Annotated in this window: 52 protein-coding genes (1 of these 52 running past the window's edge); 16 read left to right on the forward strand and 36 right to left on the reverse strand. The window is 70.0% G+C overall.

Annotated elements, in window-relative coordinates; genetic code table 11:
- From EOD42_RS10535 to EOD42_RS10575, 9 genes are all read right to left on the reverse strand, one after another.
- Nucleotides 1-724, reverse strand: partial view of an AsmA family protein gene (locus EOD42_RS10535; protein WP_338069638.1) — the beginning only. The gene continues 1,106 nt to the left of window position 1, outside the view; 724 of the gene's 1,830 nt are visible here — the first part of the coding sequence; it begins with the start codon at nt 722-724; its stop codon lies off the left edge, out of view.
- A gap of 47 nt (nt 725-771) precedes the next feature.
- Nucleotides 772-1,263 (reverse strand): hypothetical protein, encoded by a 492-nt coding sequence (locus EOD42_RS10540; RefSeq protein ID WP_127787484.1) that lies wholly within the window; start codon nt 1,261-1,263, stop codon nt 772-774.
- Between the two features lie 86 nt (nt 1,264-1,349).
- A complete protein-coding gene (locus EOD42_RS10545; RefSeq protein WP_127787485.1) occupies nt 1,350-2,246 on the reverse strand; it encodes a DMT family transporter in 897 nt (298 codons plus the stop codon).
- Nucleotides 2,247-2,275: 29 nt separating this feature from the next.
- Nucleotides 2,276-2,773, reverse strand: coding sequence for a cysteine dioxygenase family protein (locus EOD42_RS10550; protein ID WP_240655109.1), 498 nt, complete (start codon nt 2,771-2,773; stop codon nt 2,276-2,278).
- Between the two features lie 2 nt (nt 2,774-2,775).
- Complete coding sequence (locus EOD42_RS10555; RefSeq protein ID WP_127787487.1) at nt 2,776-3,474, reverse strand: GntR family transcriptional regulator; 699 nt, start codon at nt 3,472-3,474, stop codon at nt 2,776-2,778.
- Between the two features lie 12 nt (nt 3,475-3,486).
- Nucleotides 3,487-4,014, reverse strand: a complete 528-nt coding sequence (phnN, locus tag EOD42_RS10560; RefSeq protein WP_127787488.1) for a phosphonate metabolism protein/1,5-bisphosphokinase (PRPP-forming) PhnN — start codon at nt 4,012-4,014, stop codon at nt 3,487-3,489.
- A gap of 103 nt (nt 4,015-4,117) precedes the next feature.
- Nucleotides 4,118-6,793 carry an Ig-like domain-containing protein gene (locus EOD42_RS10565; protein ID WP_127787489.1) on the reverse strand — a complete coding sequence of 892 codons (2,676 nt, stop codon included), beginning with the start codon at nt 6,791-6,793 and terminating at the stop codon, nt 4,118-4,120.
- A 101-nt stretch (nt 6,794-6,894) separates the two neighbouring features.
- Nucleotides 6,895-7,362 (reverse strand): thioredoxin-dependent thiol peroxidase, encoded by a 468-nt coding sequence (bcp, locus tag EOD42_RS10570; RefSeq protein ID WP_127787490.1) that lies wholly within the window; start codon nt 7,360-7,362, stop codon nt 6,895-6,897.
- A complete protein-coding gene (locus EOD42_RS10575) occupies nt 7,359-10,304 on the reverse strand; it encodes a bifunctional [glutamine synthetase] adenylyltransferase/[glutamine synthetase]-adenylyl-L-tyrosine phosphorylase (protein WP_127787491.1) in 2,946 nt (981 codons plus the stop codon). The genes bcp and EOD42_RS10575 overlap by 4 nt, the downstream gene beginning before the upstream one ends.
- A gap of 247 nt (nt 10,305-10,551) precedes the next feature.
- Between EOD42_RS10575 and EOD42_RS10580 the strand changes: the two genes are divergently transcribed.
- On the forward strand, nt 10,552-15,723 hold the full coding sequence (locus EOD42_RS10580) for a YhdP family protein (RefSeq protein WP_127787492.1): 5,172 nt from the start codon (nt 10,552-10,554) through the stop codon (nt 15,721-15,723).
- A gap of 6 nt (nt 15,724-15,729) precedes the next feature.
- On the opposite strand, the gene fdxA is transcribed toward EOD42_RS10580, so the two are convergent.
- The 9 genes from fdxA to EOD42_RS10615 form a co-directional block, all read right to left on the reverse strand.
- Nucleotides 15,730-16,062 (reverse strand): ferredoxin FdxA, encoded by a 333-nt coding sequence (fdxA, locus tag EOD42_RS10585; RefSeq protein ID WP_127787787.1) that lies wholly within the window; start codon nt 16,060-16,062, stop codon nt 15,730-15,732.
- Nucleotides 16,063-16,126: 64 nt separating this feature from the next.
- Nucleotides 16,127-17,632, reverse strand: coding sequence for a sigma-54-dependent transcriptional regulator (locus EOD42_RS10590; protein ID WP_127787493.1), 1,506 nt, complete (start codon nt 17,630-17,632; stop codon nt 16,127-16,129).
- Between the two features lie 51 nt (nt 17,633-17,683).
- Nucleotides 17,684-18,250 (reverse strand): response regulator, encoded by a 567-nt coding sequence (locus EOD42_RS10595; RefSeq protein WP_127787494.1) that lies wholly within the window; start codon nt 18,248-18,250, stop codon nt 17,684-17,686.
- Between the two features lie 10 nt (nt 18,251-18,260).
- A complete protein-coding gene (locus tag EOD42_RS10600; RefSeq protein ID WP_164867872.1) occupies nt 18,261-18,611 on the reverse strand; it encodes an Hpt domain-containing protein in 351 nt (116 codons plus the stop codon).
- Between the two features lie 77 nt (nt 18,612-18,688).
- Nucleotides 18,689-18,835, reverse strand: a complete 147-nt coding sequence (locus tag EOD42_RS25900) for a hypothetical protein (protein WP_164867873.1) — start codon at nt 18,833-18,835, stop codon at nt 18,689-18,691.
- 7 nt (nt 18,836-18,842) lie between these two features.
- On the reverse strand, nt 18,843-18,983 hold the full coding sequence (locus EOD42_RS25905; protein WP_164867874.1) for a hypothetical protein: 141 nt from the start codon (nt 18,981-18,983) through the stop codon (nt 18,843-18,845).
- A 91-nt stretch (nt 18,984-19,074) separates the two neighbouring features.
- Entirely contained in the window at nt 19,075-20,301 is a 1,227-nt protein-coding gene (locus EOD42_RS10605) for an MFS transporter (RefSeq protein ID WP_127787496.1), read from the reverse strand.
- Nucleotides 20,298-20,915 carry a carbonic anhydrase gene (locus tag EOD42_RS10610; RefSeq protein WP_206020316.1) on the reverse strand — a complete coding sequence of 206 codons (618 nt, stop codon included), beginning with the start codon at nt 20,913-20,915 and terminating at the stop codon, nt 20,298-20,300. Before EOD42_RS10610 ends, EOD42_RS10605 begins: the two co-directional genes overlap by 4 nt.
- 77 nt (nt 20,916-20,992) lie before the next feature.
- Entirely contained in the window at nt 20,993-21,592 is a 600-nt protein-coding gene (locus EOD42_RS10615; RefSeq protein ID WP_127787497.1) for a TetR/AcrR family transcriptional regulator, read from the reverse strand.
- A gap of 73 nt (nt 21,593-21,665) precedes the next feature.
- Here EOD42_RS10615 and EOD42_RS10620 point away from each other — a divergent pair, with 73 nt between their 5' ends.
- Entirely contained in the window at nt 21,666-22,664 is a 999-nt protein-coding gene (locus EOD42_RS10620; protein WP_127787498.1) for an NAD-dependent epimerase/dehydratase family protein, read from the forward strand.
- On the opposite strand, the gene EOD42_RS10625 is transcribed toward EOD42_RS10620, so the two are convergent.
- The 3 genes from EOD42_RS10625 to EOD42_RS10635 are packed head-to-tail and all read right to left on the reverse strand — an operon-like array spanning nt 22,661 to nt 28,128.
- Nucleotides 22,661-23,596 (reverse strand): Bug family tripartite tricarboxylate transporter substrate binding protein, encoded by a 936-nt coding sequence (locus tag EOD42_RS10625; RefSeq protein WP_127787499.1) that lies wholly within the window; start codon nt 23,594-23,596, stop codon nt 22,661-22,663. The genes EOD42_RS10620 and EOD42_RS10625 overlap by 4 nt on opposite strands.
- Nucleotides 23,597-23,631: 35 nt before the next feature.
- Nucleotides 23,632-24,759: an acyl-CoA dehydrogenase family protein gene (locus EOD42_RS10630; RefSeq protein WP_127787500.1), complete on the reverse strand. Its 1,128-nt coding sequence runs from the start codon at nt 24,757-24,759 to the stop codon at nt 23,632-23,634.
- 18 nt (nt 24,760-24,777) lie between these two features.
- The gene (locus tag EOD42_RS10635; protein WP_164867875.1) at nt 24,778-28,128 is read right to left on the reverse strand and encodes an indolepyruvate ferredoxin oxidoreductase family protein; all 3,351 of its coding nucleotides are present in this window, start codon (nt 28,126-28,128) and stop codon (nt 24,778-24,780) included.
- Between the two features lie 99 nt (nt 28,129-28,227).
- On the opposite strand from EOD42_RS10635, the gene EOD42_RS10640 reads away from it, so the two are divergent.
- A complete protein-coding gene (locus EOD42_RS10640) occupies nt 28,228-28,680 on the forward strand; it encodes an Lrp/AsnC family transcriptional regulator (protein ID WP_127787502.1) in 453 nt (150 codons plus the stop codon).
- On the opposite strand, the gene EOD42_RS10645 is transcribed toward EOD42_RS10640, so the two are convergent.
- On the reverse strand, nt 28,652-29,104 hold the full coding sequence (locus EOD42_RS10645; protein ID WP_127787503.1) for an acyl-CoA thioesterase: 453 nt from the start codon (nt 29,102-29,104) through the stop codon (nt 28,652-28,654). The genes EOD42_RS10640 and EOD42_RS10645 overlap by 29 nt on opposite strands.
- A 39-nt stretch (nt 29,105-29,143) precedes the next feature.
- On the opposite strand from EOD42_RS10645, the gene EOD42_RS10650 reads away from it, so the two are divergent.
- On the forward strand, nt 29,144-29,995 hold the full coding sequence (locus EOD42_RS10650; RefSeq protein WP_127787504.1) for a LysR family transcriptional regulator: 852 nt from the start codon (nt 29,144-29,146) through the stop codon (nt 29,993-29,995).
- Nucleotides 29,996-30,066: 71 nt separating this feature from the next.
- Entirely contained in the window at nt 30,067-31,257 is a 1,191-nt protein-coding gene (locus EOD42_RS10655) for an MFS transporter (RefSeq protein ID WP_127787505.1), read from the forward strand.
- A 27-nt stretch (nt 31,258-31,284) separates the two neighbouring features.
- On the opposite strand, the gene EOD42_RS10660 is transcribed toward EOD42_RS10655, so the two are convergent.
- Nucleotides 31,285-31,872, reverse strand: a complete 588-nt coding sequence (locus tag EOD42_RS10660; RefSeq protein WP_164867876.1) for a TetR/AcrR family transcriptional regulator — start codon at nt 31,870-31,872, stop codon at nt 31,285-31,287.
- 93 nt (nt 31,873-31,965) lie between these two features.
- On the opposite strand from EOD42_RS10660, the gene EOD42_RS10665 reads away from it, so the two are divergent.
- Nucleotides 31,966-32,805 carry an N-acyl homoserine lactonase family protein gene (locus EOD42_RS10665; RefSeq protein ID WP_127787789.1) on the forward strand — a complete coding sequence of 280 codons (840 nt, stop codon included), beginning with the start codon at nt 31,966-31,968 and terminating at the stop codon, nt 32,803-32,805.
- A gap of 18 nt (nt 32,806-32,823) precedes the next feature.
- Here the strand turns inward: EOD42_RS10665 and EOD42_RS10670 are convergent, their stop codons facing one another.
- From EOD42_RS10670 to EOD42_RS10680, 3 genes are all read right to left on the reverse strand, one after another.
- Complete coding sequence (locus EOD42_RS10670; protein ID WP_240655137.1) at nt 32,824-33,678, reverse strand: tripartite tricarboxylate transporter substrate binding protein; 855 nt, start codon at nt 33,676-33,678, stop codon at nt 32,824-32,826.
- A gap of 184 nt (nt 33,679-33,862) precedes the next feature.
- Nucleotides 33,863-34,228, reverse strand: a complete 366-nt coding sequence (locus tag EOD42_RS10675; RefSeq protein ID WP_127787508.1) for a nuclear transport factor 2 family protein — start codon at nt 34,226-34,228, stop codon at nt 33,863-33,865.
- Nucleotide 34,229: 1 nt separating this feature from the next.
- Nucleotides 34,230-34,985 (reverse strand): SDR family NAD(P)-dependent oxidoreductase, encoded by a 756-nt coding sequence (locus EOD42_RS10680; RefSeq protein WP_127787509.1) that lies wholly within the window; start codon nt 34,983-34,985, stop codon nt 34,230-34,232.
- A gap of 91 nt (nt 34,986-35,076) precedes the next feature.
- Between EOD42_RS10680 and EOD42_RS10685 the strand changes: the two genes are divergently transcribed.
- Nucleotides 35,077-35,997 (forward strand): LysR family transcriptional regulator, encoded by a 921-nt coding sequence (locus tag EOD42_RS10685; RefSeq protein WP_240655112.1) that lies wholly within the window; start codon nt 35,077-35,079, stop codon nt 35,995-35,997.
- On the opposite strand, the gene EOD42_RS10690 is transcribed toward EOD42_RS10685, so the two are convergent.
- Together EOD42_RS10690 and EOD42_RS10695 are read right to left on the reverse strand one after the other, a co-directional pair.
- The gene (locus EOD42_RS10690; RefSeq protein WP_127787510.1) at nt 35,994-37,619 is read right to left on the reverse strand and encodes a GMC family oxidoreductase; all 1,626 of its coding nucleotides are present in this window, start codon (nt 37,617-37,619) and stop codon (nt 35,994-35,996) included. The genes EOD42_RS10685 and EOD42_RS10690 overlap by 4 nt on opposite strands.
- Before the next feature lie 64 nt (nt 37,620-37,683).
- A complete protein-coding gene (locus tag EOD42_RS10695) occupies nt 37,684-38,352 on the reverse strand; it encodes a hypothetical protein (RefSeq protein WP_127787511.1) in 669 nt (222 codons plus the stop codon).
- Nucleotides 38,353-38,605: 253 nt separating this feature from the next.
- Here EOD42_RS10695 and EOD42_RS10700 point away from each other — a divergent pair, with 253 nt between their 5' ends.
- A complete protein-coding gene (locus EOD42_RS10700; protein ID WP_127787512.1) occupies nt 38,606-38,929 on the forward strand; it encodes a hypothetical protein in 324 nt (107 codons plus the stop codon).
- Here EOD42_RS10700 and EOD42_RS10705 read toward each other — a convergent pair.
- The 7 genes from EOD42_RS10705 to EOD42_RS10735 form a co-directional block, all read right to left on the reverse strand.
- Entirely contained in the window at nt 38,926-39,882 is a 957-nt protein-coding gene (locus tag EOD42_RS10705; protein ID WP_127787513.1) for an AEC family transporter, read from the reverse strand. The two genes, EOD42_RS10700 and EOD42_RS10705, sit on opposite strands and share 4 nt — an antisense overlap.
- A 160-nt stretch (nt 39,883-40,042) precedes the next feature.
- Nucleotides 40,043-41,020, reverse strand: coding sequence for an ABC transporter ATP-binding protein (locus EOD42_RS10710; RefSeq protein ID WP_127787514.1), 978 nt, complete (start codon nt 41,018-41,020; stop codon nt 40,043-40,045).
- Nucleotides 41,017-42,003, reverse strand: coding sequence for an ABC transporter ATP-binding protein (locus tag EOD42_RS10715; protein WP_127787515.1), 987 nt, complete (start codon nt 42,001-42,003; stop codon nt 41,017-41,019). The genes EOD42_RS10710 and EOD42_RS10715 overlap by 4 nt, the downstream gene beginning before the upstream one ends.
- Complete coding sequence (locus EOD42_RS10720; protein ID WP_127787516.1) at nt 42,000-42,926, reverse strand: ABC transporter permease; 927 nt, start codon at nt 42,924-42,926, stop codon at nt 42,000-42,002. The genes EOD42_RS10715 and EOD42_RS10720 overlap by 4 nt, the downstream gene beginning before the upstream one ends.
- The gene (locus EOD42_RS10725; protein ID WP_127787517.1) at nt 42,892-43,851 is read right to left on the reverse strand and encodes an ABC transporter permease; all 960 of its coding nucleotides are present in this window, start codon (nt 43,849-43,851) and stop codon (nt 42,892-42,894) included. Before EOD42_RS10725 ends, EOD42_RS10720 begins: the two co-directional genes overlap by 35 nt.
- Before the next feature lie 7 nt (nt 43,852-43,858).
- Nucleotides 43,859-45,661, reverse strand: coding sequence for a peptide ABC transporter substrate-binding protein (locus EOD42_RS10730; RefSeq protein WP_127787518.1), 1,803 nt, complete (start codon nt 45,659-45,661; stop codon nt 43,859-43,861).
- 182 nt (nt 45,662-45,843) lie between these two features.
- Nucleotides 45,844-47,055: an O-antigen ligase family protein gene (locus EOD42_RS10735; RefSeq protein ID WP_127787519.1), complete on the reverse strand. Its 1,212-nt coding sequence runs from the start codon at nt 47,053-47,055 to the stop codon at nt 45,844-45,846.
- Nucleotides 47,056-47,232: 177 nt separating this feature from the next.
- On the opposite strand from EOD42_RS10735, the gene EOD42_RS10740 reads away from it, so the two are divergent.
- The 8 genes from EOD42_RS10740 to EOD42_RS10775 all read left to right on the forward strand — a co-directional run bounded on the left by EOD42_RS10740 (nt 47,233) and on the right by EOD42_RS10775 (nt 54,697).
- Nucleotides 47,233-48,276: a rod shape-determining protein gene (locus EOD42_RS10740; RefSeq protein ID WP_127787520.1), complete on the forward strand. Its 1,044-nt coding sequence runs from the start codon at nt 47,233-47,235 to the stop codon at nt 48,274-48,276.
- A 52-nt stretch (nt 48,277-48,328) separates the two neighbouring features.
- Nucleotides 48,329-49,186: a rod shape-determining protein MreC gene (mreC, locus tag EOD42_RS10745; RefSeq protein WP_338069635.1), complete on the forward strand. Its 858-nt coding sequence runs from the start codon at nt 48,329-48,331 to the stop codon at nt 49,184-49,186.
- A gap of 62 nt (nt 49,187-49,248) precedes the next feature.
- Nucleotides 49,249-49,719 carry a hypothetical protein gene (locus EOD42_RS10750; protein WP_127787522.1) on the forward strand — a complete coding sequence of 157 codons (471 nt, stop codon included), beginning with the start codon at nt 49,249-49,251 and terminating at the stop codon, nt 49,717-49,719.
- Nucleotides 49,716-51,602 (forward strand): penicillin-binding protein 2, encoded by a 1,887-nt coding sequence (gene mrdA / locus EOD42_RS10755; protein WP_240655113.1) that lies wholly within the window; start codon nt 49,716-49,718, stop codon nt 51,600-51,602. The genes EOD42_RS10750 and mrdA overlap by 4 nt, the downstream gene beginning before the upstream one ends.
- A gap of 22 nt (nt 51,603-51,624) precedes the next feature.
- On the forward strand, nt 51,625-52,770 hold the full coding sequence (gene rodA / locus EOD42_RS10760) for a rod shape-determining protein RodA (protein WP_408902157.1): 1,146 nt from the start codon (nt 51,625-51,627) through the stop codon (nt 52,768-52,770).
- 34 nt (nt 52,771-52,804) lie between these two features.
- Nucleotides 52,805-53,296, forward strand: a complete 492-nt coding sequence (locus EOD42_RS10765; protein WP_127787524.1) for a nucleoside deaminase — start codon at nt 52,805-52,807, stop codon at nt 53,294-53,296.
- A gap of 1 nt (nt 53,297) precedes the next feature.
- Nucleotides 53,298-53,990, forward strand: a complete 693-nt coding sequence (locus EOD42_RS10770) for an NAD-dependent deacylase (protein WP_206020318.1) — start codon at nt 53,298-53,300, stop codon at nt 53,988-53,990.
- Nucleotides 53,978-54,697: a trypsin-like serine peptidase gene (locus EOD42_RS10775; protein WP_164867878.1), complete on the forward strand. Its 720-nt coding sequence runs from the start codon at nt 53,978-53,980 to the stop codon at nt 54,695-54,697. The genes EOD42_RS10770 and EOD42_RS10775 overlap by 13 nt, the downstream gene beginning before the upstream one ends.
- 131 nt (nt 54,698-54,828) lie before the next feature.
- Here EOD42_RS10775 and EOD42_RS10780 read toward each other — a convergent pair whose 3' ends face one another.
- Nucleotides 54,829-55,809, reverse strand: a complete 981-nt coding sequence (locus EOD42_RS10780) for a Bug family tripartite tricarboxylate transporter substrate binding protein (protein ID WP_127787527.1) — start codon at nt 55,807-55,809, stop codon at nt 54,829-54,831.
- Between the last annotated feature and the right edge of the window lie 65 nt (nt 55,810-55,874).

The following is a 55,874-nucleotide window of genomic DNA, read 5'->3' on the forward strand; positions in this document are numbered from 1 at the left end:
GGTCGCTGGCGGTGGCGTCCAGCGCGGCCTGGGTGCGGCGGGACTGCGCCTCCAGCTTCATCGGGAAGGGGCGCTCCGCCTGGGCCAGTTCCGCGAAGCTGCCGAGGCGTCCCTGCAATGCCAGGGGCAGGTCGTTATAGCTGCCGCGCGCGTGCAGGCGCACGGGTTCGGTCCGGCTGTCGGTCGCGATCTCGGCTTCATCCACCCCCACCCGCAGCAGCTTGCCGCTGCTGGTGCGGATCAGGATCTCGGAACCCGTGACGCGCAGCAGGGCCGCATACCACCCGCCATCCCGGCCGGAGGCCGCGGCGCTGCGGGTCTGCCGCGCGCCCTGCCAGTTGCCCCGGCGTTCCCCGTCGCGTTCCAGCAGCAGGGAGGCACCTTCCGCCGCCGCATCCGTCAATTCCAGCCGGCCCATCAGCAGCGGCCACAGGGCGATGCCGGCATCCAGCTGCCGCAGCGTCAGCATGTCCGGGCGGCTGCCGCCGGTGATGTTGGCCAGCTTCACGTCGCGCAGCGCCACCCGCAGCGTCAGCCCGGGCGTGACCCGAAGGCTGCCGATGGTCGCCTGGCGGTCAAGCCGCGCCGAGATCCGGCCCGCCGCCATGCCCGCCAACTCCAGCCGCGGCAGCGCCAGCCACAGCGTGGCCAGTGCCAGCAGCGGCAGGCAGAGCAGGGCGATGATCAGGCGGCGTATCAGGGCGCGGCTTCCTCTGGCGGACAGGGGAAGAACCCATGCCGTCCGATGAGGTTACCACGCGTGGCGCGGATTTACTCGGCCGGTGAGGGCGCCGGACGGCTGCGGGTGCGGCGGCGCGGCGCGGCGGCCACCGGCGCGCTGCCCGGCAGGGGCGGCACCACGAAGGGCGTGCTGGGCATGGCGTCGCTCACGGTCTGGCGCGGGCGGCGCACCTGCAGCGCCACGCCGCCGCAGCGGGAGTAGCAGGCGTTATAGGTCTCGGTGCAGCCATCGGAGTTCTGCAGGCAGATCGGCGGGGCCACGCAGCCGGCCGCGCCCTCTCGGCAGCCGTTGAAGCCGCGCGAAATCGCGGAATCGGCCCCGAAGCAGGCGCCGGCGCTGGCCTGTTCGGCATTCAGGCATTGCTGGCGCTCGGCCTGGCAGGTGGCGATGCAGGAATCGCCCGCCTCCAGCGCGCCGGCCGGCGTGCTCATGGTCGTGAAGCCCGCGGGCGGCAGGTAACGGGTCTCGGTCTCCGCGCAGGCGGAAAGCAGGATCAGCAGGCTGAGGACGAGGCGGCGCATGGCCGGAAACCTATGCCGCGCCGCACGCGCCGGGCAATGGGGCAATCGTGATCTTCACCGTGCCCATGCTTCGGCGTGCCCGGGCTTCAGCGTGCGCGCGCGGGGCCGCCCGTCAGCGTCACGGCGCCCAGCATGCCCAAGATGGCCAGCAGCGCGCCCAGTGCCTGCTTGGCGCCGATCGCCTCACCCAGCACGATGGCGGACATGGCGAGCGCCGCCACCGGCACCACCACCGACAGCGTGGCCGCGCGGGTGGGGCCCAGGATTTCCAGGCTGCGGGTGAACATCTGCATGGAGATGACGCCCAGCATGATGCCCTGCGCGAAACCGATCCAGAGCTGCAGCCACAGCGGCCGCGCCAGGAAATCCGCGGCGGAGGTGCTGACCCACAGCGGCAGGATGATGATGGCCGAGACGATCGCCATGGCCGAGGCGGTGACGAAGGCCGGCGCCTGCCAGCGCCGCAGCAGCGCGCCGAAGAAGCCCCAGCTGGTGCCCGCCATGAACAGCAGCACGTCGCCCTTCCACACATCCGGCAGGTCGGTCGACAGCCCGTCCCAGCCGATGAACAGCACGCCCAGCAGCATCAGCCCCAGCGCCCCGACGCGCCCGCGCGTGGCCGTTTCCCCCAGCAGCAGATAGCCCGCCAGCGCGCCCATGATGGGTCCGGTGATGGGCGGGATGGTGCCGCCATGGCTGGCCGGGGCATAGAGCAGGGCGGTGGTGAACACCATCAGGTTGCCGACGCCCCCCATGGCCGTCAGCACCAGCAGCTTCGGCAGGCCCAGGCGCACCAGCGCCGCGCGCTCACGCCAGACCAGCGGCGCGAGGATGAGGCCCGAGATCAGGAAACGGCAGGCGATGAGATCGAAGGGATGCATGCCCTGCCCGGCGAGGGAGATGCGCGCCACCACGGCATGCGCCCCCCAGATCACCGACGCCCCCATCCCGAGTGCAAGGCCAAGCCAGAGCCGCGAATTCATTGCGCGGCACAGTGTGGCTTACCGGAAGTTCACGCAAGGATCAGGTTGAGGTCCGTCGCGAACTTTTCGTAGGCCAGGCCATAGACATGGATGGAGACCGCCGTCTCCGAGCAGCAATTGGCCAGGCGGTGGATCAGGTCGTCGCGCGCCGGGCCGTGGCTGACATCGCCGGGCAGGCGCAGATGCGCGGCCGTCAGGCGCGGGGGCTCGCCGGGGGCGTAGTAGTGCTCGGTCATGATGCCGCGATGCATGCCGAAGGCGCACCAGCTCTTGTGGGCATGCACGGGGGACATCTGGCCGGGGCGCCACACCAGCGCGACCACGCCGTAATCCTCGCCCTCATGCAGAAGGTGGCGGATGTAGTGGTCCGGGCATTCCGGGCAGGAGACGTCGGCCAGCAGTTCCGGGTCGTCCAGAAAGGGGGCCATGGCATCGGCCACCCGCACTTCACGCCCTTCGAGCGGGGTGCGGCAGGCCTCGTCGATGGCGGCGAGCATCGCGTTCAGCGAGGCGCGCGGGCGGATCATGTTCATACGGAAATCCCCAGTTCCGGAGAGGTGAGCGCCGCCAGCACCATCTTGCGGCTGGCATCCACCTGTTCATGCATGATGCGGGCGGCTTCCTCGGCCCGGCCGAGGGCGAGTGCCGCGATCAGTTCCTCGTGCTCATGCGCCATCTCGCCGGTGCGGTCCCGGCGCATCAGGCCCATGACGAGCATGCGGGTGCTTTCGTCGAGCAGCCGACCGAGCTGCCGCGCGAGGCGCGCATTGCCCGAAAGCTCGGCCACGGCGACATGGAAGGCGCGGTTGGCCTCCAGGAAATCGATGGCGCTGTCACCGTTGCCGGGCTGGTAGCCGGCGGCGCAGACGCCATCCAGCGTCTTCAGGTGCTCGGCATCCACCCGGCCGGCGGCGCGGCGCGCGGCCTCGGGCTCCAGCAGCAGGCGCAGGTCGAACACTTCATGGATGTCGCGGATGGTGACGAGGGAGACGACCCAGCCGCGGCGGGGCAGGGCGGCGATCAGCCCTTCATCCGACAGCCGCGCCAGCGCCGCGCGGATCGGCGCCTTGCCGAGCCCCATGGAGGCGGAGAGCGTCGCCTCGGACAGGCTGGAGCCCGGTTCGAGGCGCGTGGAGATGATGTCCCGGCGCAGTTGGCGCGCGGCCTGTTCGGTCAGCGAGGGTGGTGCCTCGAAAGTTGACAGGTTGACGGGCATGACCATGGACATGCCACTGACATGTCACGCCCTCGGCAGGGATGCAAGATAATTTCTCGCAACTGCAACAGCTGCCTCGGGGGTGGTGTCGTTCATCACCGTCAGCACGCGCAGGCCGGGCGGCAACGGTGCCTCGCGCGACAGGCGGGCGGCGATGTCGGCCGGTTCCTCGCGGCCGCGCGCGGCCAGCCGGGCGGCGCGCAGCGCGGCGGAAGCCGTGATGTGCAGCACCGCGAACGGATACCGGGCCGCCGCTTCCTCCAGCACCGTGCGCGAGAGGTTGGCCAGCACCACGCGGCCCCGCGCCAGATCGTGCTCGATGGAGCGCGGGATGCCGTAGCGCAGCCCGTGGGCGGACCATTGCAGGGCGAAATCCTGCCGGGCGAATTCGGCCTCGGTCAGGGCCAGGTGGTCCTCGCCGCCCGCATCGGCGGGGCGGGTGATGGCGCGGCGCGCGAAGACGAAGCGCGGGTCCTCGGCCAGGGCGGCGCGCAGCCCCGCCATCACCGTGTCCTTGCCCGCGCCCGAAGGCCCCACCACACCAATCAGCATGCCAACATCTCCCGTGCCGGTCCGGCATCGGCCGGATCGGCGGCGGGGGCAAGAGGATGAGTGAGGAGGTTGTGTGACGGCCGGCCTGTCACGGCACGGGAAATCAAGCCTGGAAGATGAAATCTCCCGCGGATACGGCGTTGATTCCATGGATGTCGAAGCCATCGGCGCCGATCAGCACCCGCACCATGCCGTCGCCGCCCACCTGCACCACATCCGCGAAGCTGAAGCCCAGCCCCGACACGTCCAGCTTCTGCCCGGCCTGCCAGCCCCAGATCACGTCATGGCCCCAGCCGGCGCCGAACACATAGCGGTCCGCCCCGCCATAGCTGAACAGCACGTCGTTGCCCGTGCCGCCCGTCAGCACATCCGCGCCCGCCGAGCCATAGAGCATGTCGTCCCCCGCGCCGCCGTCGAGGACGGAGCCCGCGGCACCCGACTGGTTCGCCACGATGGTGTCGCCGCCAGCCCCGCCGGTGAACTGGTGCGCCGCCTCGATCAGGCGGATCACCTCCACATTCGCGGGTATGGCGAAGCCGTCCACCGCGACCCAGGCGGTGTCCGTGCCTTCGCCGGGGTTCTCGATGATCTGGGTGGTGATGCTGCGCACCACATACTGGTCGTTGCCGAGCCCGCCGCGCAGCACGTCATTCAGCGCGCCGCCGGTGTTGATGATGTCGTCCCCCGCCCCGGCATCGACGCTGGAGGCCCCGGAGGCGCCCAGCCAGATCGTGTCGTTGCCCGCGCCGCTGCGGATGACGGACATGCCCATGCCGGCCCAGATCTCGTCATCGCCCGAGCCGGTGGTGATGGTGTTGTTCCAGCCCAGCAGCTCTATGCCCACCCCGCCATTGCCGGCGGTGACGGTGGTGCCCGCGACGTGGCCCGACATGACGAAGCTCTGCCCCTCGCCCAATGTCACGCTGTTGCCGGCGCCATCCAGCATCACCAGGTGGCTGCCGCCACCCAGGTTCAGCGTGGCGCCGCCGCCCAGGGCCTGCGTCACGCCGTGATCGGGGCGCAGGTTGGGCGAGATCTCGCTGGCGGTGACCAGCAGCACGGTGTCGGCGGCGGCGGCCAGGCTGCCGCCCGCCCCGTCATCGGCCGTGACATGCAGCACATAGCGGCCGGGCGCGAAGGGCGCGCCGGTCAGGTCCAGGCTCCACTGCCCGTTCATGTCCGTGAAGGCGGTGCCCAGCAGCCCGCCCCCCGCCAGGGAGACCTGGACATCCCGCAGCGCCCCCGCCTGGCCATGCAGCACCAGCGTGCCGTCGGCGGTGATGAAGTCGCCCGCGATGCCGGTATCGGTGGTGATGGCGGACAGGATGGGCGTGGCGCCCAGCGTGTCCGTGGCCACCGACAGGTTCAGCCCGTGGGAGACGCCGGAGTTGCCGGTCAGGTCGTGATAGGCGTTGCCCAGCACGATGAAGGCGCCGGTGCCGTGCCAGTCGGCGCTGGGGGTGAAGCGGGCGGTCCAGGTGATGTTGTCGCTGGTCCAGAGGTCGGACAGCGTGCCCCCGGCCACCGCGATGTCAGAGAGGGTGAAGCCGCCCACCAGCTCTGAGAAGGCGAAGGTAATGGTGGCGGTCTCGCCGCGCGTCAGCTCCGCGTCGCTGCTGGTGATGGAAAGGGTGGGGGCGGTGGTGTCGCCGGACAGGGAGAAGCGATACAGGTTGCCCGTGGCGTTCTGATCCTCCGGAACCAGGGCCTGGTTCGTGGTGTAGAACAGCCACTTCCCGTCCGCCGACAGGCTGAGCACGCCATAGGGGCCTACGTTCACGCTGCCCGCCTGACGCACCGCGCCCGTGCCCACGTCATAGACCATGATCGGCGCGTTCGAGTTCAGGCCGACGCCGAAATAGGCCACCTGGCTGCCGTCGGCCGAAATGACCCCGCCCTGGATGCTGGTGGGAAGCAGGGTGTTCGTGTCCGTCAGCGCATCCCACAGCCACACGCCGGAGGACGCGGCGGTCGGTCCGCCGCCGTTGTAGACGATGTAGCGCCCGTCCGCCGAGACGGACGGCAACAGGTTCAGCGGCGGCGCGCTCCAGACGGAGTTCGACACCGGATAGCTGCCATCCGCGCGGTGCGACACCAGCTTCAGGACGCCTGTCTGCGTGTCATAGCGGAAGACGTCCGCGAAGTTGTTCCCGTCTGCGGCCTCCAGCTTCGCCTGCGTGCTGAACACCACATATCGCCCGTCGGGCGTCACGCCGCCGGTGAAGTCGGACTGCAGGGCAGAGCTGGTCGCGGCGGAGGAAACCAACTGGGCGGTGCCGGTTCGCTGGTCATACAGCCAGAGCGGCGCGGCGCCGGCCGAATTGCCGGTCAGCAGCAGATAGCGCAGGTCGGCCGAGGCCCCGGCGTAGCCCGGATTGGCAATGCCGCCTATGGCCGCGCTGTCGACGCTGAGCGGGATGAACGTGCCGCTCTCCGCGCTCCAGAGGGTGACGTTGCTGCTGTAGTTGTTGCGGACATTGCCGGGCGTTTGGCCGTCGACCGCAGCGATGGGCTGGAACATGACCAATTGCCCGTCATCGCTGATGCGGGCGCCGGCGGCCGAGTATCCCGGGCCGACCGAGATCAGCCGTGCCGAGCCTTCCAGCGTGTCCAGCAGATAGACATCCGCATAGCTGTTACTGGGGTTGTCGCCGCTGACGCCTGAAACCGGGCTGCCGTAGCCGCTGACGACCAGAAAGCGGCCGTTAGCCGAGCTCGCCAGGGCGGTCAGCGTGACTACCCCCGTCAGCGGGGCCACGAGTGAGAGATCGTTGGACAACGGCGCCGCTCCCGGAAATGGGCCCGGCGTCGGGCCGGGCTTCCGAGAGGTATATTAACCGCGCGTTAAAGCCTGTCCTCATGCAAACGCATGAGACCCGATCACAGCTCCGCCGCCGCCTTCAGCACTTCGGCCGCATGGGCATCCGGCTTCACCTTGCGCCACACCTTCACGATCCTGCCATCCGCGCCGACCAGGAAGCTCGACCGCTCCATCCCCATATAGGTCTTGCCGTACATGGATTTCTCGACCCACACGCCATAGGCCTCGGCCACCGCGTGGTCCTCGTCGGAGGCGAGGGGGAACTCCAGCCCGAACTTGGCGGCGAACTTCTCGATGGGCTTCATCGGGTCGGGCGAGACGCCGATGACCGTCAGCTTCAGCTTGCCCAGCGCCGGCAGCGCCTCCTGGATGCCGCAGGCCTGGGTGGTGCAGCCGGGCGTGTTGGCCTTGGGGTAGAAATACAGCAGATAGGGCTGGCCCTTCAGGGCCTCGGAGGACACCTGGCGCCCCCCGCTGGCGGGCATGGTGAAGGCGGGGGCTTCGTCGCCGGGATTCGGTCCGCTCATGCGCTCTCTCCTGTCTCGGGGCGGCCGATGTGGCGGATGAAGGCCGCCCGCACCGCCGCCGCGTGGTGGTCGATCTGTGTGCGCAGCGCCGCCAGGTCAACGGGCTGGGTGCCCAGCACCTGGCCCGCGCCGGCCAGCAATGCGGCCTCGGCGGCGGTGGAAAGTGCTGCGTCGCGCGGGCCGGGCGCCATCAGGCGCCGCAGGCCCAGCAGGGTGCGCCACAGGTTCTCGGCCCGCACCAGCAGTTCGTGCTCCGGCAACAGCCCGGCGGCGCCCAGGGCCGCCAGCGCGGATTGGGTGTTGCCCACCAGCAGCTCCGGCCGGTGGGGGGCGTGTTCCAGCGTCAGCGCCTGGGCGATGAACTCCACCTCGATCATGCCGCCGGGCATGGATTTCAGGTCCCAGGGGCCCACGGGCGGCAGGTCGCGCAGCATGCGCCCGCGCATGGCCGCCGCATCGGCCAGGGCCTTGCCGGGCGGCAGGGGGCGCAGCTGGGCCTCACGCAGGGCGGCGGCCACGCGGCCGTGGAAATCGGCGGGCCCGCCCACCACCCGGCCGCGCAGCAGGGCCATGCGTTCCCAGGTCCAGCTTTCCTCGGCGTGATAGCGCGCGAAGCTTTCGAGGCGCGTGGCCACCGGGCCCTTGTTGCCCGTGGGGCGCAGCCGCATGTCGACATCGAACAGCTTGCCCTCGGCGCCCGGCGCCGACAGCGCCGCCACCACCTGGTGCGACAGGCGGATGAAATACTCGCTGGGCGCCAGCGACTTGGTGCCGCCGGAGGATGCCTCGGCCTCCGGCGCGTGCTCATACAGCAGCACGATGTCGAGGTCGGAGCGCGGCAGCATCTCCCGCCCGCCCAGCTTGCCCAGCGCGAGCATCGCCAGCGACCCGCCCTCGATCCGGCCGTGGCGGATGGCGAATTCCTCGGCCACGGCGGGCATGATGGCGGCGATCACGGCATCGGCCATGTCCGACCTCAGCACCCCCGCCTGGTCGGCCGTCAGCCGGCCTTCCAGCATGGCGGCGTCGATCTCAAAGCGGCGCTCGGTCGCGAGCCGCCGCGCGCTGTCCAGCGCTTCCTCGAAATGCCGCGCGTCGCGCACCAGCGCCGCGACCGGCAGGGGGGCGGTGGGGTCATGGCCCAGCAGCGCCTCGAAGGCGGCGGGCGTGTTGGCCAGATGGTCCGCCAGATACGGGGCGGCGCCCAGGATATTGGCCACGCGCTTCAGCAGTACCGGGTTGCGCGCCATCAGCGAGAAGATCTGCACCCCCACCGGCAGCCGCGCCAGCATGGCGTCGAAGCGGGCCAGCACATGGTCGGGCTCCGCCTGTTCCGCGAAGGTATCGAGCAGCGCGGGCAGCAGCCCGTGCAGCAGCAGCCGCGCACGCTCGCTGCGCAGGGCGCGCACGCGGCCCTGCTGCCAGCCGCGCAGGATGGCGGCGGCGCTCGCGCCGTCCGAGAAGCCCAGCGCCTCCAGCCGGGCCGCGGCCTCGGGCGCTTCCTCGGGGCCGAGGGGCACCGGCGGGGCGTCGCTGCGCGGACCGCCGGCAATGCCCTCGAAGACGCGGGTATAGTGGGCCTCGACCACGCTCATGTGGCGGAACATCTCGGCCGCCAGCGCCTCAGTGCCGGTGAAGCCCATGAAGCTGGCGATGCGCGCCAGGCCTGCGTCATCCTCCGGCATCTGGTGGGTCTGGCGGTCCTCGACCATCTGCAGCCGATGTTCCAGCTCCCGCAGGAAGACATAGGCGTCGGACAGGCCGGCCAGCGCGTTGCGGTCCAGCTTGCCGGCGGCCACCAGCGCCGACAGGGCGCCCAGCGTGGTCGGGTTGCGCAGGCCGGGGTCGCGCCCGCCCCAGATCAGCTGCAGCGCCTGGGCGGTGAACTCCACCTCCCGGATGCCGCCGCGGCCGAGCTTCACGTTATGGCCCGCGAGCTGGATCGTGTCGTGCGCGCCCTTCTTGTCGGCCTGGTGCTCGTGGATCTGGCGCTTGATGGAATGGATGTCGGCCAGCGCCGCGAAATCCAGGTGCCGGCGCCAGACGAAGGGGCGGATCTCGTTCAGGAAGGCGTCGCCGGCCGCGATGTCGCCCGCCACCGGCCGCGCCTTGATCATGGCAGCCCGTTCCCAGGTGGCGCCCATGCTCTCGTAATAGGCGATGGCCGAGGGGATGGGCACGGCCAGCGGCGTGGCCGAGGGGTCGGGGCGCAGGCGCAGATCGGTGCGGAACACATAGCCTTCGGCCGTGCGTTCCTCCATCAGCCGCACCAGGTCGCGGGCGATCCGCACATAGGCGGATTGCGCCTCCTCCGGGTCCACGGCGGCCTCGGGGTCGAACATCACGATCAGGTCGATGTCCGAGGAGTAGTTCAGCTCCCGCGCGCCGAACTTGCCCATGCCCAGCACCACCAGCCCGCAGCCCTTGGCACCTTTCGCGGCAACGCGCTTCAGTTCCCCGCGTTCCACGGCGGTGCGCAGCAGGTGGCGGCACGCGGTCTGCAGGCAGGCTTCGGCGAGCGTCGTCAGCGCGCCCGTCACGCGGTCCAGCGGCCACAGCCCGCCGATGTCGGCGGCGGCGATGACCAGCGCCGCGCGGCGCTTCACCTGCCGCAGCAGGGCGCCGAGCGCCTGGCGGGGCGTGCCGGCCGCGACGCGGGCGAGCGGCGCCAGGCAGAGTTTGAAGGCGTCCTCCGGCCCCTTGGCCAGGAAGCGCTGGAACAGGGCGGGCTCTCGTTGCAGCAGCTCGGCCAGATAGGGGCTGTGGCCGGCGAGGGCCGCGATCCAGGGGCGGGCGGCGTCGCTGGCGGCCAGCGCGGGGGCCGGCGTATCGCCCTCGCGCAGATGCTCGAGCGTGAGGGCGAGGGCCTCTGTATCATGGGCCGCCGGCAGGGGGCGGGCCAGGACACGTGCCGAAGGAGAGGAGGAGGGGTTGCGCGACATCGGCACAGATGGGAACGAGGGATCGATGACAGGTCAAGACGACCCTCGCGATCCGAGGCGCCTGGCGCCGGGGCGGCTGCCGACCTTCGGGCGTGGGCGCGGCGCCGCGAAGCCTGTCGAGTTGCCCCCCGTGGCACCCGAGGATGCCGCTGAGCCGGAAGAAAAGCGCCGCTCAGGGCTTCTGGGGCGGCTGAGGACATTCAACCGGCCCCGCCCGCCTGAGGCGCCGGTTGCGCCCCTTGTTCCCATGGTCGAACTGCCCCCGGCGCCTGCGGAGGAGCGGGAGGCAGCCGAAACCGCCGGCCTGCCCGCTGCCGAGGCGCCGCTCGAGGAGGTGCCTGCCGCTGGGGACGGGGCCGAGTCGGTTGCGGGGGATCTGCGTCAAGGGGAAAGCCCGGCCGCAGCGGCGGTCGATCCGATGCCGGACGAGCCGCTGCCCGCCCCCGAGGAACTGGCCGAGCCGGACGCGGCGGTGCCCGAGGAAGAGCCCGATCGGGTCGATCCGGTGCCGGAGGTGACGGCCGAGGAGCCGGTGCCTCTCGTCGAGGAATGGCCTGAGCCGGCCACGGAGGACGTGGCGCCCGAGGAAGACTTGACCGCGCAGCCGGCCGATCCGCTGCCTGAGACGGTGGCTGAGGAGCCGGTGCCTGCCCCTGAGGAGCTGGCCGAACCGGTCGCGGCGGTGCCCGAGGAAGTGCCCGATCGGGTCGATCCGGTGCCGGAAGTGACGGCCGAGGAGCCGGTGCCCCTCGACGAGGAACCGGCTGAGCCGGTCATGGAGGATGTGGCACCCGAGGAAGACCTGACCGCGCAGCCGGCCGATCCGCTGCCTGAGGCGGTGGCTGAGGAGCCGGTGCCCGCCCCTGAGGAACTGGCCGAGCCGGTCGCGGCGGTGGCCGAGGAAGCGCCCAATCGGGTCGATCCGATGCCGGAAGTGACCGCCGAGGAGCCGGTGCCCCTCGACGAGGAACCGCCTGAGCCGGTCACCGAGGACGTGGCGCCCGAGGAAGACTTGACCGGGCAACCGGCCGATCCGCTGCCTGAGGCGGTGGCGGAGGAGCCGGTGCCCGCCCCTGAGGAACTGGCCGAGCCGGTCGCGGCGGTGGCCGAGGAAGCGCCCAATTGGGTCGATCCGGTGCCGGAAGTGACGGCCGAGGAGCCGGTGCCTCTCGTCGAGGAACCGCCTGAGCCGGTCACCGAGGACGTGGCCCGCGAGGAAGACGTGACCTCGAATCCGGCCGTCGAGGACTTGGCCGAGCCGGTCGCCGCTCTGCCTGAGGACGAGGCCAATTGGGTCGATCCGGTGCCGCAGGCGACGGCCGAGGAGCCTGTGCCCCTCGACGAAGAACCGCCTGTGCCGGTCACGGAGGATGTGACCCCTGAGGAAGACCTGACCTCGCAGACGGCCGATCCGGTGCCTGAAGCAGTGACCGACGAGCCGGTGCCTGTCGCCAAGGAACTGGCCGAGCCAATCGCAGAGCACGTGGCGTCCGAGGAGGAAAGGACGTCGGCCGAGCCGTTGCCGGAAGTGGTGGCCGAGCAGCCTGGACCCGACACCGGGGACCTGCCTCGGCCGGTCACGGAAGACGTAGCGCCGCCCGAGGCTGTTGCCGAGAACCCGGCCCCCCTCGCCGAGGAGCCGCCCGAACCGGTCACGCAGGACGCGGCGCCCCCCGAGGAGCACCTGGCCTCACCGATCGACGAGCCCGTGCCCGCCCCGGTGGTCGAGCCGCCCACGCCCCCCGCCGCCCCCGCTCCGCCAACTGCCCGGCGCCGCCTGCTGTCCTGGCGTGCCCGCCCGGCCGTTCCGGCCGCCGACCGCCCAACCGTTCCGGTCACCCGCCCGCGCCACCCCGCCTGGCGCCGCACGCTTCGCTTCGCCCTGCGCGGCGTCATGGCCCTGGCGCTGCTCGGCGGGCTGGCGACGGCGGGGCTCGCCTGGCGCCTGTCGCGCGGGCCGCTCGAACTGCCCTGGCTGCGCGACAGGCTCGAAGCCGGCATCGTCCTGCCCGGCGGCGGCACCGCCACCGCCGCCGGCGCCTCCCTCGCCTGGGAAGGGTGGTCGCAGGGCGAAACCGCGCTGCCCGCCCTGCAACTGGAAGGGCTCTCGCTGCGCATGCCGGGCATCGAGGCGCAGGTGGCACGCGCCCAGCTCCGCCTTTCCCTGCGGGCGCTGCTGCGGGGTGAGATCGCGCCCAGCACGCTCGATCTCCACGCTCCGCTGGTGCGCATCGACCCCGCGGCCCTGCCTCCGGCCGACTCGACCGCCACCGAGGCGAGCAGCGCCGACCAGACCGGCGGCGACACCCTCTCCGACTGGATGGCCGCGCCCGATGACGACCGCCGGCAATACGCCCTGCGCCGCCTGCAGCTGCATGGCGGCCGGGTGGAGGTCGCGGCCGGCCCGGATTCGCCCGCACTCGCCTTGGCCGACATCGATGTGGATGCCCGCCGCCCGCCGCAGGGCGGGCTGCAGGCCGATGGCGAAGCCAAGCTGGAACTGCTGGGCGAGACCCTGCCCCTGTCCATCGTCGCCGCCGGGGTCGAGGGCCAGGACCCCCACCGGCTGGTGCTGCGCGCGCAGGGCATCCGCCCCGGGCTGGTCGCGCGGCTGGCCCCGCCGCTGGCGCCCTTGGCCGAGATCGAGGCCAGCCTGGACCTGACCGCCGGGGTCGAGGTCGATCGCGGCCTGGTGCCGCAGGTGCTGGCCGTGAAGCTCGATGCCGGCCAGGGGCTGTGGCGCCCGCGCGCCGGCGGGCAGCTGCCCTTCCAGCGGCTGGAACTGCGCCTGGGCCTGTCGGCCGAGGAAGTGGAACTGCGCGACGCCCGCATCGTGCTGGGCGCGCAGGACGGCGCGCAGCTGCCCCTGTTCGCCCAGGGCCAGGCCCGGCGTGAGGGCGACCACTGGAACGCCCAGGCCAGGGCCGAGGTCGCCTCGCTGGATCTGTCGCGCCTGGCGGAGCTGTGGCCGCAATCCCTGGCGCCTGAACTGCGCGGCCGGGTGATGGCCCATGTCGCGGCCGGCACCCTGCGCATGGCCACCGCAACCGGCGAATTCCAGGTCGCGGCCAGTGCCGACGCGCCCGAGATCCGCCTGACCGCCGCCCATCTGCGCCTGCCGCTGGATGCGCCCCGGCTGGGCGCGGGCGCCGGCGTGCAGGCCGAGGCCGCCTTGCTGGACGTGACCGCCGGCCCCGACCGGCTGCGGTTGAACGAGGCCTGGATACGCCTGGCACCCATCCGCCAGGACACGCCCGCCACCACGCTCAACGCGGCGGGCCAGGCGCTGCGCGCGGATAATGTCTGGCGCGCGGATCTGACCGCCGGGCTGGACGGCGTGGCGATCCAGGACCTGCCGCGCCTGTGGCCGGCGGAAATCGGCGGCGGCACCCGCGGCTGGATCACGCAGAACCTGACCCAGGGCCAGATCACGGGCGGCAACTGGCGCGTCGGCCTCAGCATGGCAGACGGCGCGGAGCCTGAGGTGACGCGCCTCGACGGCTCCCTGCGGATCACGGGCGCCACGGTGCATTGGCTGCGCCCGGTACCCCCCATCCAGGGGGTGAACGGCAGGGTGGAGTTCACGCCCGATGTCGTCACGGTCACGACCGAAGGCGGGCGTCAGACCAGGCCCGACGGCAGCGCCATGGGGCTGGAGATTCCCTCCACCACCATGCGCTTCACCGGCCTGCAGCAGCATGACCAGTTCGCCGACATGGCGATCCAGCTCTCCGGCTCATTGCCTGATCTGGTGACAGTGCTGCGCCACCCCCGGCTGAAGCTTTTCGAGCGCCGGCCGCTGGATCTGACCGTGGCCGCCGGCCAGCACAACACCCGCGTGTCGGTGGGTTTCCCCCTGCTGGCCGATATCCCGAACGACGCCCTGCGGGTGCGCGCCGAAAGCCGCATCACGGGCCTGTCCATCCCGCGCATCCTGCTGGGCCAGGCGCTGGAAGGCGGCACGGCCGAGCTGAACGTGGACCCGGAGCGCCTGCGCGTGCAGGGCACCGCCAACCTGCTGGGCGCGCCCATGCGCCTGTCGGTGGACATGGATCTGCGCAACGGCCCCGCCGCCCAGATCGTGACGCGTGAGACGATGCAGGGCACGCTTTCGGCCGAGCAGCTGCGCGTGCTGGGCTTCGACCTGGGCGATATCCTGACCGGCAGCGTGGCGCTGAATGCGCGCACCGAGCGCCGCCGCAACGGCCAGGGCCAGGTGTTCATGAACGCGGACCTCGCGCCCGCCCGGCTGGAGATCCCCTTCGCGGGCTGGCGCAAGGACATCGGCAGCCCCGGCAGCGCCGAGGCCGTGCTGCGCCTGGACCGCGACCGGCTGGTCAGTGTCGAGAACGGGCGCGTGGATGTGCTGGAGCTGTCTCTGCGCGGCCGGGCGGTGGCCAACCGCAACAGCCGCATCGAGCGCTACGAGCTGGCCGAGAGCCAGTTCGGCGGCAGCCGCTTCCAGGGCGAGGTGCGCCCGCCCGCCCAGCCCGGTGCCGCCTGGGTGGCCAATCTGCGCGGCCCGCTGTTCGACCTGCGCCCGATCCTGAACCGCCCGCGTGATCCGCCGCCGCCGGAGGGGACGGACCCGCCGACCGTGCCGCCGCTGAACCTGGAGGCGCGCTTCGACCGCGTGACCACCAGCAACACCCAGCAGATCCTGGGCGTGCAGCTGCGCGCCGGGCTGGACGACCACAGCGTGCTGCGCAGCGCCACGGTGCGCGGCCGCACGGGTGCCGCCACCCAGGGCGAGAATTTCGAGCTGGTGGTGGCGCCGCGCGGCACGGGCCGCACGCTGCGGCTGTCTGCCGACAATGGCGGCGCGCTGCTGGCGGCCTTCGATGCGACGGAGGCCGTTCAGGGCGGCCGGATGGCGGTGAACGCCGCCTGGGCCGACAACCGCGCCGCGACCCCGCTGATCGGCTCCGCGGAGCTGGAGACCTTCACGCTGCGGCGCGCCCCGGCCATGGGCAAGGTGCTGCAGGCCATGACGCTCTATGGGCTGATGGACGCACTGCGCGGCGGCAATGGGCTGACCTTCAGCCGCATGGTCGTGCCCTTCAGCCTGACGGACGAGGTGCTGGCCGTGACCGATGCCCGCGCCATCTCGTCCTCTCTGGGCGTGACGGTGCGCGGGCGCATTCTGCGGCAGGTGGATGTGCTGGACATCGAGGGCACGATCGTGCCCGCCTATCTGTTCAACCAGCTGCTGGGGAACCTGCCGGTGCTGGGCAGGCTGTTCAGCCCGGAGCCGGGCGGCGGCGTGTTCGCGACCAGCTTCCGGGCCCAGGGGCCGGCGAGCGACCCCCAGGTGCTGGTCAATCCGCTGTCGACGCTGACGCCGGGCTTCCTGCGCGGGCTGTTCGGGCTGGGCCAGGAACCGGCCAGCACCAGCAGCCAGGCACCCGCCCGGCGGTAGGCTTGCTCAGGGCTTGCCGGGCGCGGGGTCCAGCATCTCGCGCTTGCCGGGCTTGTCCTTCCACTCCTCGCGGTCTTCCGGCGGCTCACCCTTGCGGGTGATGTTGGGCCACACGCCGGCATATTCGCGGTTCAGCTCCAGCCAGCCGGCGGCCTTGTCGTCGCTGTCGGGGAAGATGGCCTCGGCGGGGCATTCAGGCTCGCACACGCCGCAGTCGATGCACTCATCCGGGTGGATCACCAGGAAATTGGCGCCCACATAGAAGCAGTCCACCGGGCAGACTTCCACGCAATCCATGAACTTGCACTTGATGCAATTCTCAGTGACGACATAGGTCACGGCGGCAAACTCCCACAGGGCAAAGGCGGCCGGCATCCATGCCGCGATAGGCCGCGCAACGCAACTAGGCGTGGACCCCTTCCGAACGCCATGCGGCCAGTTTGCGATAGATGGTGGACGGATTCACCCCCAGCAATGCCGCTGCCTTCGGCACATCCTGTCCGGTGTGGTCCAGCGCGGCCAGGATGCAGCGGCGCTCCACCACCGCCAGTGGCTCGATGGATGCGGGCTGCGGCGGTGGGGCCATGGGGGGCGGGGCGGGCGCGAAGGCCGTGACCGGCGCGGGCGAAGGCGGGGCTGCCACATGAGCCACCGCCGGCGGCGGCGCGACCATGGGCGGCACGGGTGCTGCCGCGGGCTGGGGCGCTGCCGCGGGCAGGGCTGGCGCCGGCAGCGGCGGCAGCATGCCTGGCGTCACCACGTCACCGTCATGCAGCACCACGACGTTGCGCACCGCGTTCTGCAACTGCCGCACATTGCCCGGCCACGGATAGGCGCTGATCGCGGCCTCCGTCTCGCGGGCGAAGCCCCGGAAGCGGCGGCCTTCCTCCTTCGCGAAGCGCGTCAGGAAATGCCGCGCGATCAGCAGCACATCCTCCCCGCGCTCCCGCAGCGGGGGCAGGGCGATGGGCACCACATACAGGCGGTAATACAGGTCCTCGCGGAAGCGCCCGGCCTCCACCTCCGCCAGCGGATCGCGGTTGGTGGCCGAGACGATGCGCACATCGGCCTTCTCCGGCCGGGCGGCGCCCACGGGCTGGAAGCTGCCGGTCTGCAGGAAGCGCAGCAGCTTCACCTGCATGTCCAGCCGCATCTCCCCCACCTCGTCCAGGAACAGGGTGCCGCCTTCGGCCTGGCGCGCGGCGCCGGCGCGGTTGTCGATGGCGCCGGTGAAGGCGCCCTTCACATGGCCGAAGATCTCGCTCTCGATCAGGTCCTTCGGGATGGCGCCGCAGTTGATGGCGACGAAGGGGCCCTTGGCGCGCGGGCTGGCCTTGTGGATGGCCTCGGCCGCCAGTTCCTTGCCGGTGCCGCTTTCGCCCGTGATGAACACATTGGCGCGTGAGGGTGCCACGCTCTCGATGGTGCGATAGACGGCCTGCATGGCGGGCGAGGCACCGACGAAGCCGAAGAAGCGCCCGCGGTTCAGCTGCTGCTTCACGGCCGTCAGCTCGGCCCGCAGGGCGCGGTTCTCCAGCGCGTTGTCCAGCGTGACCTTCAGCCGGGCCTTGCCATAGGGCTTCACGATGAAGTCGATGGCGCCCTCGCGCATCGCCTCCACCGCCGTGTTCACGCTGCCATTGGCGGTCAGCACGATCATTGCGGCCTCGCTGCCTTCCGCGCGCAGGCGGCGCATCAGCTCGAAGCCGGAGAAGTCGGGCAACTGCAGGTCAACCAGGACGGCGTCGGCCGGCCATTCCTGCGCCAGCAGCAGCGCCTGGGCGCCGGTGGCGGCGTGGCGCACCTCGTGGCCCAGGGCGGCCAGCATGGCCTTGGCGACCTCGGCCTGGGTGGGCGTGTCCTCGACGAGGAGCACACGGCCGGTCGGTGCGGTGACGGTCTCGCTCACCGCACAGGCGTCGCATTTTCACCCGGGTCGGGTCAATGCGGGCGCGAAAGCTCAGAAACCGAAGCCGGCCACCAGGAACAGGCCCAGCACCGCCGCCAGGAAGACCAGCGCGCCGATCGCATAGCGTGTCCGGCTGGAACGGTCATTGCCGTAGCGCCGGGCCGGCGGGCTGGCGGCGGCGGTGACGAAGGTGTTCAGCTGTTCCTTCACCGCCGTCAGTTCCGCGCGCAGGGCGCGGTTCTCCAGCGCATTGTCCAGCGTGACCTGCAGCCGCGCCTTGGCATAGGGCTTCACGATGAAGTCGATGGCGCCCTCGCGCATCGCCTGCACCACGTTCTCGACGCCGCTGTTCACCGTCAGCACGATCATCGCGGCCTTGCTGCCGCGCGCCTTCAGCCGGCGCATCACCTCGAAGCCCGAGATATCGGGCAGTTCCAGGTCCACCAGCACCGCGTCGGGCTGCCATTCCTGGGCGATGGCCAGGGCCTCGGCCCCGGTGGCGGCGTGGCGCACGTCATGGCCCATTGTGGCCAGCATTGCCTTGGCGACCTCGGCCTGGGTAGGCGTGTCCTCGATCAGAAGGACGCGTCCGGCGCCCTGCTTGGCTGTCTCGCTCATGCTGCTGCGCTCAGTTGCCGGCGAGCTGGTGCAGTTCCTGCAGGGCGGACCGGCTTTCGGCCGAAAGCCGGGGCAGCACCTCGCTGGGTGAGACGGGCTGCGCCGGGTCCATGGCGGTGCGGGCCTCCACCTCCAGCCGGCGGGCGCCGACGGCGGCGGCGGCACCGGCCAGGCTGTGCGCGGCGCGCAGATAGCCGTCCAGGTCTCCCTCGCCGGCGGATTGCGTCAGCTCTCCGGTCAGGCGGGCGAGGTCCGCCTCGAAGGTCGCGATGATCCGGCGAAAGATCTCGGGGGGCAGATCGTCGGCCAGCTGGCCGGCGATGGAGGGGTCGATGGCGCTCACGGTGAAGAGAGGTCGCATTATAACCCAACCCAGGTCAATGACCCGCCGGCCCGGCGTGACGCTCCGCGGCATTGTGCCTGCGGCGGGTGCCATGGCTAGAAACTGAACCCGGCGACGAGGAACAACCCCATCACGGCCGCCAGGAAGGCGACGGCGCCCATGGCATAACGCAGCCCGCCAGGGCGGGCCTGCCCGTGGCGTCGGGCGCGGGGATGGTCCGCGGCGCTGATCTGATGGGTCATGTGACCCTCAAAGGCCCGCGACGGCGAACAGGCCCACGACGCCGCCCATGAACAGCGCGCAGCGGAACACATAGCCCACCGGGCTGACGCGCGCGTCGGCGTTCAGCCGGACGGGCGCGGTGGAGGAAGCGGCGATCATGGTGGTCATGGGGGTAGCCTCGAAGTCAGGGCTACCGCCATGCAGGCCGCGTGCCAGCGATTTTCCTGAAATGCGTCGCAAATTGCGACGCATCATGCCTTCAGGCGCCGCGCGAATGCCCCTGCGGTTCACTCATTCCGCGTTCGATCATCAGCGAGAGGAACCAGATCGAGAGGCCGCCCAGCGCCAGCCCGGAACCCACCCAGCCGGTGGAGACCAGGCCGTAGCCCGCCGCGATGGCATGCCCGCCGAGCCAGGGCCCCAGCGCGTTGGCGAAGTTGAAGGCCGAATGGTTCAGCGCGGCCGGCAGCGCCTGGGCCGCGCCCGAGACATCCATCAGCCGCGTCTGCAGCACCGTGCCGAGCGACCCGCCGAGCCCGATGCAGAACACATCCAGCGTCAGCAGCCAGATATTGCCGGCCACCAGCGGGAAGATCGCAAGCGCCACGGCCGTCCAGACCAGCACGGCGCCGGCGGTGGGCATCAGGGCGCGGTCGGCGAAGCGCGGCACGATGATGTTGCCGATCGTCATGCCGATGCCGAACACCGCCAGCACCAGCGGCACCACGGCGTCGGACATGCCCGTCACCTCCAGCAGGGTGCTGGCCAGATAGGTGTAGATGGCGAACAGCCCGCCGAAGCCCACGGCCCCGATCGCCAGCGTCAGCCACATCTGCGGGCGCGTCAGCGCCGACAGCTCTCGCCGCATGCTGGATTTCTGGCCGGGCTTGTCGGTGGGGGCCAGCAGCGCCACCAGCGCCGCGCAGGCCAGCGCCGCGATCGCGACCAGAACGAAGCTCCAGCGCCAGCCCACGGCCTGGCCCAGCCAGCTGGCCATGGGCACGCCGATGATGGTGGCCGTCGTCAGGCCCAGGAACACCTGGCCCACCGCCTGGGTGCGCCGGTGGGGCGGCACCAGCGATGCCGCGACCATGGCCGCGAAGCCGAAGAACGCCCCGTGCGGCATGCCGCTGAGGAAGCGCCAGACCAGCATCTGCCCGTAGGAGCCCGCCAGGCCGCTGAGGCCGTTGCCCAGCGCGAACACCACCATCAGCCCCACGATCATCGCGCGGCGCGGCAGGCCGGCGCCCAGCACCGCGATCAGCGGCGCGCCCACCACCACGCCCAGCGCATAGGCGCTGATGACATGGCCGGCCGCCGGTTCATCCACCCCCAGGTCCCGCGCGAAATAGGGCAGCAGCGACATGGTGGCGAATTCGGTCGTGCCGATGGCGAAGGCACCGATAGCGAGGGCCAGGATGACCCATAGGGGGCGAGCTGGGGGGCGACCAGGGGGGCGAACTGGGGGGCGAACGGCGGAAGTCATGCCGGGTTGAATGCTCCGTCCTCGCCCAGCAGCATCAGGATGCCGGTGCGGATATCGAAGGTGCCGCCGATCAGGCGCAGCGAACCCTCGGCGACGCGCTCCGCCACCCAGGGGAAGGTCATGAGGTTGGCCAGCGAGATCTTCACCGTCTCCTGCTCCGCGGCGGTCTGCGGGTCGGCCGGGTTGCACGCCAGCACGCGGCTGCGCGCTTCCTTCGCGATCTGCATCCAGGGCGCCACGAAATCCTTCGCGGCGTCGGGGAAGCCGTTCAGCAGCGCGTGAACGCCGCCGCACATGCCGTGGCCCAGCACGATGATGCGGGGCACCTGCAGCACGCGCACCGCGAATTCCAGCGCGGCGGAGGTGCCGTGCAGGTCGCCGTCGGGCTTATAGGGCGGCACCAGATTGGCCACGTTGCGGACGATGAACATCTCGCCCGGGCCGGTGCCGAACACCATGGCGGGGTCCACGCGGCTGTCGGAACAGCTGATGACCAGGGCGCCGGGCTTCTGTCCGTCACGCGCCAGGGACTGGAACAGCTTGCGGCGCTCGGGCCACACATTCTCCCGGAACTGGGCGTAGCCGGAGAGGAGGTCGTCGATATCGTCGGGCATGGGGCGGCTCCCTGCGCGTGTCCGGGCCCGATGTCCAGCCCCGGACCCAGTGCAATTTGGTGCAGTGCAGCAGGACGTCAACCCTGCGAGGGCGCCGAAACGCGGCCGAGCAGCAAACCGATGACCGGGGTCAGCAGCCCGGCCAGCACGGCCGGATCGGCCCCGGCCAGCGGGGCTAGTTGCATCATCTGGCGCATCATCTGCACGCCCGCGACCAGCGACAGCAGCAGCGCCGCGCGCTCGGCCGCGTGTTCGCCCGCCACGCTGCCCTCGGCGGTGCGCTGGTGCGCCTCGGCGATGCGCGCCCGGGCGATGCGGGCAGCGGTGTCGCTGGTGGTGGAGCGGAACAGGATCAGGAAGCCGTCCAGCGGCGTGGCCTCGGTGCCGGTCAGGCCCACCAGCGCCTCGGCGAAGGCCCGGGCGGGGTCGGCGGCCGCCAGATTGACGGGGGAGAGGATGACGGGATCGCGCATGGTGTCGTGCACGACCTCTCCGAACAGCCCCTCCTTCGAGCCGAAATAGCGGTTGACCATCATGGCCGTGACGCCCGCTTCCTCCGCGATGCCGCGCAGGCCGGCGCCCTCGTAGCCGTGCTGGGCGAAGGCGCGGCGGGCGGAGGCCAGGATGGCGGCGCGGGTGGCCGCGGCCTTGGCGGAGCGGCCTTCGGGAGCGTTCATTATACACCTGTAGACTTAAAAGGAGATGTTCAGTATACGATCGTAGACTTTTTTGGCCGAACAGGAAACAGCGATGCGCGACACGGTATTGGTAACAGGCGGGACGGGCTTCATCGCGAGCTGGGCGATCGTGTCGCTATTGCGCCAGGGCTATGCGGTGCGCACCACCATCCGCGAGCCTGGGCGGGAGGCGGCGGTCCGCCAGGCCACCGGGGCGGCCATGGCCGAGCCCGGCGACAGGCTTACCTGTGTCGTGGCCGACCTGACCCGCGACGATGGCTGGGACTCCGCCATGGCCGGGTGCCGGCATGTGCTGCACATCGCCTCGCCCCTGGGGCGCGAGGCGCCTTCCGATCGTGACGCGCTGGTCGGGCCCGCGCGCGACGGCACTCTGCGCGTGCTGCGCGCGGCGGTGGCGGCGGGTGTCGAGCGGGTGGTGATGACCTCTGCCGCCGCGACGGCGCGCGAGCGCGGCTCCAGCGCCGTCAGCACCGAGGCCATCTGGGCGGATCCCGAGGACCCGCTGCTCGATCCCTATCGCCGCTCCAAGATCCTGGCCGAGCGGGCGGCGTGGGACTTCATGGCGGGCGCTGGCAACCGGACCAGCCTGACCACCATCCTGCCGGGCGCCGTGTTCGGGCCGCTGCTGCCGGGCGTGCCGGTGGGCTCCGTCTGGATGGTGAAGAGCCTGCTGGAGGGCAAGCCGCCCCGGCTGCTCAACCTGGGCCTGTCGGTGGTGGATGTGCGCGACCTGGCGGAGGCGCATGTCGCGGCCCTGACCGCCCCCGCCGCGCCGGGCGAGCGTTTCCTCTGTACCGGCCATTTCCTGTGGATGCCGGAGGTGGCGGCGGTGCTGCGCCAGGGGCTGGGCGCCCGGGGCGCGCGCGTGCCGGACAAGGTGCTGCCGGACTGGCTGGTCGGGCCGCTGTCCTGGGTGGTGCCGCGCCTGCGGATGTTCCGCCACGACATCGGCCAGCGGCGGGAGGCGGATAACGGCAAGGCGCGCGCCGTGCTGGGCTTCGACCCGCGCCCGGCGGCGGAGACGCTGTTGGACTGCGCGCGCAGCCTTTAGCCGCCGCGCGCGCCCGTGGCCCGCAGGATGGGCAGCCAGCGCGCCTGCTCCGCCGCGATGAACGGCACGGCGGCGCTCGGCAGGGGCTGCACCCCGGCCTCGGCATAGCGGCGCAGCAGGTTCGCATCGCTCAGCGCGGCGCGGGTGGCGTTGCTCAGGCGCTCCATCACCGGCGCCGGCGTCGCGGCCGGCGCATACAGCGCCTGCCAGGACGCGCTTTCATACCCGCGCACGCCGGCTGCCTGCAGGGTGGGCAGCTGCGGCAGCAGGGCGGAGGGCACCGAGGTGGTGACGGCCAGCCCGCGCACCCGGTTGTCGGCCATCAGCGGCGCGATCAGGGTCTGGCTGTCGATCATGAAATCCACCCTTCCGGCCACCAGGTCCGTCACGGCCTGGGGCGTGCCGCGATAGGGGATGACCTCGAACTCCACCCCCGCCAGCTGCTTCAGCAATTCCCCCGCGAGATGGGAGGCGGCACCGATTCCGGTGGTGGCGAAGCGCGCCTGGCCGGCCTTGCCGCGCAGCCATTCCAGGAAGCCCGGCACATCCTGCGCGGGCAGGGAGGGATGCACCGCCACCACGAAGGGCTGCTGGCCCAGCAGCGCGACGGGCGCGAAATCCGCCACGGGGTCCACCCCGGCATCCGGATACAGCGCCGGGATCACGGCATGGGCCGCGCCCGAGAGCAGCAGCGTGTTGCCGTCAGGCTGGGCGCGCGCCACGGCCCGCGCGCCGATCACGCTGCCGGCGCCGGGCATGTTCTCGATCACCACGGTCTGGCCCAGCTCACGCCCCAGCGGTTCCGCCAGGATGCGCGCCACCACGTCGATCACCCCGCCCGCCGCGAAGGGCACCACGACCCGGACTGAGCGCGATTGCGCCACGGCAGGCGTGGCGAGCAGGGCGAGGGCGGCGGCGCGGCGGGTGAGCATGCGCAAATCCTGCCCTGTATAGCTTTCAGCGCAAGTCAGATTCCGCGCGCGATGATCACCCGCATGATCTCGTTCGTGCCTTCCAGGATGCGGTGCACGCGCAGGTCGCGCACCAGCTTCTCGATGCCGTAGTCGGCCAGATAGCCGTAGCCGCCCAGCAGCTGCAGCGCCTCGTCCGCCACGCGGTGGCAGTTGTCGGTGATGTGGCGCTTGGCCATGGCGCAGAAACGCGTCGCATCGGGCGCCTTGGCATCAAGCTTGGCGGCGGCCCGCCACAGGAAGGTGCGCGACACCTCCAGCTCCGTCGCCATGTCGGCCAGGCGGAACTGGGTGGCCTGGAAATCCGCGACCGTGCGCCCGAAGGCCCGGCGTTCCTTCACATAGGCCTGCGCGATGTCCAGCGCCCGCTGCGCGCCCCCCAGCGAGCAGGCCGCGATGTTCAGCCGCCCGCCATCCAGCCCCGCCATGGCATAGCGGAACCCATGGCCTTCCTCGCCCAGCAGGGCCTCGGCCGGCACCCGCGCGCCCTCGAAGATCACCTGCCGGGTGGGCTGGGCGTTCCAGCCCATCTTCTTCTCATTGGCGCCGAAGGACAGGCCCGGCGTGTCCTTCGGGATCAGCAGCGCCGACACCCCATTGGCCCCGGGCCCGCCCGTGCGCGCCATGGTCAGGTACAGGTCGCTGACGCCGGCGCCCGAGATGAACTGCTTGGTGCCGTCCAGCACGAAGCCCTGGTTGTCCCGCGCGGCGCGGGTGGACAGCGCCGCCGCGTCGCTGCCCGCGCCGGGCTCGGTCAGGGCATAGCTGGCGATGCGCTCCATCGTCAGCAGGGCGGGCAGCTGCTCGGCGCGCTGCGCGTCATTGCCGAAGCGGTCGATCATCCAGGCGACCATGTTGTGGATCGACAGGAAGGCCGAGATCGCCGGGCAGCCGGTCGCCAAGGCCTCGAAGATCACGGCGGCATCCAGCCGCGTCAGGCCGGAACCGCCCGATTCCTCGCGCACATAGATGCCGGCCATGCCCAGCGCCGCGGCCTCCCGCAGCACATCCACGGGCAAGTGGCGGGCCTCGTCCCAGGCCTGGGCGTTGGGGGCCAGGCGCGTGGCGGCGAAATCGAGCGCCATCTCGCGCACCGCGAGAGTGGTTTCGGGGAGTTCGAACATGGCGTTTCCTGTTTCCCGTCACTCTGCCGGGGCAGGGGCGGAAAGCGAAGCCCTCATGGAATCCATCCGGCGGCGTGCGGCGGCCAGGTTGCGGGCCTTGATGGGGCCATACCCCTTGATGCCGGCAGCGGCCTCGGCCCATTCGCAGATGGCCGTGTGGTGGGTGAGCAGCTTCGGCAGCAATTCCTCCAGCCCGGCCTCGAACCACGCGGCCAAGGCGCGTTCCTCGCGGCGCTCCCCGGTGCGGCCGAAGGGGTCCAGCGCGGTGCCGCGCAGGAACTTGCCGTGCCTGAGCCAGCCCATGGCACGCAGCATCCAGGGGCCGAAATCGCGCTTGCGCTCACCCAGCGCGGGCGGGGCCAGATGCATGTGGATGGCCTTCGTGCCCTGGAAATGCGCGGCCAGCTCCGCCTGCCAGGCGGGGTCCGCATGCAGGCGCGCGACCTCGTACTCGTCCTTGTAGGCGGTCAGGCGATAGAGCTGGCGGGCCACGGCTTCGGTCAGGCGGGTGCTGCCCAGCGGGCGCTCGGCGGCCGCCACGCGCGCCACCACCTCGCGGTAGTGGCGAGAGGTGCGGCGGTTCTGCCAGCCGGTCAGGTCATCGGCCAGCCGGTCGATCATCGCCTCCAGCGTCTCGGGCGCGGGTGCTTCCACGGGGGCCAGCGCGTCGCGCCGGCCGGCGGTGAAGGCGGCCTGGTTGCGGGCCACCTCGGCGCCGTTCAGCTCGAAGGCGCGCAGGATGGCGGCGGCGCCCAGCGGCACCAGCCCGCGCTGATAGGCCACACCCAGCAGATAGGCGTTCAGGAAGATCAGGTCGCCGAATTCATCCTCCACCACCTTGGCGGCGGGCAGCGTCACCAGCTCCTTCGCCGCGCTGCGCAGGGCTTCGCGCATCGCGGGGGCGTCCAGCCTGGTTTCGGGGTTCAGCACGAATTGCTGGGTGGGGGAGACGGCATCGCTGGCGATGACCACGCTGCGGTCCGTGCCCAGCATGGGGCGGGCGAACCGGCCATGCGCCACCACGATGTCGGCGGCCAGCATCAGGTCCGCCTGGCCCTGGCCGATGCGCGGGCCGGTCAGCGTCTCGGGTGCCGCGTCGGCCAGGCCGATGCGCAGCTGGCCGTAGACGCCGCCGCCCTTCTGGGCCAGGCCCAGCATGTCCACGCCCCGCACCGGGCGGCCTTCCAGATGCGCGGCCATGGCCAGGATCGCGGCCAGCGCCGTGATGCCCTGGCCGCCGACACCGGCCAGCAGCAGGTTCCAGGGTTCGGTCTGCGGCGGGCGCGCGGGTTCGGGCGGGGGCAGCAGGGCGGCGGGCAGGCCGGGCTTGCTGGGCTCGGCACCTTCCAGCGTCAGGAAGCTGGGGCAGAAGCCCTCGACGCAGGACATGTCCTGGTTGCAGGCGGATTGGTCGATGTGGCGCTTGCGGCCCCAGGGGGTCTCGACGGGCTCCACCGCGATGCAGTTGCTGGCGCGGGAACAGTCGCCGCAATCCTCACACACGCGCGGGTTGATGACGGCCCGGCGGGCCGCTGCCGGGGCGGTGCCGCGCTTGCGGTGGCGGCGGCGCTCCGTAGCGCATTCCTGGTCGTAGAGCAGCACCGTCACGCCCGGGATTTCCCGAAGCTCCTTCTGCACCGCGTCCAGATCGGCGCGGGCGTGGAAGGTGACGCCGGCGGGGATCAGCGGGTCGCCCTGGTGGCGCTCGGGGTCGTCACCCACCACGACCACGCGGGTGGCGCCCTCCGCCACCATCTGGGCCGCCAGGCGCGGCACGCCCACATCGGCGTCGGGCTGCTGGCCGCCGGTCATGGCGACCGCGCTGTTCACCAGGATCTTGTAGGTGACGTTGGCGCGGGCCGCGATCGCGGCGCGCACCGCCAGAGACCCCGAATGCGCATAGGTGCCGTCGCCCAGATTGGCGAACATGTGCGGCGTGCTGGTGAAGTGCCGCTGGCCCAGCCACGGCATGCCCTCGCCGCCCATCTGGGTATAGAAGGGCGTCTCCCGGTTCATGTTCGTCACCAGGAAGTGGCAACCGATGCCAGCCATGCCCTGGCTGCCCGCGGGCAGCCTGGTCGAGGTGTTGTGCGGACAGCCAGGGCAGAAATGCGGCGCGCGCATGTGCACCGGCACGGTGGCGGCAGCGGCCAGCGCGTCCAGCTCGGCCACGCGGCGGGCCATGTCCTCGGTCTGGATCGGCAGGCGGGCGGCCAGCGCCCGCAGCACGGCGGCGGCATCCAATTCGCCGTTTTCCGAGAGCAGCGGCGCGCCATCGCCGCCGCGCTTGCCGGTAATTCGGGGCGCGTTCGGCAGGCCGTACAGCGCCTCGCGCAGCATCGTCTCGGTGAAGGCTCGGCGGTCCTCGATGACCAGCACTTCCTCCATGCCGGCGGCGAATTCGCGCGCCAGGTCGGCATCGAAGGGCCAGGGCATGCCGAGCTTCAGCAGCCGCACCCCCGCATCGCGCAGCATGGCCGGCGTCAGCCCCGCATCCTGCAGCGCCTGGCGCAGCGTGTTCCACGCCTTTCCGCGCGCGACGATGCCGAAGCGCGGGTTGGGCGCATCGGCCATGATGCGGTTCAGCCCGTTGGCGCGGGCGAAGGCGAGGGCCGCCGGCAGGCGCAGACCCCGCAGCCGCGCCTCCGCGGCCTGGGCCGTGTCGCCCTGGCGGATATGGAAGTCGCCGGTCACGGGCGCGGTGGTGGCGAAGTGCTCAGGGTCCACGCGCAGGGTCATGGTGGCGTCCATCGTCTCCGCCACGCATTTCATGCCCACCCACAGGCCCGAGGCACGCGACAGCGCGATGCCCTTCACGCCGTATTCCAGCACCTCCGCGACATCGGCTGGGTCCAGGAAGGGCACTTCCAGGTCCAGCCAGGCGTATTCGCTGCTGTTGGTGACGGTGGAGGACTTCGCCGCCGGGTCGTCGCCCGACAGCGCCAGCACCCCGCCCAAGGGCGCCGTGCCATAGTTGTTGGCATGGCGGATCACGTCGCCGCTGCGGTCCAGTCCCGGGCCCTTGCCGTACCAGATGGCGAACACGCCCTGGTGCTTCGCCCCGGCCATCAGGTTCAGCTGCTGCGTGCCCCAACAGGCGGTGGCGGCCAGCTCCTCGTTCAGGCCGGGTTCGAACACCACATGCGCCTCGGCCAGGCGCGCGGTGTGGCGCGACAGCTCGCGGTCGTAATTGCCCAGGGGACTGCCGCGATAGCCGGTGATGTAGCCGCCCGTGTCCAGGCCCAACGCCTCATCCAACTGGCGCCGCAGCAGCGGCAGGCGCACCAGCGCCTGGGTGCCGGTCAGCAGCGTGTCCTCGTGCAGGCTGTTCCATTTGTGGTCCAGCGTGATGCGGTCGATGCGGCTCATTTGGACGGTATCCTTTGGGTGGAAGGATGCACCGCGAACTGTGCAAGAATATTCCGAAGACGTTTGTGCGCCGCCGAACAAACAGGAGGATCTGCCGCCATGGACCATATCGACCGGAAGATTCTTCGGGTGCTGCAATCCGAGGCCCGGATCAGCAACACCGATTTGGCGGAGCGCGTGGGCCTGTCGCCCAGCCCGTGCTGGTCACGCGTGAAGAAGCTGGAGGCAGAAGGGGTGATCCAGGGCTACACCGCCCTGATCGACCAGGAGAAGCTCGGCCTGCCCGACACCGTGCTGATCGAGATCATGTGCGAGAAGCACGATGAGGAGACGCTTCACCGCTTCGAGGCCGCGGTGAACGCGATGCCGGAAGTGATCTCAGCCTGGCTGGTGACGGGCGAGTACGACTATGTGCTGCAGGCCGCCGTGGGGGGCACGGCGGGGTATGAGAAACTGCTGCGGGAGAAGATCTACAAGCTGCCGGGTGTGCGGCACACCCGCACCATCTTCACGCTGAGGCGCCTCAAGCAGAGCCACTCCCCGGTGCCCTGAGGCTCTCCGCCGCGGCGCGCAAGGCATCCGGCAGGCGCGACGGCCGGCCGGTCGCGCGGTCCACATAGACATGCACGAAATGCCCCTCGGCGGCGGCCGTGTCGTTCCCGGGGGCGAACACCGCCAGCTCATACCGGATCGAGGAATTGCCCAGCGACGCCAGCCGCATGCCGACCTCGATCGGGTCCGGGTAGGCGATGGGTCGGTGATAGCGGCAGCCGGTTTCCACGACCAACCCGATCTCGGCGCTGGCCGTGATGTCCAGCAGCCCCTGCCGCACCAGCCAGGCATTCACCGCCGTGTCGAAGAAGCTGTAGTACTGCACGTTGTTGATGTGCCCGTAGGCGTCGTTGTCCGCCCATCGCGTGGTGATGGGGGTGAAGGCGGCATAGTCGGCGCGCGTGCCGGGTGGTGTTCTGGACATGTCTTTACTCCTGCCGCCAGCATGCCCAGAAAGCAGCCCATGCGCATCCCGGACCTGGACCTCGACCTGCTGCGCGGCTTCGTGGCCGTCGCCGAGCGTGGCGGCTTCACCGCCGCCGGCGCGGCGCTCGGCCTCACGCAATCCGCCGTCTCGCTGAAGATCCGCAAGCTGGAGGAACTGCTGGGCAAGCCGGTGTTCGAGCGGCTGACCCGCGGCGTGGCCCTGACGCGTGAGGGCGAGACGCTGATCGCCTATGCCCGCCGCATGCTGGCGCTGAACGACGAGGCGGTGCAGCGGATGATCGCGCCCCCTGTCTCCGGCACCTTGCGGCTGGGCGTGGCCGACCATTTCGTGCCGCGCAACCTGGCCCCGCTGCTGGCCGGCGCCGGCCGCCTGTGGCCCGAGCTGCACCTGATGGTCGAGGTCGGCCGCAGCCACGAGCTGCGCGCAGCGCAGGAGCGCGGCGAGCTGGACCTGGTGATCGGCAAGCGGCGCGACGGTGAGACCGCCGGCCGGCTGGTGTTCACCGAGGACATCGTCTGGGTCGCGGCACCCGGCTTTTCGGTGGACCCCGGCCGCCCCCTGCCGCTGGCCATGCTGCCGCAGGGCTGCATGTTCCGCGAACGCGCCATGGCCGCGCTGGCGCGCGACGGGCGCGGCTTCGACGTCACCTATACCTCCGCCAGCCTGCTGGCCGTGGCGGCGGCCGCCCAGGCGGGGCTGGGCGTGACGGTGTTGGGCCGGCATGGGCTGCTGCCGGGCCTGGAAGTGCTGTCGGGCCTGCCCGAGGCCGGCACCGCGCAGATGTGCGTCTTCGGCGACGAGACACGCCAATCGCCCCTGATCGAGCCGCTGATCGGCCTGCTGCGGGAAAGCGTGGAACTTCGTTAAGAAATCACCGCGTTGACGGGGCAGGGCCGGGGCCTCAGCCTTCGCTGCAAGTATTTCTCCGGAAACGCCCCATGCAGAACTCCGACGCCCGCATCGTCAGCCTGATCGGAACCGGGCATTTTCTCAGCCATTTCTATGTGTTGTGCCTGGCGCCGCTGTTCATCACCTGGCGCGGGGAATTCGAGGTCTCCTATGCCATGCTGGGGCTGTCGGTCGCGCTGATGTCCGGCACCACGGCGGTGCTGCAGACGCCGGTGGGCTTCCTGGTCGACAAATACGGCGCGCGGCCCTTCCTGGTGGGGGGCACGCTGCTGATGGCGCTGTCCATTTCCGCCATGGGGATGGTCACGGATTACTGGATGATCCTGGCGCTGGCCGTGCTGTCGGGCATCGGCAACAGCGTGATCCACCCGGCGGACTACGCGATCCTGGCGGGCTCCATCCGCAAGGAGTTCATGGGCCGCGCCTTCGCGCTGCATACCTTCACGGGCAACCTCGGCTTCGCGCTGGCGCCGCCCGTGATCGCGCTGCTGATGCCGTGGCTGGGCTGGCGCGGCACGCTGGTCACGGTGGGGCTGCTGGGCCTGCCGGTGGTGGCCGGCATCCTGTGGCAAAGCCGCATCCTGCATGACCAGGCCAAGCCGCGTGACGCCAAGCCCGCCGCGGCGCGGGAACTGCTGTTCAGCAAGCCGATCCTGCTGTTCTTCGGCTTCTTCCTGTTCTCCGCCATGGTGGGCGCCGGGCTGCAATCCTTCCTGATCACGGTGCTGGGGCAGCTGTGGGGCACGCCCGTTGAAATCGCGAGCTTCGCGCTGACCGGCTACATGATGGGTGCGACCGGCGGCACGCTGATCGGCGGCTGGGTGACGGACAAGACCAAGTCCAACCTGTTGCTGTTCGTGCTGGGGCTGACGCTGTTCTGCATGGTGGCGCTGCTGTCGCTGGGCCTGGTGCCCATGCCCTATGCCGCCATGCCCTTCGTCGCGTTGGCGGCGGGCCTGGCCATGGGCGCCAGCCGCACCCCGCGCGACGTGATGCTGAAGGATGCCTGCCCGCCCGGCGAGATCGGCAAGGTGTTCGGCTTCGTCAGCTCCGGCCTGCCGCTGGGGGGCGCCATCACCCCGGTGCCGCTGGGGCTGCTGATCGACTTCGGCCTGCCCTGGCTGGTGCTGCCGGTGATCGCGGGGTTCCTGGCGATGTCGCTGTTCTGCGCCGGGTCGGCGCGGGGGGCGAGCAGGCAGGCGATGGTGGCGGCGGAGTAGGCGCCGACAACCATCGCCCTGTCGGACCTAGCGTATGATGTAACCGATGTCAGCGTCCTGGTCCGTTCCGGGCAGTGCATCCCAGATCGCTGCCTGGGCGAGGAAGCCGAAGATCGCCGACATGACCAGGCTGGCCGTCGATATCGGGGTGGATCCGGCCGTGATCCCGTTGCCGTGCCAGATCTCGGCGATCCGGATCAGTTCCTTTAGGAATTCCCCATAGTGGCCGCGAAGCTGATGGCGCAGCGCTTCATTGCGTTGTGCTTCAGCCCATCCCAGGACGGCCATGCGCCGCAGATCGATCGGACCGCGGTCCGAGATCCTGTTCACGCTGTCCTGGATCTGCCGCAGGAAATCCCGCGGCGGGGGCGGATCGCGGCCAAGGATCGGTAGAATTTCCTCCCGCAGCTCCAGCATCGAGGCTTCGGCGGCGGCCAGAATGAGTTCCTCCTTGCTCTTGAAATAGCCATAGACCGCACCGGCGGAGAGTGCCGATGCCTTGACGATGTCACCCATGCTTGTCGCGTGGAATCCCTGGGCCTGAAAGCACAGGCGGGCAGCCAGCAGGACATGGGCTCTGCGCTCGGAGCGGCGTCTGTCGGTCAGTCTGGGCAACTGGGATGCTCCAAAAAGAATGAACGTTCTTTACCGTTCGATGCGGGGCATATATAAAACGATCATTCGTTTTATGAAAAGGGAGTGATCAGGATGATCACGGTAACGCCCATTCGCACCGGCTCGGTCCGCGTGAAGACGGCACAGCAGGCCGGCCGTGACGGACGGAGCGGCATCGGGCGCAAGATAGACATCTTCCGTGACCCAGACTGGTCGGAGCCGTTGCCCATCTTCTGCTTTCTCGTCGAGCATCCCGAGGGGCGCTTTCTCATCGACACCGGCGATACATGGCGCAATTCGGTGCCGGGCTATCTGCCCCGCTGGAACCCATTCTTCACCAAAGAGGTAGTGGTCAAGGTCGCGCCTCACGAGGAGGTGGGAGCGCAGCTGCTGGCAATGAACCTCGACCCGTCTCGCGACATCGCAGCCGTCATTCTCACGCATATGCACCACGATCACGCCGGGGGCCTCGACCACTTTCCCCATACGCGCATCATGGTGACCAGGGAGAACTATGAATTCTCGCGCGGCCTGCGCGGCAAGATCGGCGGTTGCCTGCCGCAGCGCTGGCCGATCTGGTTCCGGCCTGAGTTGGTGACGCTGGGCGGTCCCGCCATCGGTCCCTTCGTGTCGTCGCATCCCATCACATCGGATGGCCGGGTCGCACTCGTGCCGACGCCCGGCCATGTCAACGGGCATGTGTCCGTCCTGATACGCCAGGAGGAGCTGTCTATCTTCATCGCCGCGGATGCGACTTACGCCGAGAGCATCCTCCGCGCGGGCAAGGCCGATGGCGTAACCTTCGACCCGGAAACTGCCAAGGACACCCTGCGCCGGATTACCGAATACGCATCGTCGACGCCGACGATCATCCTGCCTTCGCATGATCCGGATGGACCGGCCCGCCTTGCTGCGTGCCGGACCTTTATCTGAACAGGCGCGCCGCCTTCATCAGTTCACCCGCAGATTGAACTGCCTGACCATCTGCTCATACCGCGCATATTCCGCGTTGTGGAAGGCGGTGAAATCCGCGCGATTCCGGTACTCGATGGGCATGTTCAGCCGGCCCAGCCCGTCGACCACCGCCCGGCTCTGCACCATGCGAGCGCAGGCCGCGTCCAGCCGGTCCAGGATGGGCTCCGGCGTGCCGGCCGGGGCGTAGAAGCCCGACCAGATGGAGAAGGACAGGTCATAGCCCAGTTCCCGCATCGTGGGGGTGTTGGGGAATTCGGCCATACGGCGTTCCGCATACACCGCGATCGGGTGGTAGTTGTACTGCTGGATCAGCGAGGCCTGGTCGGTGAACAGCTGGATCTGCCCCGCCGCCAGCGCCTGCACCACATCGCCCGACCCGCGGAACGGGATGTGGTTGAACTCCACGCCGGTCAGGCGCTCCAGCGAGATGGAGCTGATATGCGGCGTGCTGCCCGGGCCGGTATTGGCCAGGGCGAAGGCGCCGCGTTCGGCGCGGGCGCGGGCCAGCACATCATTCAGGGTGCGGATGCCGCTTTCCTGCGTGGTCAGCATGATGATCGGCGCGTTCACCACCTGGCAGACCGGCGCGAAATCCGCGTTGCGGAAGGGCGCGCCGCGGGTATGAGGCGTCAGCACCAGCGATCCGCCCGGCGTCATCAGGATGGTGTTGCCGTCGCGGGCTGCGCGGGTCATTTCCATCGCGCCCACCGTGCCGTTCGCACCGGACGTGTTCTTGATGACCATGGTGGTGCCGAGGGCGGCGGCGAATTCCGGCTGGATGATGCGCGCCATCAGGTCGGTGGACCCGCCGGCGGAGAAGTTGACGATCATCGTCACGGCATTTTGCGCATGCGTTTGCGCGCTGTGGGCAAGAATAGACAGGCCGCAGGCGGCCGCGAGCAATGCGCGTTTCATGGTGGGTGTTCCCTGGAGCGTTCCTGCCGCCAGGAAGCCCCTACCGACCGGTCGTGTCAATCGGGGCGCGCGCCGCGCAGGGCTGCGCGGCGCGTCGCTTTCAGCCCTGCGGCGGGTCCAGGAACACCAGGAGCTGCTGGATCCGGCCGTCGCGGGTCAGGATCACGTCCTGGCCGGTGACGCGCGGGGCCTCGCCCGGCGGGCCGTAGGCCCAGGCAAGCAGCCCTGCCTCGCCCACTACCCGGGGCGTATCCCGTTCGCGGAACACCCATCCCGGAAACCGGGCCTGGAGCTCCGTGACGGCCTGGTCCAGCGCGGCGTGGCCCATGCGCGCCGCGTCATGGTCCAGGAACCGCGCATCCTCGGTGAACAGCGCGGCGATGGCGGCCCGCCGGCGCGGGGCGTCGGCTTCGCCGAACACCTCGTGCAGGTTGCGCGTCAGCAGGCTGGCGATCGGGGTGCCCATGTCAGACCTGCGCCAGGCCGCCATCGGCGAACAGCTCGGCGCCCGCGACGAAGCTGCTCTCGGCCGAGGCGAGGAACAGCACGGCGGCCGCGATCTCCTCCGCCTCACCCACCCGCCCCAGCGGCACCTGGCTGGCCATATAGTCCAGCAGCCCCTGCTGCTGCGCCTTGTCGTCGCCCGCCAGTTCGACCAGCCCCGCCGTGCGGATGGGGCCCGGGCTGATGACGTTCACCCGGATGCCGCGCGCCTTCAGGTCCAGCGTCCAGCTGCGGGCCAGATTGCGCACCGCCGCCTTGGAGGCGCTGTAGAGACTGAAAGCTGCCGTGCCGACCGTACCCGCCGTGGAGCCGGTGAGGATGATGGAGGCGCCGTCCACCAGCAGCGGCAGGGCCTTCTGCACGGTGAAGATCACGGCCTTCACGTTGCGGCCGAAGGTGTCCTCGTACTGTTCCTCGGTGATGGCGCCGAGCGGCAGCATGGTGCCGCCGCCGGCATTGGCGAACAGCACGTCGATGCGCCCGGCCTCTGCCTTCACGCGCTCATACAGGCGGTTCAGGTCTTCGGAGCGGGTGGAGTCGGCCTGGATGCCGGTGGCGTTGGGGCCGATGGAGGCCACCGCCGCGTCCAGCTCCGCCTGGCGGCGGCCGGTGACGAAGACGCGCGCGCCTTCGGCCGCGAAGCGCCGGGCGGTGGCCAGGCCGATGCCGCTGGTGCCGCCGGTGACCACTGCGACCTTGCCTTCAAGTTTGCGAACCATGGGAAAAATCTCCGTTCAATGTCGATGGGCGGAGAATGTGGTCAGGCCGGTGATTTCAAAATAGAAAGGATGGAAATCCATCGTTGCAGGAATGTCGATGTTGGGACTGCCGGATTTCGAGGCGCTGGCCATGGTCGCGCGGGTGGCGGACGAACGCTCCTATGCCGGGGCGGCCCGCAGCCTGGGCGTGTCCGTCGCCACCGTGTCCCGCGCGGTGGCGCGGCTGGAGGAGAAGCTGGGCGGGCGGCTGTTCAACCGCAGCTCACGCAGGCTCGCCCTGACGGATCTGGGCCGGGGCGTGGCGGAGCGCGCGGCCCGCGTGTTGTGGGAGGCGGAGGAGGCCGAGAGCAGCGCGCGGGAACTGGCCAGCCGCCCGCGCGGCACCGTGCGCCTGGCGGTGCCCATGTCCTTCGGGCTGCGCTGGGTGGCGCCGCTGCTGCCCGACTTCTTCCGCGCCTATCCGGATATCAACATCGACCTGCATCTGAGCGACGCCAGCGTGGACCTGATCGGAGAGGGCTTCGACGCCGCGCTGCGCATCGCTGTGCTGGAGGAATCCTCGCTGGTGGCGCGGCGTCTGTGCCCGATGCGGCGCATGATCGTGGCCGCGCCGGCCTATCTGGCGCGCTATGGCCGGCCGCAGCATCCCGGTGAACTCACGGCCCATCATGGGCTGGGCTATGCCTATCGGGCGCGCGGCGATGTGTGGCGCTTCACAGGCCCGGCGGGCGAGACGGTGGCCATCGCGCCGTCAGGCCCGCTGCGGGTCACGAATGTGGACGCGCTGCTGCCGACGCTGCTGGAGGGCATGGGCCTGGCGGAGCTGCCGGAATTCATCGCGGCCGAGCATCTGGCGGCCGGCCGGCTTGAGGTGGTGCTGCCGGAATGGAGCATCACGCCGGGGGGGCTGTATTTCGTCACGCCCACCGCGCGCAACCGCCCCGCCAAGGTGCAGGCGCTGGCGGATTTCCTGGCCGCGCGCCTGTCCAACCCGGGTGGCCGCAGGCCCTAGGCCGCCAGCGCCGCCTTGCCGCGGATCATGTCCGACGCCTTTTCCGCGATCATCAGCGTGGTCGCCATGGTGTTGGCGCTGGTCATGGTCGGCATGATGGAGGCATCGACCACGCGGATGCCGTCCAGCCCATGGATGCGCAGGTTGTCGTCCACTACGGCCATCGGGTCGGTCGCCGGGCCCATCTTGGCGGACCCGATCAGGTGATAGGTGGTGGTGCCGTTCTGGCGCGCGAAATCCAGCAGCTCATCGTCGGTCCGCACCTGGGGGCCGGGCAGGATCTCGCCTTCCAGGAAGCGCGACATCTGCGGCGTGTTCAGCAGCTTGCGCATCTGCTTCAGCCCGGCCAGGTGCACCTGGCGGTCGGTGTCCACGGACAGGTAGTTGGGCTGCAGCTCCGGGTCTTCCCACACGCTGGCGCTGCGGGCGCGCACATAGCCGCTGGATTCCGGCCGGTGCTGCCAGGTGCCGGCCGAGACGCCGGGATAATCGTCCAGGATATAGGTCTTGCCGGGCTTGTAGCTGCCGGGCGTCAGAACGCCCTGGATGTCGGGCTGGTCCAGCCCCTCGAAGCTTTTGAGGAACAGGTGAACATGGCTGACGGCAGTGGCCAGGATGGAGGGCTTGCCCGCCGCCCATTTCGCCAGCTCCAGCCCCAGCCGCCAGCCCTTGGCCAGCTCGTTCAGCGTGATCACGCCGGGCTTGGCGCGCATCACGAAGCGCGAGGCATAGTGGTCGCGGAAGTTCTCGCCGACGCCGGGCATGACATGCACCGGCGCCACGCCCAGCTTCTCCAGCAGCCAGGCCGGGCCGATGCCCGAGACCTGCAGCAGCCGCGCCGTGTTGGGCGTCCCGCAGGACAGGATGACCTCACGGTTCGCGCGGATCTCGATGGGGTCGGCACCCTGCTGCGTCTGATAGCGCACGCCGACGCAACGCTTGCCCTCGAACACCAGCTGGCTGGCGCGGGCGTTGACGCGCACCTCGGTGTTGGGGCGCTTCATGGCGGGCGCCAGGCGCGACCGCGCGGCGGAGCGCCGGCGGTTGCCCGCGATGATGCGCTGGAAGTAGCCCACGCCGTACTGGTCGCCGTTGTTGTAGTCCTTCGTGCGCGGCAGGCCGGAGGCGAGGCAGCCCTCGATGAAGGCCTCCGAGATCGGGTGGAACCAGTCCATGTCCGTCACGGGCATCCCGCCCTCGTTCTTGCCGCGCGTGTCGTCGGAGACACCGACGCGCTTCTCGCTGCGCTTGTAGTAGGGCAGGCAGTCGGCATAGCCCCAGTTGCGGTTGCCGCGCTGCGCCCAGCCGTTCAGGTCATCGGGCTGGCCGCGGTTGTAGATCATGCCGTTGATGGAGGTGCCGCCGCCCATCACCTTGCCCTGGATGGTGGGGATGCGGCGGCCGCCGGTCATCTCCGTGGGCTCGGTGCTGAACTGCCAGGACACGGCGGGGTTGCTCAGGGTCTTGGTGAAGCCGGCGGGGATGTGGATCCAGGGGTTGGTGTCCTTCGGCCCGGCCTCCAGCACGCAGACGCTGGCGGTGCCGTCCTCGCTCAGGCGGTCCGCCAGCACGGAACCCGCCGCGCCGGAGCCGATGATGATGTAGTCGAAGGTGTCGGCCATCTGCGCGCTTCCCCTGGTGCTTCCCGCTGCCGGTAATCTTGCAGGAAGCCAGGGGTTCGGGAAGCTAGCTGCCGAACATCCCCGGCGTGACGGGCTGAAGATAGTAGGTGCCCACAGGGACCGGCCCGGCGGGACGCGGCGCCGCGCCCAGGCTGTTGCGCTCCCGCTCCTGGTTCTCGACCTCGGCCGCGCAGTCGCTGCGGGAACGGCCCGTGCGCGGGCAGATGAAGCGGCTGGCGGCGATGCGCTCATTCATCACGCGGCGCAGCAGGGCGGTGTCGTCCGTGGCACCCGCCCCGGCCAGGCGCGGGTCGGGCTGCAACGTCAGCGAGACTTCCTCCGGATAGCGGCCCATCGCACCGGTCGAGGCATCGACGGCCAGCCCGACCAGCCCGCCCACCAGCACATTGCCGATGATCATCGGGTTGATGCCCGAGGGCACGGTCGTCGTGCCCTGGCCATAGGCCTGGTGATTGCAGCGCAGCGTCATGTCCCGCATGGAGCGGGGCACGCGCACCATGCTGGGGGTGCTGGCGATACCGCCCACGACCTCACCCCTTCGTTCCAGCGCGCAGGTCGCCCCGGGCGGTTCCGTCGCGACGGAGATGTTGGACGTGCCACTGACGATGGTGGCGCAGGCCGGCAGCATCGTGGCCAGCAGGAACAGCGGCGCCAGGCGGCGCAGGACTGATGCGATGCGCAAAATCTCTCCGGTCGCGCGGTGGCGCGTCATTCATGAGGGGCGGCAGATATTGCCCATGACCACGATTCGTTTGTGAGGAGAGCAGAAACTATATTTGAGACGCTTTCAATGATGCCGAGGATGATTTTTCAATCGTTACGGATCGCCTTCAAACCGCCGCTTTCACGGGGCGAACTGGCTGTGCGATCCGGCGCAACCATCCGGAAACAGGGAACGTTGTCACGACAGGCCCCGCCCCCCCCCGGGGGCATCCAAACGGGGCATCCAAACGATGAGGTACAAGATGGAACGCCGTCGCCTGTTCTTCCTGGGTCTTGCCGGCACAGCCGCCATGGCCACCGCCGCCCTGAGCAGCGCGGAGGCCGCCCCCCGGACCCCGTCGCCGGCCCTGCCCGCGGGCCCGGCCGAGCCGCAGGAACTGCTGCCCGAGAACGCGGTGCTGCAGAACGAGATGGCCGAGGAAGGCGATATCGAGCTGGCGCAGTACTACGGCGGCCCGCCGCGCCGCCGCGGCCCGCGCTGCTGGGTGCAGACGCGCCAGGTGCGCTTCCGTGACCGCTGGGGCCACTGGCGCGTGCGCACCGTGCAGCGCCGGGTCTGCCGCTAAGGCCGCAGCCCCATCGCATCCAGCCCGGCGATCAGCCCGGCCAGAGTCAGCACCGACAGCGCGGTGCTGACCAGGATGAACACCGAGGTGCCGCGCACATCCGCGCGGTAGTTGCCGGCCAGCATGAAGGCGCCGGTGCCTGTCGGCAGGGCGGCGCACAGCACCGCCACGCCGGTGGCGAACAGGTTCTGCCCGAAGGCGCCCCAGGCCAGCAGCCCCACCAGCGTCGGATGGCCGAACAGCTTGATGGCGATGGCACCCAGCGGCAGACCGGCCGCGGGTGCGCGGTCGGCCCGCCCCTGTTCCGCGAAGAACAGCCCCATCGCCACCAGCGCGCAGGGGCTGGCGGCGGCCGCCAGCATGTGCAGGGTCGAGGATATGGCCGCCGGCAGGGGCACGCCCAGCGCCGCCCACAGCCCGCCCGCCAGCGGCGACAGCACCATCGGGCTGCGCATGACGGATGCCATGACCCGGCCGGCCAGCTTCAGCGGATGCGCGGCCTTCTGGCGCCCCACCTCCATCATGATGATGCCCAGCGCGAACAGCAGCCCGACCGTGATGATCGCGGTCATGGACACCAGGCCCAGGCTCTCGCGCCCGAACACGTTGCCCGCCAGCGGGAACCCCATGTAGCCCACATTGGCATAGCAGGCGTTCAGCCCCAGCAGGGAGGCATCGGTCAGGCTCTGCCCCCGCCGGCGGCCCCAGACCGCGACCGCCAGCATCACTAGGCAACTGCCCAGCGCATAGGCCGCGACGAAGCCCGGCCGCCACAGGCGCGCCCAATCGGCCTCCGCGATCACCAGGAACATCAGCGCCGGCAGGCCCAGCCAGATGACGAAGCGGTTCAGCTCGGCGCTCGCGGCCGGGCCCATCCAGTTCAGCCGCCCGGCCATGAAGCCCGCGCCCATCAGCGCGAAGATCGGAAATACGGCGAGAAAGGCCGTCAGCATGTGTGTTGCCCTGGCAAGGTGGCTGCCGGCCTGGGCAGCATGGAAGTGATGTTCTTTTTTGTAAAAAAGAACCAAAAAACTTTTTTCACTTGTGGTTGCTTCAAATTCAGAAAGTCTTTTTGCTTCTTTTTCTTCAGAAAAAGAAGATTCTGGTCTGACACTACCCTCGCTTGTGACACGCCACCATATGCCCGCCGGCAGTTTCACGCAGCGGCGGCGCCACCTCCCGGCACAGCCCCTGGTCCGCGATCGGGCAGCGGGTGTGGAAATGGCAGCCGCTGGGCGGGTTCAGCGGGCTCGGCAGCTCACCTTTCAGCCGGATGCGCTGGCGCTTCATCGTGGGGTCCGGGATGGGCACGGCCGAGAGCAGCGCCTCGGTATAGGGGTGCAGCGGGTTGGTATACAGCTCCCGCGCGCTCGCGATCTCCACGATCCGGCCCAGATACATCACCGCCACCCGGTCGCTGATGTGCTCCACCACCGACAGGTCATGGGCGATGAACAGGAAGGTGAGGCCGAACTTATCCTGCAGATCCTCCAGCAGGTTCACCACCTGCGCCTGGATCGAGACATCCAGCGCCGAGACCGGCTCGTCGCAGATCACCAGCTTGGGGGAAACGGCCAGCGCGCGGGCGATGCCGATGCGCTGCCGCTGCCCGCCCGAGAACTCATGCGGGAAGCGCCGCATGTGATCCGCGTTCAGCCCCACGGTTTCCAGCAGCTCCACCACCCGTTCCTCGCGCTCACGCGCGGTCTTGGCCAGGCCATGGATGATCAGCGCCTCCGCGATGATGGCGGCCACCGTCATGCGCGGGTTCAAGGAGGCGAAGGGGTCCTGGAAGATGATCTGCATGTCGCGCCGCAGCGCGATCATCTGCTGTTCGGTGTAGCCGGTGATGTCCTGCCCCTCGAACGCGACCTTGCCGGAGGTGGGCTCGATCAGCCGGAGGATCAGCCGGCCGGTGGTGGACTTCCCGCAGCCGGATTCCCCCACCAGACCCAGCGTCTCGCCGGGCGCGAGGTCGAAGGACACGCCCGAGACCGCGTGCACCTCGGCCACCGTGCGGCGCAGGATGCCGCCCTTCACCGCGAAGCGCTTCACCAGGTTCTCGACCTGCAACAGGGGGGCGCTGCTCATGCGGCGAGGCTTTCGGCGTGGTGGCAGGCGACCTTGTGGCCGGGGTCGATCTCCCGCAGCGGGGGCTCGGTGGCCACGCATTCCGGGGTGGCGTGGCGGCAGCGCGCGGCGAAGCGGCAGCCCACCGGCGGGTGCAGCAGGGAAGGCACGCTGCCCGGTATCGCCTCCAGCCGCTGATGGCTGGTGGCCGCGAGGTCCAGGCGCGGGATGGAGCGGATGAGGCCCTGGGTATAGGGGTGCCGGGGCCGTGCGAACAACGGCCCGACCGGCGCTTCCTCCACCACCTTGCCGGCATACATCACGATCACCCGCTGGGCGTTTTCCGCCACCACCCCCATCGCGTGGGTGATGAGCAGCACCGCCATGCCGAGGCGCTCCTTCATCTCCTCCAGCAGATCCAGGATCTGGGCCTGGATGGTCACGTCCAGCGCCGTGGTGGGCTCGTCCGCGATCACCAGCTTCGGGTTGCAGGACAGCGCCATGGCGATCATCACCCGCTGCCGCATGCCGCCCGAGAACTGGTGCGGATAGTCATGCACCCGCTTGGTGGGGTTCGGGATGTTAACCAGCGACAGCATCTCGGCCGCGCGGTCCATGGCGGCGCGGCGGGAAAGGCCCTCATGCTCGCGCACCGTCTCCGCGATCTGGTCGCCCACGGTATAGACCGGGTTCAGGCTGGTCATCGGCTCCTGGAAGATGAAGCCGATCTCCTTGGCGCGGATGCCGCGCATCTGGGCGGGGGCCAGCGGCACCAGGTCGCGCCCCTGCCACATGATGGAACCGTCCACGATCCTGCCCGGGGGCATGTCGATCAGCTTCAGCACCGTCTTGGCCGTGACCGTCTTGCCGCAGCCGGACTCGCCCACGATGCAGACCGTCTCGCCCCGGTCCACGCCGATATCCACGCCGTCCACGGCGCGCACCCAGCCGTCATCGGTGCGGAAATGCACCTTGAGGCCGCTGATCTCGAGCAGCCGGGTCACAGCACGCGCCTCGGGTCCAGGGCGTCGCGCAGGCCGTCGCCCACGAAGTTGATGGACACGACCGTCAGGAAGATCGCGATGCCGGGGGCCAGCGCCCAATGCGGGGCGAAGTCCAGATTGTCCTTCGCATCGAACAGCAGGCGGCCCCAGGTGGGGATGTCGGGCGGGAAGCCCAGGCCGAGGAAGGACAGGGTGCTCTCCGCGATGATGGCGGCCGCGATGTCGATGGTGGCGGCGACGATGACCGGCCCCAGCGCATTGGGCAGGATGTGGCGCAGCACGAGGCGCCGGCGTGAAGCCCCGAGCGCGCGGGCGGCCTCGACGAATTCCTTCTCCCGCAGGGACAGGAACTGGGCGCGCACCAGGCGCGCCACCGGCATCCAGTTGAACGCTCCGATCACCGAGACGACCAGGATGAACACGCCGAGCTCGGTGCCCACGACCTCCGTCAGGCTGGCGCGGAACAGATAGATGATGAGCAGCAGCAGCGGCAGCTGCGGCAGGGACAGGAACAGGTCCGTCAGCCACATCAGCCCCGCATCGGTGCGCCCGCCCGCCATGCCGGCGGTGCTGCCGACCAGGATGCCGAGGCCGACGGCCACCAGCATGGCCGTGAAGCCCACCGCCAGCGAGATACGCCCGCCATAGAGCACCCGCGCCAGCAGGTCCTGGCCCAGGTCGTCGGTGCCCAGCGGGTGCGCCAGGGTCGGCCCCTGCAGCGTCGCCGCGAAGTCGATCTCGTCGATCGGCAGGGTCCAGAACAGGGGCCCCAGCAGCACGCCGAGGATCAGCAGCAGCAGCACCGCGGCGCTGACCACCGCCAGCCGGTGCTTGCGGAACCGCCGCCACGCTTCCTTCCACGGCCCGACATGCGGGCGGCGAACGGGTTCAGCGGAAGCTGATGCGGGGATCGAGCCAGCCATACAGAATATCCGCCACGAGATTGAAGAAGACGACCAGGCAGGCGAACACGAAGGTCACGCCCATGATCACGGGGGTATCATTGGCCAGGATGGCGGTGATCAGCAGCGACCCCACCCCGGGCACGCGGAAGATCTGTTCCGTCACGATGGCGCCGCCGAACACGGCGGGCATCTGGAGCGCGACCAGCGTGACCACCGGGATCATCGCGTTGCGCACCACATGCTTCAGCGTGACGCTTCCCTCGGAAATGCCCTTGGCGCGCGCCGTGGTCACATGATCCAGCCGGATCACGTCCAGCACGGCGGAGCGCACGTAGCGGGTCCAGGCCGCGCCCTGAAACAGGCCCAGCACCATGATGGGCATGATCGACTGCCGCGCCATTTCCCACCACCAGCGCCAGCCCGTGGCGTCAATGCTGGTGCGGAACACGAAGGGCAGCCAGCCGAGGTGGATCGAGAACAGGAGGATCATCAGCAGCCCCGTGAAGAAGGTGGGCAGCGAGAAACCGATGAAGGCCAGCGTGTTCGCGATCTGGTCGAACAGGGAATAGGGCCGGGTGGCGGCGAACACCCCCACCGGCAGCGCGATGCAGAGTGCGACGATCTGCGAGGTGCCGATCACCGCGATGGTGGTCGGCAGGCGCTGCAGGATCAGCTGGTCCACCGGAATGCGGCTGACGAAGGAGAAACCCCATTCGCCATGCAGCATGGAGGTGAGCCACGCGAAGTAGCGCAGGTGCACCGGGTCATCCATGCCGAGGCTCGCGCGCAGATGGGCGCGCACATCGGGCGGGATGGCGGGGTTGGTCGCCAGCTCCTCGAACGGGTCGCCCGGGGCCAGGGCGAGGATGGTGAACAGGATCACGCTGATCCCGAGCAGGCTCGGGATCGCGATCAGCAGGCGGCGGGTGAGGTACTGGAGCACGCTGCGCTCAGGTCGTGCGGTACCAGTCGCCCAGCAGCCAGATCGTGCCGTCCCAGGCGCTGAGCACCGGGTTCAGGTTGTTCAGGCTGGCACTGACGGTGGGCCGCTTCACCAGCGGGATGATGTAGTTGCTGTTCACCACCATGTCGTTCATGCGGATGAACAGGCTGGCGCGTTTCACCGGGTCCAGCTCACCCTGGGCCTGGCGGAACAGCGCGTCGTATTCCTCGCTGCGGAAGCGCACGATGTTGCGCCCCTGCCAGTTGTTCGCCTTGGTCGAGCATTCCCACGAGGTGTACTGGTTCATGAACCGCTCGGGGTCGGCCTGCGGCATGGTGGTCGTGTACATCTGCATGTCGGCGAACAGCTTCACATAGGTGTCGGGGTTCGCGACATCCGAGGAGAAGAACACCGAGGCCGTGACGGACTTCAGCTCCAGGTCGATGCCGGCGCGCTGGGCGGCCTGCTTGTAGATGGCCTGGGTGCGCTGGCGCGGCGCGTTGACCGAGGTCTGGAACACGAATTTCAGCCGCACATTGTCCTTGGCGCGGATGCCGTCGCGCCCGCGCGCCCAGCCGGCGCGGTCCAGGATCTCATTTGCCTTCTGGATGCTGAACTCCCAGCGCGTGTTGGGCGAGACGAAGCGCGGGGGGTTGTTCAGGAAATTGGCGGTGGCGGGGCCGCCGCGGCCATAGATGTGCTGCTCCAGCGCGCCGCGGTCGATCAGCAGGGCCATGGCCTGGCGCACGGCCGGGTCGCGGAAGGCCGGGTGCTCGGTCTTGATCGAGGAACGCTCGCCGTCCACCTCCCGGTTCGGGTCGGTGGTGTTGAGCTGCACGAACTCGATGCTGCCGCCATCGACGATGTTCACGCGGCCCTTGCCGGCTTCCTCCAGGCGCTTGAGGATCGCGTCCTCCACCTGCAGCGACCAGGCATAGTCATAGTCGCCGGTCTGCAGCACCGCGCGCGCCGCCGAGGCCGCGTCACCGCCGCCCTTGATCTCCAGCGTGTCGAAATAGGGCCGGTTCTCCCGGTGGTAGTTCGGGTTCAGCTCCGCGCGCAGATTGTCGCCCGGCGCGAAGGAGACGAACTTGTAGGCGCCGGTGCCCACCGGGCGCAGGTTGGTGGGGGCGTCGCGCGCATTGGCGCCCACGAAATCCTTGAACAGATGCTTCGGGATCATCTGCCCGGCGGCAGCCACGAAGGCATCGGCCCAGAAGGGCGAGGGCTGGGCGAATTCCACCCGCACCGTGTAGTCGTCCACCTTCACGACATTCACGTCGCGGTAGGAGCCGGAGGTGACGGCGGCGGTGGCCGGGTTCTTCGCGTATTCCCAGTTGAACACGACGTCGTCGGCGGAGAACTCCACCCCGTCATGCCACTTCACGCCGCGCTTCAGCTTCCAGGTGATGGTGCGGCCGTCTGCCGAGATGCCGCCATTGTCGGTGGAAGGGATCTCGGCCGCCAGGATCGGGAACAGCGTGCCGTCGGTGGCCCAGCCGGCCAGGGGTTCATAGAACACGCGGCTGGCGTCGTTGTTGGTGGTGCCGGACCCGAAATGCGGGTTCAGCAGGGTGGCGGCCTGCCAATACAGGATCTTCAGCGCGCCGCCGCCGCCGCGGCGAGAGGGCGCATAGGCGGGAACCGAGCCGGACTGGGCGGCGGCGGGTGCTGCGCCCGTGATGGCCAGCAGCTGCGTCGCCATGGGGGCGGTGATGCCCAGGGCCGCCATGCGCTTCACGAAACCCCGTCGCGAGAGCGTGCCCCGCTGCACGCGGCCGATCATCTGCCGCAGGTCGTCTTCCATCATGCCAACTCTCCCAGCGCGTGGCCGCAGCCCGCTTCGGGCAGGAACGCTACAGGAGGCTTCGCGCGGAAAACCACACCAAATTGCGAGGAGGTTGCTGCCTTTTCACGGATCGCGCCCGCATGGAGGGCAAATGCCGATGGAATGGCGCCAGGAGGTGCGCCGGGCGAAATCGCCCCGTCCGATCAGGTCCTGGACGGGGATGGCGCCCCTGCGCCCGTCCGCACCACGCGGGCCGTGACCGCCAGCATCACCAGCATCGCCACCCACCAGCCCTGCCACACGCCATAGCTGAGGCAGCCCACCGCGAAGGCCGCGCAGAAGGCCCCGAACCGGCCGGGATTGTCGGCCGCGCGCAGCAGCAGCGCCAGCATGGCTGCCGTCAGCAGCGCGCCCACGGCCCCCAGCTCCAGCCAGATCTGGATGATGAAGTTGTGGGTATGCAGCGGCAGGCGCTGGGCCCGCACATCGGCGAACCAGGTGGCCTGAGGCTGCAGGTGGAACTTCGCCAACTGCTCGGCGGAGACCTGAAGCTCGCCGCCCGGAATGGCCCGGGCCGATTCCATGCCCCAGCCCAGGATGGGGCTTTCCATGATGCGCTGGATGGCGAAATCCCAGATCAGCACCCGATGGGCGGCGCTGCCCTGCATCCAGTTCACGTCCGGCCCGGTGGCCAGCACCGCCCCCAATGCCCAGGGAAGCAGCAGCACCAGCGCCACGACCAGCGGCACCGCCACCCGCAGCAGGCGCGGCCCCAGCAGCGCGAAGGCGATGCTGCCGGCCAGCCCCGCCAGCACGCCGATCTTGGCGGCCTGGGCGGACATGCTGAACACCGTGGCCAGCACGATCAGCGCCAGCGCGACCTTGCGCCGCAACCCCGGCTGCACGAAGGCCGCCAGCGGCAGCAGCACCGCCAGCACGGAGGCCGAGGGCTTCAGGCCGAAGCCCAGCGTCACGTCCCAATGCTGCAGGCCGCGCACGAAGGCACGCAGCGTGTGGAAGCTCGTCTGGTCCGCGAAGGTCAGGATGGCGCCCGCCACCAGGCCCAGCGTCAGCCAGCGGAGCACGGGGCGGGGGGTGTCGGCCCCGGTGCCGAGCGCGGCTGCGGCCAACCCGCCCAGCAGCACCAGCGCGCCGATCCGCGCGCCCTCGAAGGCGCTGCGGCCCGGGTCCACGGCCCATAGCGCGCTCAACAGCCCCCAGCCGCACAGCGCGAGCCCCGCCCAGGCCGCGGCCGGCAGGCGAAGGCCCCGCCCGGCCACCAGCCCACCCAGCGCCATGGCCAGCAGCGCGGCCGTGCCCAGCGGCGCGATGCCGCGGAACTGGAACACCGCCAGCACCGGGGCGATGGCCAGGAAGCAGGCCAGGGAAAGGGTGGGGCTCAGGAATCTGCTCATGAGAGTGCTCACCTGGGCCGCTTGGCATGCCCCGGTTGGACGGGCAAGCGGCACTTGCGGGGGCAGCACTGCGCCGCACGCACCGGTATGGCCCTTGAGCCCGCGCCCACATGGGGCTAGCTACGCCCGCTAGCCCCGTCCTTTTCACCTCAGGCCCCGGGCCGGAAGGGTTTTCGCATGCTGTCTCGCCTGTTCGGCTTCCTCTCGGCCGACATGGCCATCGATCTCGGCACGGCAAACACGCTGGTCTATGTGAAGGGCCGCGGCATCGTGCTCAACGAGCCTTCGGTGGTTGCCATCTCCGACAATCGCGGCCGCAAGCAGGTGCTGGCGGTGGGCGAGGAAGCCAAGATGATGCTGGGCCGTACCCCCGGCAACATCGCGGCCATCCGCCCGATGCGCGACGGCGTGATCGCCGACTTCGAGGTGGCGGAGGAGATGATCAAGCACTTCATCCGCAAGGTGCATAACCGCCGCGGCTTCGCCTCGCCCATGATCATCGTCTGCGTGCCCTCCGGCTCCACCGCCGTCGAGCGCCGCGCGATCCAGGAAAGCGCCGAGAGCGCCGGCGCCCGCAAGGTGCTGCTGATCGAGGAACCGATGGCGGCCGCCATCGGCGCGGGCCTGCCCGTGACGGAGCCCTCCGGCTCCATGGTGGTGGACATCGGCGGCGGCACGACCGAGGTGGCCGTGATCTCGCTCGGCGGCATCGTCTATGCGCGCTCCGTGCGCGTGGGCGGCGACAAGATGGACGAGGCGGTGATCAGCTACATCCGCCGCACCCATAACCTGCTGATCGGTGAGAGCAGCGCCGAGCGCATCAAGATGGAGATCGGCGCGGCGGCCCCCCCGGACGACGACAGCGACGGCATCCTGACCGAGGTGAAGGGCCGTGACCTGATGAACGGCGTCCCGCGTGAGGTGGTGGTCAGCCAGCGTGAGATCGCGATCGCGCTGAATGAGCCCGTGACCCAGATCGTCGAGGCCGTGAAGGTCGCGCTGGAGAACACGCCGCCCGAGCTCGCGGCCGATATCGTGGACAAGGGCATCGTGCTGACCGGCGGCGGCGCCCTGCTGCACCGGCTGGACGAAGTGCTGCGCGATGCGACAGGCCTGCCTGTCGTGGTGGCGGAAGAGCCGCTGAACTGCGTGGCCCTGGGCACCGGTCGTGCGCTCGAGGAGCTGAAACGGCTTCGACAGGTGCTGTCCTCCATGTATTAATGGGGGCCGAGGCTTCCAGAAACAGGGTTGAAGGGACCTGGCATTGATCCGGTTGAGCATCCCATTGCGTCAGGCGCTGGGTCGGCTGTCCTTGCCGGTCCTCATCGCCATGGCCTTCGGCGTGATGCTGCTGGGCAAGGCGGACGCCCTGCTGGTGGAACGCATGCGCACCATGGTGACGGATGTGGTGACCCCCATCTGGTCCGTGCTGCAGCGCCCCGTCTCCGCCGCGTCCGACGCCGTGACCGAGGTGCGCACGCTGTGGAACATGCGCGCCGAGAACGAGCGCCTGCGCACCGAGAACGACCATCTGCGCCGCTGGCAGGACACCGCCCTGGCGCTGGAGGCCGAGAACTCCCTGCTGCGCCGCCAGCTGGCCTGGGTGCCCGAACCCGCGCCCAGCTTCTTCACCGCCCGCGTGGTGGCTGACGGCGGCGGCACCTATGCCCGTGCCGTGCTGCTGGCCACCGGCCCCCGCGCCCCGGTGCGCAAGGGCCAGATCGCGCTGGATGAGCGCGGCTTCGTCGGCCGCGTGACCGAGGTGGGCAGCCGCTCCGCCCGCGTGCTGCTGGCCACGGACATCAACAGCCGCATCCCCGTCACCTTCGAGGGCACGCGGGCGCGCGCCATCATGGTGGGCAACAACTCCGCCAGGCCCCGCCTGCAGCACTGGCCCGAAGGCCAGGTGCCGCGCGACGGCGACCGGGTGGTGACCAGCTCCGAGGCCTCCGCCTATCCGGCCGGCCTGCCGGTGGGCATCGTCCGCTGGACCGAGGGCGGCGTTCCGGAAGTGGAACTCTTCGCCCGGCTGGACCGGCTGGACGTGGTGCGCCTGTTCGACTTCGGCCTGCAGGGCATCCTGCCGCCGGAAGCCGTGGCCCGGCCTGAGCCACGCCCGGGCCGCAGATGAAGCGCCCCAAGCCGGGGAAGGTCGAGCCTCCCTCCGGCTTTCTCCGTTCACTCGACAATGTCATGCGCAATTCGCTGCCGCTGTTCGTCACGGCGCTGCTGGCGATCGCGGTGACGACGCAGGACCAGGGGCCGAGCCTGGCCCTGCCGGTGGTGCTGCCGGCGGTGTTCTTCTGGACCATCTTCCGCCCCACCGCGATGCCGCCGCTGGCGGTGTTCCTGCTGGGGCTGCTGCTGGACCTGCTGGTGTCGCCCAATTTCGGGGCCATCACGCTGTGCCTCATCATCACCTATGCGGTGGTGTTCCGCATGCGCAGCGCCTTGCAGAAGCAGAACTTCTACATCATCGCGGTGCTCTATTCGCTGGTCGCGCTGGGGTGCTTCGCCCTGTCGTGGCTGGCCAACAGCATCGGATATTTCAGGCTGCTGACCCCGCGTTTCATCATGTATGAGACCCTGGTTTCCACCGGCCTGTACCCGATATTGGCCCTTGGCTTCACGGCGATGCACAAGGCCATGGAACGTTTCGAATGAGGCTCAATCCCTTCAGCCGCAAGCAGAAGGACCGCGCCGTGCCGGGCTCCATGCGGGGGGTCAAGCGCGACGAGGAGATCCGCCGGACCGTCTTCACCCGCCGCGCCATCATGTATGGCGCGGTGCAGCTGGGGCTGTTCGGCTTCCTGGCCTCGCGCCTGTATCAGCTGCAGGTGGTCGAGGGGAACCGCTTCGCGACCCTGGCTGAGGAGAACCGCGTCTCCGCCCGGCTGATCGGCGCGCCGCGCGGGCGCATCACGGACCGCACCGGCGCGCTGGTCGCGGGCAACCGCCTGAACTGGCGCGCCCTGCTGGTGGCCGAGCAGACGGCGGATGTGCACGCCACGCTCGAAACCTTCTCGCGCATCATTCCGCTGACGGACAATGAGCGCGCGCGCGTGGACCGCGAGCTGCGCCGCCGCCGGCGCTTCGTGCCCACCATCGTGCGGGAATTCCTCAGCTGGGAGGAAATGGCGCATATCGAGGTGAACGCCCCCGATCTGCCTGGCATCCTGATCGACGTCGGCACCACCCGGCAGTACCCCGAGGGCGAGAACCTGGCCCATATGGTGGGCTATGTGGCGCCCCCGAGCGACCGCGACCTGGGCAGCGACCCGATCCTGCAGCTGCCGGGCGCCCGCGTGGGCCGCGCGGGGGTGGAGCGCTTCCACGAGAACATCCTGCGCGGCCGCGCGGGCTCCGTGCAGCTAGAGGTGAACGCCACCGGCCGCATCATCCGCGAGCTGGACCGGCGCGAGGGCGTGCCGGGGCAGGACATCGAGATCAGCATCGATGCCGAGCTGCAGCGTTCCGTTCGCGGCAAGATCGAGGACGGCACTTCCGTCGTCATCATGAACGCCCGCAACGGGGAGTTGCTGGCGATGGCCAGCAACCCGTCCTTCGACCCCAACATCTTCAATTCCGGCGTTTCCGCCGCGCAGTGGCGGCAATGGACGGCCGGGCGCTCCACGCCGCTGATCAACAAGGCCACCAACGGGCTCTATGCGCCCGGCTCCACCTTCAAGATGGTGGTGGGGCTGGCCGGGCTGGAGGCACGGGTGGTCGGGCCGGGCGATCGCATCTCCTGCCCCGGGCACCTGGATTTCGGCGACAGCCGCTTCCATTGCTGGAACCGGTCGGGCCATGGCGCGCTCGACATGCGCGCGGCCATCAAGAACAGCTGCGACGTGTATTTCTATGAGGTCGCGCGGCGCGTCGGCATCAACCGCATCGCCGCCATGGCGCGGCGCTTCGGCCTGGGCGTGGATCTGGAGATCGACCTGCCCGGCGTGCGCCGGGGCCTGGCGCCGACCCGCGAATGGCGTGAGGCCCAGGGCAAGGCCTGGAACATCGGCGACACCATCGTGCACGGCATTGGCCAGGGCTTCTATCTGTTCACCCCCCTGGCGATCTGCACCATGACCGCGCGGCTGGCGACCGGGCGTGCCGTGCAGCCGCACCTGACGCGCAGCATCGGCGGGCGGCCGGTGCGTGGCGGCCGCCCTGAGGACTGGCCGAGCCTGGGCATTCCCGACCGTGACCTGCGCCTGCAGCGAGAGGCGATGTGGGCCGCGGTGAACGAGGCCGGCGGCACTGCCTCACTGGCCAAGCTGCCGGGCAATCTGGGCATGATGTCGGGCAAGACCGGCACCACCCAGGTGCGCCGCGTGACGCGTGAGCAGCGCGAGCGCGGCTTCAACGTGCAGAACCTGCCGCGTGAGTGGCGGCCCCACGCGCTGTTCGTGGGCTATGCCCCGCACGACAACCCGCTTTATGCCGTGGCCGTGGTCGTGGAGCACGGCACCGCCGGCGGTGCCGCGGCGGCGCCGCTCGCGCGTGATGTCATGGTCGAGACGTTCAACCGCTTCAGGGTGATCTCATGAACAGGGCGGCCCGCTAATGTCCATCACCTTCGAGAAGCGGCTGCTGACCCGGAACCGGGAACACAAGCTGCTGGAGAAGCTGTGGCGCGTGCCCTGGGTCTTCGTGCTGCTGCTGATCGCGGTGGCAGGGGTGGGCTATGTCGCGCTGTATTCGGCGGGCAGCGGCAACCCGGACCTGTACGCCACCAAGCACGCGCTGCGCTTCGCCTTCTGCCTGGTGATGGCGCTGTGTATCGGCCTCATCGACATCAAGGTGATCTACCGGCTCTCCTGGCCGCTCTATGGCATATCGCTGGCGCTGCTGGTGCTGGTGGCGGTGCGCGGGCAGGTGGGCAAGGGCGCGCAGCGCTGGGTGGATCTGGGGCCCATCCAGCTGCAGCCCAGCGAGATGATGAAGATCGCCCTGGTGGCGCTGCTGGCGGCCTGGTTCGCCCGTGCCACCTGGAAGAAGATCGGCAATGTGTTCTTCCTGGTACCGGCCATGCTGCTGGTGTTCGTCCCGGCGGGGTTGATCTTCCGGCAGCCCAATCTCGGCACGTCGCTGATCACCGTGGCCGTGGGCGGCGTCATGTTCTGGGTGGCCGGCGTGCGTTGGTGGAAGTTCGGCCTGGCGATCGGCGCCGCGGCCTCGGCCGTGCCCATCGTCTATGCCAATCTGCGCGACTATCAGCGCGCCCGCATCAGCACCTTCTTCGACCCCGAGAACGACCCGCTGGGCGCCGGCTACAACATCATCCAGTCCAAGATCGCGCTGGGCTCCGGCGGCATCTGGGGCAAGGGCTTCCTGGGCGGCACGCAGGGCCACCTGAACTTCCTGCCGGAAAAGCAGACCGACTTCATCTTCACCATGATCGCCGAGGAATTCGGCTTCGTGGGGGCGATGGCGACACTCGGGCTGCTGATGCTGGTGGTGCTGTTCTGCATCTATGCCGGCTTCATGTGCAAGAACCACTTCGGCCGGCTGCTGTGCTTCGGCATCGGGGCCAACTACTTCTTCTATATCTTCGTCAACATCGCGATGGTCACGGGCAGCATCCCGGTGGGCGGCGTGCCGCTGCCGCTGATCAGCCATGGCGGGTCGGCCATGCTGACGGTGATGCTGGGCTTCGGGTTGGTCATGTCCGCCTATGTCCACCGGCACGCGGATCTGGGCCCGGCGCGGGAATAGCGCGCGGCGCCCAACTCTTTGATATAGGGGGGCCATGTACAATCCCGCTTTCATGGCCCAGGCCATCGCCCAGTCGCGCCGCGCGCTGTCCGAGCCCGGCACCGAGCCCTTCGGTGCCGTGGTGGTCAAGGACGGCGAGATCGTGGGGTGGGGCGTCAACCGGTCCCGCCTGCATTTCGACCCGACCTCCCATGGTGAGACGGAGGCGATCCGCGATGCCTGCCGCAGGCTGGAATGCACGGACCTGTCGGGCGCGCATCTCTATTCCTCCTGCGAGCCCTGCGCGCTGTGTGTGGCCACCATCCATGTGGTCGGCATCACCAAGGTGTTCTACGCGGGCAGCCTGGAGACCTCGAATGCCGCGCTGTCGGGTGTCGCGCGCTCCATCCGCCGCCGGGGCGACGTGAAGGCGCTGCGGGCCGATGCCGGCGCCCCGGTCGCGAACGGCAGCATCCCCGCCGAGGCGTTCCCCAGTGCGGAAGCCGAGGACATCCTGCGCGAATGGGCGCGCATGATGGGTGGCTGAGATGAAGCGCCTGGTGGTGCTGACGGGTGCCGGCATCAGCGCCGAGAGCGGGCTTGCCACCTTTCGTGATCCCGGTGGCCTGTGGCAGCGTTTCCGCCCGCAGGACCTGGCGACGCCCGAGGCCTTTGCCCGCGACCCCGACCTGGTGCTGGGCTGGTATGACGCCCGCCGCGCCCAGCTGGCCGAGGTGGAACCCAACCCCGCCCATCTGGCCCTGGCCCGGCTGGAGCGCGACTGGCCCGGCGACTTCCTGCTGGTGACGCAGAATGTGGACGACCTGCACGCCCGCGCCGGCAGCCGCCGCATGGTGCAGATGCACGGCGCGTTGAAGCGCGTGCGCTGCACGGCCTGCGATGCCCGGCACGACTGGCAGGCCGCCCTGCCGCGCGCCACCCCGTGCCCCGCCTGCGGCGCCGCGCGCCTGCGCCCGGACATCGTCTGGTTCGGGGAGATGCCGCTGGAGATGCCGCGCATCATGGCGGCCCTGGAAGCGGCCGACATCTTCGTGGCCATCGGCACGTCGGGCACGGTCTATCCGGCGGCGGGCTTCGTGCGGATGCTGCCGCGCCACGCCCGCAGCATCGAGGTGAACCTGGAGGCATCGGCGGTGGCCGACGGCTTCGACGAGTTGCGCCAGGGCCCGGCCGGCACGCTGGTGCCCGCGCTGGTCGAGCAATTGCTGTGCGCGGCCTGATTGCCCTGTTCCTGCTGCTGGCCTTCGATGCCCAGGCCCAGCAGCGCGTGGTCCCGCGCAGCATCCTGCCCGGGCTGGGTGCCGAGGACCCCCGCCAGCCGGTCGATGCCGGCACCGCCCCCTGGAACGCGCTGGGCCGTGTGCAGACCGAGGTAGGCGGGCGCTGCACCGGCACGCTGATCGCGCCCGACCGGGTGCTGACCTCGGCGCATTGCCTGGTCAGCCCGCGCAGCGGGCGGATGGTGCGCGCTTCCTCGGTGCATTTCCTGCTGGGCTATCACCAGGGGGAGCATCTGGTGCATGCCCGCGTGCGCGGCTTCCGCATCGGGGACGGCTTCAACGCGGCCACCCGGCGCCCGATCGGGGCGGATTGGGCCATCCTGTTCCTGGCCACGCCGCTGCCGGGGCTGAATGTCGCGCTGTGGCAGGGCGGGGTGGCGGCGGGCACGCCGCTGATGCTGGGCGGCTATCAGCAGGACCGGCCTGAGATGCTGATGGCCGACATCGCCTGCCAGGCCCTGGGCATGGCCCGCGACGACACCAACCGCCCCGTACTGATGCACGGTTGCGCCGGCACGCGCGGTACCTCGGGCGCGCCGCTGCTGATGCGGCTGGAGGATGGGCGCTTTGCCGTGGCGGGCGTGGTGGTCGCGATGCAGCTGGGGGCGGCGCGGGGGTATGCGGTGCCGGCGGAAACTATAAGGTAGAAGCGTAATCTTCTTTTTCTGTAGAAAAAGAAGCAAAAAGACTTTTTGAATTTGGTGTGGCGCCGATGATGTTGGGCGCCACATTAATCTATCAAAAATTTTTTGGTTCTTTTTTATAAAAAAGAACGTTCTTATTCCGGCCTGATATTCCCAGCCCGGATGACATCCCCCCAGCGCTGGGTTTCGCTCGCCAGCATGGTCCTGAGCGCGTTGGCGTCGCCCGTGATCAGTTCCACCCCCTGCTCCGACAGGCGCGAGCGCAGGTCGGGGTCGCTGGTGGCCACGCCCAGCGCGCGGCCCGCCTTGGCCAGGACGGGTTCCGGCGTGCCGGCCGGCGCGAACAGCCCCTGCCAGAAGGTCACCTCGAAGCCCGGCAGCGTGTCGGAGATGGGCGGCAGGTTCGGGAAGTTCGGCAGGCGCTGGCCCAGCGTGACGGCGATGCCGCGGGTGGCGCCGGTGCTCAGATGCGGCACGGCCTCCAGCACGGCCGAGAACATGGCCTGGCAGCGCCCCGCCGCGAGGTCCAGCGCACCGGGCACGCCGCCGCGATAGGGCACATGCAGCACCTCGATACCCGCCTGGCGCTTGAACAGCTCGATCGCCAGGTGGTTCACCGCACCGGTGCCGCTGCTGGCCCAGGTGATCTCGCCGGGCTTGGACTTCGCATAGGCGATGAACTCCGCGAGGTTGGTCGCGGGGACGGAGGGATGGACGTGCAGGATGAAGGGGGTGCGGAACACCATGCCCACCGGCACCAGCTCCCGCTGCGGCTCACGCGGCGTCAGGGTCGGCTGGAAGGACGGGTTGATGGCCAGCGTGGTGGTGCCCATGCCCAGCGTGTAGCCATCCGGCCGCGACCGCACGACGGAGGTGGTGGCGACGGAGGTCGCGGCCCCGGGGCGGTTTTCCACCAGCACGGTCTGGCCCAGCTCCCGCGTCATGCGCTCCGCCACCAGGCGGGAGGACGTGTCGGTGACGCCGCCGGGCGGATAGCCCTCGACGATGGTGATGCTGCGGGTGGGCCATTCGGCGTTCTGGGCGCGGGCAGAGGCAAAGGGGGCGAGCAGCGGCGCGGCCAGCAGGGCGCGCCGCCCCGCGAGAAGCTGGGGCATGGCTTGGTATCCTTGGACGTGTCGCCCTGTTGCCGGGCGTGCCGCATGGTGGGGGCTGAACGCCC

The organism is Rhodovarius crocodyli (assembly GCF_004005855.1).
Classification (GTDB): Bacteria; Pseudomonadota; Alphaproteobacteria; order Acetobacterales; family Acetobacteraceae; genus Rhodovarius; species Rhodovarius crocodyli.

Coding starts and splice junctions, on each gene's coding strand:
- EOD42_RS10540 (WP_127787484.1), bottom strand. CDS start 1,263: ATGCGCCGCCTCGTCCTCAGCCTGCTGATCCTGCTTTCCGCCTGCGCG.
- EOD42_RS10545 (WP_127787485.1), bottom strand. CDS start 2,246: ATGAATTCGCGGCTCTGGCTTGGCCTTGCACTCGGGATGGGGGCGTCG.
- EOD42_RS10550 (WP_240655109.1), bottom strand. CDS start 2,773: ATGATCCGCCCGCGCGCCTCGCTGAACGCGATGCTCGCCGCCATCGAC.
- EOD42_RS10555 (WP_127787487.1), bottom strand. CDS start 3,474: ATGTCCATGGTCATGCCCGTCAACCTGTCAACTTTCGAGGCACCACCC.
- phnN (WP_127787488.1), bottom strand. CDS start 4,014: ATGCTGATTGGTGTGGTGGGGCCTTCGGGCGCGGGCAAGGACACGGTG.
- bcp (WP_127787490.1), bottom strand. CDS start 7,362: ATGAGCGGACCGAATCCCGGCGACGAAGCCCCCGCCTTCACCATGCCC.
- EOD42_RS10575 (WP_127787491.1), bottom strand. CDS start 10,304: ATGTCGCGCAACCCCTCCTCCTCTCCTTCGGCACGTGTCCTGGCCCGC.
- EOD42_RS10580 (WP_127787492.1), top strand. CDS start 10,552: ATGGTCGAACTGCCCCCGGCGCCTGCGGAGGAGCGGGAGGCAGCCGAA.
- EOD42_RS10595 (WP_127787494.1), bottom strand. CDS start 18,250: ATGAGCGAGACAGCCAAGCAGGGCGCCGGACGCGTCCTTCTGATCGAG.
- EOD42_RS10600 (WP_164867872.1), bottom strand. CDS start 18,611: ATGCGACCTCTCTTCACCGTGAGCGCCATCGACCCCTCCATCGCCGGC.
- EOD42_RS25900 (WP_164867873.1), bottom strand. CDS start 18,835: ATGACCCATCAGATCAGCGCCGCGGACCATCCCCGCGCCCGACGCCAC.
- EOD42_RS25905 (WP_164867874.1), bottom strand. CDS start 18,983: ATGACCACCATGATCGCCGCTTCCTCCACCGCGCCCGTCCGGCTGAAC.
- EOD42_RS10605 (WP_127787496.1), bottom strand. CDS start 20,301: ATGACTTCCGCCGTTCGCCCCCCAGTTCGCCCCCCTGGTCGCCCCCCA.
- EOD42_RS10610 (WP_206020316.1), bottom strand. CDS start 20,915: ATGCCCGACGATATCGACGACCTCCTCTCCGGCTACGCCCAGTTCCGG.
- EOD42_RS10615 (WP_127787497.1), bottom strand. CDS start 21,592: ATGAACGCTCCCGAAGGCCGCTCCGCCAAGGCCGCGGCCACCCGCGCC.
- EOD42_RS10620 (WP_127787498.1), top strand. CDS start 21,666: ATGCGCGACACGGTATTGGTAACAGGCGGGACGGGCTTCATCGCGAGC.
- EOD42_RS10625 (WP_127787499.1), bottom strand. CDS start 23,596: ATGCTCACCCGCCGCGCCGCCGCCCTCGCCCTGCTCGCCACGCCTGCC.
- EOD42_RS10630 (WP_127787500.1), bottom strand. CDS start 24,759: ATGTTCGAACTCCCCGAAACCACTCTCGCGGTGCGCGAGATGGCGCTC.
- EOD42_RS10635 (WP_164867875.1), bottom strand. CDS start 28,128: ATGAGCCGCATCGACCGCATCACGCTGGACCACAAATGGAACAGCCTG.
- EOD42_RS10640 (WP_127787502.1), top strand. CDS start 28,228: ATGGACCATATCGACCGGAAGATTCTTCGGGTGCTGCAATCCGAGGCC.
- EOD42_RS10645 (WP_127787503.1), bottom strand. CDS start 29,104: ATGTCCAGAACACCACCCGGCACGCGCGCCGACTATGCCGCCTTCACC.
- EOD42_RS10650 (WP_127787504.1), top strand. CDS start 29,144: ATGCGCATCCCGGACCTGGACCTCGACCTGCTGCGCGGCTTCGTGGCC.
- EOD42_RS10655 (WP_127787505.1), top strand. CDS start 30,067: ATGCAGAACTCCGACGCCCGCATCGTCAGCCTGATCGGAACCGGGCAT.
- EOD42_RS10665 (WP_127787789.1), top strand. CDS start 31,966: ATGATCACGGTAACGCCCATTCGCACCGGCTCGGTCCGCGTGAAGACG.
- EOD42_RS10670 (WP_240655137.1), bottom strand. CDS start 33,678: ATGATCGTCAACTTCTCCGCCGGCGGGTCCACCGACCTGATGGCGCGC.
- EOD42_RS10675 (WP_127787508.1), bottom strand. CDS start 34,228: ATGGGCACCCCGATCGCCAGCCTGCTGACGCGCAACCTGCACGAGGTG.
- EOD42_RS10680 (WP_127787509.1), bottom strand. CDS start 34,985: ATGGTTCGCAAACTTGAAGGCAAGGTCGCAGTGGTCACCGGCGGCACC.
- EOD42_RS10685 (WP_240655112.1), top strand. CDS start 35,077: ATGTCGATGTTGGGACTGCCGGATTTCGAGGCGCTGGCCATGGTCGCG.
- EOD42_RS10690 (WP_127787510.1), bottom strand. CDS start 37,619: ATGGCCGACACCTTCGACTACATCATCATCGGCTCCGGCGCGGCGGGT.
- EOD42_RS10695 (WP_127787511.1), bottom strand. CDS start 38,352: ATGACGCGCCACCGCGCGACCGGAGAGATTTTGCGCATCGCATCAGTC.
- EOD42_RS10700 (WP_127787512.1), top strand. CDS start 38,606: ATGGAACGCCGTCGCCTGTTCTTCCTGGGTCTTGCCGGCACAGCCGCC.
- EOD42_RS10705 (WP_127787513.1), bottom strand. CDS start 39,882: ATGCTGACGGCCTTTCTCGCCGTATTTCCGATCTTCGCGCTGATGGGC.
- EOD42_RS10710 (WP_127787514.1), bottom strand. CDS start 41,020: ATGAGCAGCGCCCCCCTGTTGCAGGTCGAGAACCTGGTGAAGCGCTTC.
- EOD42_RS10720 (WP_127787516.1), bottom strand. CDS start 42,926: ATGGCTGGCTCGATCCCCGCATCAGCTTCCGCTGAACCCGTTCGCCGC.
- EOD42_RS10730 (WP_127787518.1), bottom strand. CDS start 45,661: ATGATGGAAGACGACCTGCGGCAGATGATCGGCCGCGTGCAGCGGGGC.
- EOD42_RS10735 (WP_127787519.1), bottom strand. CDS start 47,055: ATGAGCAGATTCCTGAGCCCCACCCTTTCCCTGGCCTGCTTCCTGGCC.
- EOD42_RS10740 (WP_127787520.1), top strand. CDS start 47,233: ATGCTGTCTCGCCTGTTCGGCTTCCTCTCGGCCGACATGGCCATCGAT.
- EOD42_RS10750 (WP_127787522.1), top strand. CDS start 49,249: ATGCGCAATTCGCTGCCGCTGTTCGTCACGGCGCTGCTGGCGATCGCG.
- mrdA (WP_240655113.1), top strand. CDS start 49,716: ATGAGGCTCAATCCCTTCAGCCGCAAGCAGAAGGACCGCGCCGTGCCG.
- EOD42_RS10765 (WP_127787524.1), top strand. CDS start 52,805: ATGTACAATCCCGCTTTCATGGCCCAGGCCATCGCCCAGTCGCGCCGC.
- EOD42_RS10770 (WP_206020318.1), top strand. CDS start 53,298: ATGAAGCGCCTGGTGGTGCTGACGGGTGCCGGCATCAGCGCCGAGAGC.
- EOD42_RS10780 (WP_127787527.1), bottom strand. CDS start 55,809: ATGCCCCAGCTTCTCGCGGGGCGGCGCGCCCTGCTGGCCGCGCCGCTG.